We start from the raw sequence: 55,297 nt of genomic DNA, 5'->3' as shown, positions 1-55,297 counted from the left end.
GAAGAAGCCTGCTCGAGCGACCACTCGGGCCCGCTCGGAGTGTCGGTCACGGCGACGCCCGCCGCGGCCAGTCGGTCCCGGACCTCGTCGGCCACCGCCCAGTTCTTGTCGGCCCGCGCCTGCTGACGCCGGTCGAGTTCGGCCTGGACGAGCACGTCGAGAGCGCCCATCGCCGCGGAGGTGTCCGACGCCGAAGACCATTGCGGCGCAAGCGGATCCACACCGAGAATGTCGAGCATGGCGCGCACCTGCGCCGCCAGCGCCCGCGCACCGTCGAAGTCACCGGACTCGAGCGCGATGTTGCCCTCCCGCACGCGTCCGTGGATCTCCGCGAGCGCGGCCGGTACGTTCAGGTCGTCGTCGAGCGCGGCCGCGAACTCCGCAGTCCACTTGCCGACCGGCACGTCCTGCCCGGTGCGCTCGGCGGCGCGCTGCACGAAGGACTCGCAGCGGCGGAACGCCACCGCCGCCTCCTGCAGTGCGTCCTCGGAGTACTCGAGCATCGACCGGTAGTGGGCGCTGCCCAGGTAGTACCGAAGTTCCTGTGGCCGAACAAGTTTCAGCACGTTGGGTACCGACAGCACGTTGCCGAGCGACTTCGACATCTTCTCGCCCGACTTGGTGACCCAACCGTTGTGCAGCCAGTACTGCGCGAAGTCGTCACCGGCACACTTCGCCTGCGCGATCTCGTTCTCGTGATGTGGGAAGACCAGATCCAGTCCGCCGCAATGGATGTCGAAGGCCTGGCCCAGGTAGAACACGGCCATCGCGGAGCACTCGAGGTGCCACCCCGGCCGGCCCGGGCCCCACGGCGTCGGCCACGACGGCTCGCCGGGCTTCGCCGCCTTCCACAACGTGAAGTCGCGCGGATCCCGCTTGCCGGCTCCCGCGCTCTCGCCCTGGTGCACGTCGTCGAGTTTGTGCCCGGACAGCCGGCCGTACTCGGGGAAGCTCCGGACGTCGAAGTAGACGTCACCGCCGGCGGCGTACGCGTGGCCGTTGTCGATGAGCCGCTGCATCATGTCGACCATCTGCGTGATGTGTCCGGTCGCACGGGGCTCCACGGACGGCGGCAGCACCCCCAGCTGCCGGTAGGCCCAGTCGAACGAACGCTCGAACGTCGCGGCCCACTCCCACCAGGGACGCCCGGCCTCGGCCGCCTTGCCCAGGATCTTGTCGTCGATGTCGGTGACGTTGCGCACGAACGCGACGTCGTAGTCGTGCGCGATCAGCCAGCGGCGCAGGACGTCGAACGCGACGCCGCTGCGGACGTGGCCGATGTGAGGTTCGCCCTGCACGGTGGCGCCACACAGGTACACCGACGCATGTCCGGGGGTCAGCGGGACGAAGTCACGCGGAGCCCGGGTCACGGTGTCGTATAGGCGCAGGGTCACGACGAACGATTCTACCGGTCGCCATCTGCGGGGATGACCAGCGCGGTGGCCACCGCGGCGATGCCCTCGCCGCGGCCGGTGAGTCCGAGCCCGTCGGTGGTCGTCGCGGACACCGACACCGGCGCCCCGAGTACCTCGCCGAGCACCCGTTGGGCCTCTTCTCGCCGTGGGCCGATCTTCGGCCGGTTGCCGATGACTTGGACCGCCGCGTTGCCGACGACGTATCCGGCGTCGCCCAGCAGACGTCGCACCTCCGTCAGCATCCGCACGCCACTGACGCCGTCCCACTCCGGGCGGCCGGTCCCGAACACGGAGCCCAGATCGCCCAGGCCCGCAGCCGACAGCAGCGCGTCACACAGCGCGTGCGACGCGACGTCGCCGTCGGAGTGCCCGGCGCAGCCGTCGGCGTCCTCGAACAGCAGCCCGGCCATCCAGCACGGACGACCGGACTCGACGGGATGGACGTCGGTGCCGATTCCGACTCGCACGCTCGTAGCTCCTTACTCGGATCTCGCCTGCCCGAGCAGAATCCGGGCGAGCGTGAGATCCCACGGGGTGGTGATCTTGAATGCCTCGGGTTCGCCGACGATGGTGCGCACGCGTTCGCCCAGCCGTTCCACCAGTCCGGCGTCGTCGGTCGCGTCACCGTCGACGTCCTGGTAGGCGCGGCGCAACAGCGCCGCGTCGAAGCCCTGCGGCGTCTGCACGGCCCGCAGCTCCGATCGCGGTGGCGTGCCGGTGACGGCGCCGAGCACGTCGACGGTCTTGATGGTGTCGCTCACCGGCAGCACCGGAATCACCGCGGTGCGTCCGGCCTGCAGTTCGGCCACGACCCGCGCGATGAGCGACGGCGGCGTCAGCGCCCGGGCGGCATCGTGCACCAGGACCAACTCGGCCCCGGTCCCGGCGGCCAGTCCCGCGCGCACCGAATCACTGCGCTCGTCGCCTCCGACGACCACGACGACACCCTCGGGCAGGTCCGCCCGCGCGGCGTCGACGAGTTCCTCGGGCACGATCACCACGACCGTGTCCACGACCCCGGAGGCCAGCAACCCGTCGACCGCGTGGCGCAGTATCGTGCGCCCGTCGATCTCGACGAAGGCCTTGGGAACGGACTCACCGAGCCGCACGCCGCGTCCGGCCGCAGGGACCAGCGCAACGACCGGTCCTCGTGTGGTGGTCACCGTCAGGACGCGGCGGCGAGAACCTCGTCGAGAATGATCTCGGCCTTGGCGTCGTCGGTGCCTTCCGCCAACGCGAGCTCACCCACGAGGATCTGCCGAGCCTTGGCCAGCATTCGCTTCTCACCCGCGGACAGTCCGCGGTCCTGCTCACGCCGCCAGAGGTCACGCACGACCTCGGCCACCTTGTTCACGTCACCCGAAGCCAGCTTCTCGAGGTTCGCCTTGTAGCGGCGAGACCAGTTCGTCGGCTCCTCGGTGTGCGGTGCACGCAGCACCTGGAAGACCTTGTCGAGACCCTCCTGGCCCACCACGTCACGCACACCGACGTACTCGGCGTTGTCTGCGGGAACGCGGACGGTGAGGTCGCCCTGAGCAACCTTGAGAACGAGGTATTCCTTCTGTTCACCCTTGATGGTGCGGGTTTCGATCGCCTCGATCAGCGCCGCTCCGTGATGGGGGTATACGACGGTGTCTCCGACCTTAAAAATCATCTGTCCCGTGCCCCTTTCGATCTTTCGAGTTTAACACGTGACCTAGGGAAGGGCCCAGCAACGGTGCAGGTCAGGGGCATCCTCACCTGATCCTGGGGCTTGACAGGCGCGACCAACCGTGCATTTCCGACCCCCGCCGCGCCCCCGCCGTCGGGCCCTCGCGCACCCCCGAAGACGCACGCGGACAAGCGTTGTCCCCTCCCCGGGACACCGTTGGGAGTACCCAGCGCACACGGACTCGAGGGTGACTACTACTCTGCCTAGTGGATTGTGAACCTGACCCATGGAGGACAACCCGTGACTGCTCTCAATGCGTCGCCGACTCGCCGAGTCGCCACCGCTGTCGCCCTCGCTGCCGGCGCGACGCTCGTGCTGTCCGCGTGCGGCGCAGGTCAGATCTCGCAGACGGCCACTCAGGTCGCGGCGGTGAACGGCAACCAGGCCACCAGCGGCAACATCGCCCTGCGCAACGTGCACGTCGTCTACCCGAACTCCGAGGAGTACAGCATCGAGCCGGGCGGCGCCGCTCAGCTCGCGTTCACCGCGGTCAACCTCAGCGAGCACGGCACGGACGCGCTGAAGAGCATCAAGTCCGACTACGCGGGCTCGGTCACCATCGTCGACAAGGACGGCACCCGCGAGATCAAGCCGCAGGCCGCTCTCGGCGCCGGCAACCCGGACGTCACGGTGCCCGAGGAGGCCCCGGAGTCGGTGAGCCTGCTCGACGTCACGCTCGAGAATCTCCGTGAGGGTGTGCGCCCGGGCCTGACGTTCCCGGTCGTCTTCACGTTCCAGAACGCCGGTGACATCACCGTGCAGGTCCCGGTCGACGCCGGCCCGCAGACCGAGCGCCACCAGTCGGAGAAGTCCCCCGACGTCTCCGAGGGCCACTGACCCTTCGGGATCCACAGCACTCACCGGACGAGCCCCGGGCGACATGGTCGCCCGGGGCTCGTCCCGTTCTACGCCGCTCCCGCCGTCGGCAGGAGCCGGGCGAGGACGTCCGCCAGTGTGATCAACCCGACGATCCGATCGTCGCCGTCACGCACCACCGCGATGTGGCTGCGGGTCTCCCGCATGGTGGCGAGGGCCTCGTAGACGGGCGTGCCGGTCGCGAGCGTGAGCACCGGGCGCTGCAGGTCGCGGGCCCGAGTGTCGGGCGCCGCGCGCAGGCTGTCCCGGACGTGCAGGACGCCGCCGATCCCGCCGCCGTCCCGGACCAGCAGGCGCAGGTGCCCGCTGGTGTCCGCGGTGGCCCGGATCTGCGCGACCGACGCGTCGGCGTCGACACTGCTCGGATCGCTGTTCGGCCGGACGATGTCGCCGACCGTCAATGCCTCGAGTTCGAGCGCGCTCGTCAGGTGTCCGCGGTAACGCTCGTCGAGGGTGCCGACGGTGGCCGAGTGCTCGACGAGGTGCCGCAGGGCCACCGGGTCCTGCCCGGACGCCACCTGGTCGACCGGCTCGACGCCGACCCGGGCCAGGCACCGGTTGGCGAGCCGGTTCAAGCGCGTGAGCACGGGCCGCGTCAGCCACATGAAGCCGCGCATCGGGACGGCCAGCAACGTCGCCGACTTCTCCGGGTGTGCGATGGCCCACGACTTGGGCGCCATCTCGCCGACGACGAGATGCAGGAACGTCACGATCACGAGCGCCAGCACGAAGCCGGCGACGTCGGCCAGCCACATCGGCGCACCCCAGTCGGCGAACGCGGGGGTGAGCCAGTGGTGGACGGCGGGCTTGGTCACCGCGCCGAGCGCGAGCGTGCAGACCGTGATGCCCAGTTGGGACCCGGCCAGCAGCACCGACAGCTCCGACGCGCTGCGCAACGCCGCCCGCGCCGATCGGCTCCGCGGGGCCGCGTCCTCGAGGCGGTGCCGGCGCGCCGCGATGAGCGCGAACTCGACGGCCACGAAGAAGGCGCTGGCCGCGATCAACGCGACCGTGACGGCGAGGACGATCCAGGGGTTACTCATCGACGTGGTCCTTCCGGTCGGCGTACACGGTCACGAACAGCAACGACGGCACGTGCCTGTCGACGGCCCGCACCTCCACCTCCAGCGACCGGGGTGGTGACGGTCGGTCGGCGACGAGGTCCGCCGGGTCCGCGGGCAGCGGCACCCGGACCGTGTCGCCGACGCGCGGCAGCCCACCGAACTCGGCGATGACCAGACCGGCGAACGTCTCGTAGTCGTCGCCTTCGGGAAGGTTCTCGTCGAGGACACGGGACACCTCGTCCACGTGGACCGAACCCGGCACCAGCCACCCGCCGTCGACGAGCTCGACCTCGGTGGCGTCACGGTCCGGGTCGTGTTCGTCGGCGATCTCCCCGACGAGTTCCTCCGCCATGTCCTCGATCGTGACGACCCCGTCGAATCCGCCGTACTCGTCGATGACGAGCGCCATCTCGTCGCCCGCCGCCGTCAGCTGGCTCAGGACGTCCGGCAGGGGCAGCGTGCTGGGCACGATGACCGCGCGGCGCGCGTGATCGCGGGCGCTGCCGGTGGTGTCGGCGCCGAGGAGATCGTGCAGGTGCACCACACCCACCAGGTCGTCGTTGGAGGCGCCCACCACGGGATACCTCGTGTGTCCGGCCCCCATCCGCGCGATCACGTCGGCGATCGGTTCGTCGGCGCGGACGACGTCGACCCGGGCCCGCGGAATCATCGCGTGTTCGGCTGTGCGAGTGGGGAAATCGAGCACCCGGTCCAGCAGCGTCGACAGCTCGCGCGGCAGTTCACCGGTGTCGCGGGACTCCGCGACGATGTGTTCGAGATCGCGCGCGGTGGCCGAGTGCTCGACGTCGTGGACCGGTTCGATCCGCAGCACCCGCAACAGCAGGTTGGACGACTGGTCGAACAGCCGGATCAGCCAGCCGAACACCCGGAGGTACACCGTGGTGGAGAGGGCCAGTCGCCGGGCCACCGGCTCCGGGCGGGCGATCGCGAGGTTCTTGGGGAACAACTCCCCGAACAGCATCTGGACGAATGTGGAGAACAGCACGGCGAGCACGGCGCCGACGGCCACACCCACGGCGGTGGGGACACCGACGCCACCGAGGAGCTCGCCCAGCCCGCGCCCGACGAGCGGCTCGGCGACGTAGCCGACCAGCAGGCCGGTGACGGTGATGCCCAGCTGGGCGCCCGAGAGCATGAACGAGGTCCGCCGCGTCACCCCCAGGGCGCGGGCCGCGGCGGTGTCACCGGCCTCCGCGCGGGCCTTCAGGCGGGACCGGTCCACCGCCATGTACGCGAATTCCTGGGCGACGAAGTACCCGGTCAGTGCGGTGATCAGCAGCACGACCGCGACGCCGGCGAGGATTCCGAGCAGGGTCACCATGCGGCCACCTCCGTACGCGGGCTGTCACCGACGATCGCACGGGACGGGTCGGGTCTTCGAGGTTTGCGCTTGGCGCGTCTCATGTTCCTCTTTCGGGTCGCATCGACAGTCCTACAAAAATAGGACGAACCGGACAGGGGAACGGTTCCCGGCCGTGGCCGTTCGGTGTCGGCGGCCGCCGCTAGGCTGCCACGCGTGGCAAAACCCAAATCGAGCTTCCGGTGTTCGTCGTGTCAGCACACGGTGGCCAAGTGGGTGGGCCGCTGCCCCGAGTGCGGCACCTGGGGTTCGATGGACGAGGCGCCCGTGCTCGCCGCGGTCGCGGCCCGTCCCGGCGCCTCCCTGGCGCGCAGCGGCGCGGCCGCCGTGCTGCCCAGCACCCCGGCCACCCCGATCAGTCAGATCGACGGGAAGACGACCCGCGCCAAGCCCACCGGCGTCGACGAACTCGACCGCGTGCTCGGCGGCGGTGTGGTCCCCGGCTCGGTCGTGCTGCTCGCCGGGGAACCCGGTGTGGGCAAGTCGACGCTCCTGCTCGAGGTGGTGCACCGGTGGGCGTCCCGCGGACCGGACGACCGCGCGCTCTACGTCACCGGCGAGGAGTCGGCCGGTCAGGTGCGGCTGCGCGCGGACCGGATGGGCGCCGTGCACGATCGCGTGTACCTGGCGGCCGAGTCCGACCTGGCGACCGTGCTGGGGCACGTCGAGCAGGTCCGGCCCACACTGCTGATCGTCGATTCGGTGCAGACCATGCTCGCCGCCGATGTCGACGGCGTCACCGGCGGTGTCACCCAGGTCCGGGCCGTCACCAGCGCGCTCACCTCGCTCGCGAAGGCCAGCGGGGTGCCGGTGCTGCTGATCGGCCACGTCACGAAGGACGGCGCGGTCGCCGGACCCCGCTCCCTCGAGCATCTCGTCGACGTGGTGCTGCACTTCGAGGGCGACAAGCACTCGTCGCTGCGGATGATCCGCGGCATCAAGAACCGCTTCGGCGCCGCCGACGAGGTGGGCTGCTTCGAGCTGCGCGAGGACGGCATCGTGGGCGTGAGCGACCCGTCCGGGTTGTTCCTGCACCACCGGGACGACGAGGTGCCCGGCACCGCCGTCACGGTCACGATGGACGGCAAACGGCCGCTGCTCGGTGAAGTGCAGGCGCTCGTCGCCCCCACCCAGAACCCGTCGCCGCGGCGCGCGGTGAGCGGGCTGGACTCGGCCCGCGTCTCGATGGTGCTGGCCGTGCTCGAACGCCGCCACAGCATCAAGCTCTCCGACAAGGAGGTCTACGCGGCGACGGTGGGCGGCATGCGGATGACCGACCCCTCGTGCGACCTGGCGCTGGCGATCGCGGTGGCGTCCGCCGGCAAGGACCGGCCCATCCCCGCGGGCACCGTCGTGCTGGGCGAGGTGGGCCTGGCCGGGGAGGTGCGCCGGGTGAGCGGAGTGGCGCGCCGGGTCGCCGAGGCCGCACGGCTGGGTTTCACCCGCGCGGTGGTGCCGGTCGACTCCGGGGACCTGCCCCGGGGCATCCGCGCGGTCCCGGTCGCGGACGTCGGAGATGCGCTGCGCGCGTTGAGCCTTCGCTGAGGGTCAGACGGCGGACGTGCCGAACGGCGACGTCGGGACGCCGTCGACGAACGCCGCCGTGGGCGCGAAGTGTTCGGCTCTGACGGTCAGGAACAGTCCCCGCGACGTCGCGACCGGAGTGTCGGGATCGGCGCCCGGCCCCTCCACGATGAACGCCTCCGACGTCGTGTACGCCTTGCGGCGGACCGTGCCCTCGAGACGGGCCCGGAACTCGAGCACCGAACTCAGCGGGATGGGCCGCGCGAAGTCGATCTCGAGATGCGCGGTGACGACCGGCCCACCGAGCACCATGCACGCCATGCCCTGCACCTCGTCGAACGCGGTGGACAGGATGCCGCCGTGGATCACACCCGGCCCGCCCTGGTAACGATTGGCCACCACGAGGCGCCCCTTCACCGCGTAGTTCTCGTCCGCGGTGAAGCTCATCGCCATGCCGGCGGGCTGGTCGTCCCCGCACCCGAAGCACTTGGACCAGTGCTGGGGAAGCGATTCGCCGGGAGCCGGAAAGTAGTCCGGCACCTCCGGCATGACGAGGTCATCGGGCAAAGTCCAAGTACTGCTCACAACTAGGTAATGTAGAGACGGCTCGATCGTCTCCCGGACGCGGCTCGTCCGGATGTGACGTCGGACTCACTGCTTTCCGGCGCGATCGGACGGCCGCACCGACCGCAGACGCACACCGCACGAGGGGGGACTGTCGCGATGAACGACGCCACGACGTCGGCCGTGCTCCGCGACACCATCGCCCGCCTCGCCCCGGGCACCGCGCTGCGCGACGCACTCGAACGCATCCTCCGCGGACGCACCGGCGCGCTGATCGTGCTGGGTTACGACGAGGAAGTCGAGGCCCTGTGCGACGGCGGCTTCGAGCTCGACGTCGAGTTCGCGCCCACCCGGCTGCGGGAGCTGTCGAAGATGGACGGCGCCGTGGTGCTCTCCTCCGACGGCACCCGCATCGTGCGCGCCAACGTGCAGCTCGTCCCCGACCACAAGATTCCCACGGTGGAATCCGGGACCCGGCACCGCGCCGCCGAACGCACGGCATTCCAGACCGGCTACCCCGTGGTGTCGGTGAGCCAGTCGATGAGCATCGTCAGCGTGTACGTCGGCGGGATCCGGCACGTGATCGACGGCTCGGACACCATCCTGGCGCGCGCCAACCAGGCCGTCGCGACGCTCGAGCGCTACAAGTCCCGGCTCGACGAGGTGACGCGGCAGCTGTCGGTCGTCGAGATCGAAGACTTCGTGACGCTGCGGGACGCGCTCACCGTCGTGCAGCGGCTGGAGATGGTCCGCCGCGTGTCCGTCGAGATCGAGCAGGACGTGCTCGAGCTCGGCACCGACGGCCGGCAGCTGGCGCTGCAACTCGAGGAACTGGTCGGCGACAACGACGCGGTCCGTCGGCTCGTCGTCCGGGACTACCTGGCGGGATCGGAACCCGCGTCGACGACGGCGGTCGACAGCACTCTCGCGGCCCTCGACAAGCTCACCGACGTCGACCTGCTGGACCTGACGACGCTGGCCCGTGCGTTCGGGTACCCCGGCACCATCGAGGCGCTCGACGCCCCGGTCAACCCGCGCGGCTACCGCATCCTCACCCGCGTCCCGCGGCTGCAGTTCACGCAGATCCATCGGCTCGTCGGCTCGTTCGGCACGCTGCAGGGACTTCTGGCCGCGACGGCCGCGGACCTGCAGTCGGTCGACGGCATCGGCGGCCTGTGGGCCAGGCACATCCGCGAAGGGCTCTCGCGCCTCGCGGAGGCCTCGATCAGCGGGCCGTACGACTAGCGGCTCAGGAGAAGTTGAACGGCTCGGGCGCGCTGCGCAGCTCACCGAGCTGCGCGACCAGCGTGTAGGCGCCCGGGGCCACCTGGTTGCGGGTGGTGGTGCAGCCCGGATCCGACGTCTTGCCGGACCACTTCACGGTGAACCGGGCCTGCCCGCCGGGCTCGAGCACCTGCACGGCCGGCTCGGCATCCGGGTAGCAGTCGACGTTCGACCACAGCCGCTTGTTGCCGTCGAGGGTGTACACGAGCGCCTGCTGCAGACCCGAGCCCAGGTTGCGTTCGCACTTGGCGGTGCCGATGTTGGTGATCGCCACGGTGAAGCTCGGCTCGTCACCGATCTTGTACTGCGGCTGATCCGGCGTCGCCTTGATCGCGAGCGACTGGTCCGAGCACTGTGCCGACGCGGCGCCACTCGTGGACGTCGCGGAGGCGGACGTGCTGGTCGACGACGCCGCGGCGGACTCCGACGGCTTCTCCTCGGACGAGGACGGCGCCGCCTCCGAGGTCTCGGTGAGGGCGGACGTCTCGGCGGCGGCCGACGAGTCCGACGAATCGCCGCCGGTGAGCGACGAGACGATCCACACGATCAATCCGAGCACGACGACGATCGCGACTACCGCGGCCACCCGCCGACGCCGGTAGATCTCGGGGGGCAACGGTCCGTTCGGTTCAAGCACGAGTCAACCGTAATTCCATGCGTCCTGCCCTTGCTTCAGCGGTACCGGCGTGTCGCCCGGCGGCGCAGTCGTGTCCACCACGCTGCGCCCCGGGCCCCGCGGTTCTCAGACGGCCGGCTCTCCGACGTCACCCTGGACGCTCTGCAGCTTGATGTCGCCGTCCGAGAGCTTGTACGTGACACCGACGATGGCGCACTTGCCGGCCTCGACGGCCTCCGAGATGATCCGCGAGCGCTGCATCAGCAGCGAACCGGTCTCGACGACGTGGCGGCCCTCGAGCTCGTCGACCGTCGACAGACCTTCGCGGCGCCCCATCAGGATCGAGGGCGAGACGCGCTCGACGACGTCACGGATGAACCCGGCCGGGATGGCACCGTTGTCGAGGGCGTCGAGCGTGGCCTTGACGGCGCCGCAGCTGTCGTGACCGAACACGACCACGAGCGGCACGTTGAGGACCGCGACGGCGTACTCGATGGAGCCGAGGACGGCGCTGTCGATCACGTGGCCGGCGGTGCGGACGACGAACATGTCGCCGAGGCCCTGGTCGAAGATGATCTCGGCGGCGACACGGGAGTCGCCACAGCCGAAGATCACGGCAGTCGGGTGCTGGGCGTCGACCAACTTGGCACGGTCGGCAACACCCTGGCTCGGATGCAGCGGGGTACCGCTGACGAATCGCTCGTTACCCTGCTTGAGGGCTTTCCAAGCGGAGATCGGGTTGGAGTTCGGCATGGGGCAATTGTGCACCCTCCTCCGTCCGCCGTCTCGATTGGACGACGAAAGCCCGAGTGGTGAACGGAGAAGGGTGAGAAGTTCGGTGTCTTCGGGGTCTTCGGCGTCAGTGGACGGTTCGGCGTTGCTGCGGTGGTACGACGAACAGGCCCGCGATCTGCCGTGGCGACGCGACGGGGTGACCGCGTGGCACATCCTGATGAGCGAGATCATGCTGCAGCAGACTCCCGTCGTACGGGTCGCGCCGATCTGGGAGGAGTGGGTGCGCCGCTGGCCCGTGCCGTCGCTGATGGCGGCGTCGAGCCAGGCGGACGTCCTGCGCGCATGGGGCAAGCTCGGCTATCCGCGCCGCGCGCTGCGCCTGCACGAGTGCGCGGGCGTGCTGGCGAGCGAGCACGGTGACGTGGTGCCCGCCGACGTCGACGTCCTGCTGAGCCTGCCCGGCATCGGCGACTACACCGCCCGCGCCGTCGCGTGCTTCGCGTACGGACACCGGGTTCCCGTCGTGGACACCAACGTTCGCCGTGTGGTCGCGCGCGCCGTGCACGGCCGAGCGGACCAGGGCAACCCGTCGGCCAGGCGCGATCTGGCCGACGTCGAGGCGCTCCTGCCCCGTACCCGCGAGCGCGCCGCGCGGTTCTCGGCCGCCCTCATGGAGCTGGGTGCGACGGTGTGCACCGCCCGCACCCCCGCCTGCGACCGCTGCCCCCTGCCGCGCTGCGCGTGGGTGGAGGCCGGGCGGCCCGCCTACACCGGTGAGCCCCGCAAGGTGCAGAAGTTCGCGGGCACCGATCGCCAGGTGCGCGGCAAGCTGATGGACGTGCTGCGCGGCAGCGTCCATCCGGTGGAGCGGGCCGCCCTCGACCTGGTGTGGCTCAGCGACCCCGGACAGCGGGACCGGGCGCTGGACTCGCTGCTGGTGGACGGCCTGATCGAGCAGACCGAGGACGGGCTGTTCGCGCTGGCCGGTGAGGGCGGCCGCTGACGGGTCAGTCCAGGGACGTCAGGAACTGCTCGACGGCGGCGCGGTACGTTCCGGGTTGGTCGTCGTGGACGAGGTGCCCGGCCTGCGCGACCCACACGTAGCGGGCGTCGTGCCCCTCGAGCATGCGGCGCATCTGTCCCTCGGGCGTGATGGTGTACTCGCCCTCGATGAGCAGCGCGGGCACCCGCACCGCGTCCCACTGCGCCCAGAAGTCGCGGCGGCCCCATTCCTCCGAGATGTCCCGGAACGTCTCGACGCTTCCGTGCAGATACCAGCCGTCGGGGCGCTTCTCGAACGAGTCGAGGAAGTACCGGCCGGCGACCTCGCCGAAGTACGCGATCACGGACTCCTCCGAGGGGAACGGCTGCGGCCACGCGGAAACCATTGTGGCCCAGTCCCCGGCGGTCCGACCACGGAAGTCCGGGGCCATGTCCTCGAGGACGAGGGCGCGGACCCGGTGCGGATGAGCGGCGGCGAAGCACCACGCGTGCAGGGCGCCCATCGAGTGACCGATGACGGTGAGCGGATCGTCGAGCCCGTCGAGTGCGGCGGCGAGATCGGCGACGAACAGTTCGGTCGTGGGATCGCCGTCGATCGGGCGGCCGTGGCCGGCGGCGTCGAACGTGTAGACGTGGCCGTGCTCGCGCAGCCACGACACGTGCCGGGACCACGTGCGGGCACTGCCCATCAGCCCGTGCAGCAGCAGTATCGGCCGACCCGTCCCACCCTCGTCGTGCAACACGGAACCGACGGTAGCCCACCGCCCGCGGACACGGGGAGAACCGATGTCCCCGGAGTACCCTCGCGTGCATGGCTGTCGTGAAGATCAATGCAATCGAGGTGCCCGAGGGCGCCGGCCCCGAACTCGAGAAGCGGTTCGCCAATCGCGCACACGCGGTCGAGAACTCCCCCGGCTTCCTCGGATTCCAGCTCCTGCGTCCGGTCAAGGGCGAGGACCGCTACTTCGTGGTGACGCAGTGGGAGTCCGACGAGGCGTTCCAGGCATGGGCCAGCGGTCCCGCCCGCGAAGCGCACGCCGGCGAGCGCGCCAAGCCGGTCGCCTCGGGAGCGTCGCTGCTCGAGTTCGAGGTGGTTCTGGACGTAGCGGCCCGCCCCGAATCCTGAGTCGTCCGGCCCGGGCTTTCCGGGCCCGGCGGCGCAGGACACCGGCGGTCACGGTGCCGATCCCAGGGATTGACACCGTGACCTGCGGGGTGTCAAAGTTCGCTCGACAAAGCGATGGATCGACGTAATCCGGTGCCATTCCGGAGCGGTCGCGCCACTGTGTTCGAGGCCAGTCCTCGAGAGCCAGACACTTCGGCCATCGCACGGATCCGACAGGGACGCGAAATCCCAGGAGGCATCGATGGCTATCGTCTTCTCACCCGACAGGTCGGCCGACTCGGCCGCGGTCGCGCTCGTCGCCGCAGCAGTGGTGCTGCTCGCAATGCTGGCGCTGTATCTGGTCGGCTTCGACCAGGGCGCCGTCTCCCGCAGTGGCATGTACATGCACGAACTGATGCATGACGGTCGGCACCTGCTGGGTCTGCCGTGCCACTGACGACCCTCTCCGAAAGCCTCCGAACACTTCTCGTCCGCGGTCTGTTGGCCGGACTGATCGCCGGTCTGGCGGGCGGCGTGGTCGCCTTCACCCTCGGTGAGCCGCACGTGCAGGCGGCCATCGAGATCGAGGAATCGGCCACCGCCCCGCATCCGGGCCCTCACGAGAGTGCCTCTGCGCCAGCCGAACACACGGGTCCAGCGCCGGAGGACGCGCACACCCACGGCGACGATGCGCTCGTCAGCCGCACCGGACAGCGCGTCGGCCTGTTCCTCGCCACCACACTGGCCGGGATCGCGCTCGGGGCGATCTTCGCGGTCGTCGTGCACTACGCGCGCCGGTTCACCGCGTTACCGGGCCCGACCCTGGCCGCTGTCGTGGCCGGATGTGGTTGGCTGGCAATCGAAGCCGTCCCGTTCTTCATGTATCCGGCGAACCCGCCGGCCGTCGGTGATCCGGACACGATCGACGAGCGGACACTGCTGTGGCTCGGCGCCGTCCTGCTCGGTCTGATCGCGGTAGCCGCGGCCGTCGGTGTGGGACGACTCCTGCGCCACCAGGACCTCGTGTCCGTTCGCACGGTCGGACAGACTGCGGCGTTCCTCGTCGTGGTCGCGGTGGGCTACCTCGCCCTGCCCGGGATCGACGAGGTGGGCGCGGACTTCCCGGCCACCCTGCTGTGGCAGTTCCGGATCTCGTCGCTGGCAACGCAGGCGAGTGTGTGGCTCGCGCTCGGACTGGCCTTCGCGTTCCTCACCGAACGCGCCGGCCGCCGCGCCTGACTCAGACAGCACACGAATCGTCGGTGCAGCCCTCGGCGTCCGCGTCGAGGGCTGCACCGTCCTGCGCCCGCGCGCCGTCGGCGTGCTCGACCGCCTGCCGCAGCAGCTCCGTGAAGATCTCCTGCGGCTGCGCGCCGGACACCGCCAGGCGCCGATCCGCAACGAAGAACGGCACACCCGTCACCCCGAGGCTGCGAGCGGCGGCGAGGTCGGCGTGCACCGCATCGGCACCGGCATCGCCGTCGAGTGCCGCGGCGACCTCGTCGCCGTCCATCCCGACACCGGCCGCGAGCTGCGCCAGCACCACCCGATCGTCGATCACCGCGCCGTCCGCGAAGTGCGCCCTGAACAGCGCCTCAAGCAGGGCGTCCTGCCGGTCCCCTGCCAGGTGCAGCAGTCGATGCGCGTCGAACGTGTTGGCCGCGATCACCGTGTCGAAATCCATGACCAACCCGTCCGCAGCCGCCGTGGCCGCGACGTGCCGGAACATCTGCCGCACCTGGTCGGCCGGCATGCCCTTGTGCTCGACGAGCACCTCGAGCTCGCCGCGCCGCGCTCCGACCGGGGTGTCCGGCGCGAGTTGGTACGCCCGCCACACCACCGCCACCCGGTCCCGCTGTGGGAAGGCGGCCAACGCGGACGCGAACCGGCGTTTGCCGATGTAACACCACGGGCAGGCGACATCCGACCACACCTCGATCTCGACGTGGGGCGCGGGAGTCCCGGACTGGTCGGCGGCACGGGCGTTGCTCTCGATGGTCACGAGGCATTCGAACACACGGCAGGCGCGGGGTGTTCCGCGCCCGCCGTGCAGCGACTTCACCCCCGCGCGAGTTGGTGCCGCAGCTCCCGCTTGAGAACCCTGCCGGACCGATCACGCGGCAAGCGCTTGGCGATGACGAGACGCTGCGGGGTCTGCTCCGGGTCGACACCGCGGGCTTCGAGAAGCGCCACGATCTCCTCGAGGCTGAGCGCCGTGCCGGGCCTGCAGGTCACGACCGCCACGATCCGATCGTCGCCGCGCTCGTCGGGGCAACCGATCACCGCCACCTCCGCCACCGACGGGTGCGCCGCGACCAGCGCCTCGAGCGCCACCGAACCGACCAGCGACCCACCCCGGCGGATGACGTCGGCCGCCCGATCGACGAAACGCAGATAGCCGTTGTCGGGGCCGTCGATCACGAACAGGTCCCCCGTCAGCAGGAACCCGTCCGCGTCGAACGGATCACGGTCGCGCGCGGGGTGGAGGTAGCCGGAGAAGACGGTGGGCCCCTTGACCCGCAGCTCGCCCACGACCCCCGGCTCGACGATCTCGGCTCCCGTCCGCGGATCCACCAGCTTGAGCACCGTCCCCTGTCCGTCGCCGGACCGCGGGTACAGCGGCGAATGCGGCCATTCCACGGAGCTGACCTCGGGATCCGATCGCAGGCTCACACCCTCTATCGTGCCGAAGAAATTGACGATCTGGACGCCGTACCGCTCCCGCCAGTGCCCTACCGACGGTGCGGTCGAGAAGCCGCCCTCGATGCCCATTCGGGTGAGGGTCGACAGATCCACAGCAGGCCCTTCCCGGCGCTCGACCGCCGACAGCACCGACGGCCGCCCCGCGGTGCAGGTCACCTTCTCGTCGGCGATCTGGCGCAGGAACACGTCGACGTCGGACGGCTGGTGCTGGACCAGCACGCACCCCGCCACGAGCCACGGCAGGAGCGCGCCGGCAACCCCCACGGCAGTCATCATCGGGAACGGGTTGAGCATCACGTCGTCGACGCGCAGGCCCATCGCATCGACCACGTCGCGCGCGATGGCCAGGGACTCGCAGTGGGCGCGCGGGGTCCCCTTCAGGGGTCGGTCCTCCCCACCGGTCCAGCTGATCGCGATGCAGTCGTCGGGTTCGGCCGGATGCTCGGAGACATGGGCTGCGACCACGGCGGAGTCCGCGGGCGTGGGCACACCGTGACCGATGCGAACCACACCGTCGGGCACACCGACGCCGTACCCGAAAACCGTGCGCAGCGTGGGTATCCGGGACCGCACCGAGATCACCCGCTCGGCGCCCCGGCTGCCGCCGATGCGGGCTGCGGTCACGAACGCACTCGCGCACGACTCGTTGCACACCTCGACGATGTCCGCCGCGGTGGAGTCGATCGGCAGCAGTGACACGATCGCACCCACTCGCCACGAGGCGAGGATGACGACCACCTGCTCCACGGTGTTCGGAAGCTGGATACCGATCACCGCCCCGGCGCGCACTCCGGATTGCAGAAACATCGCCGCGAGCCGGTCGACCTCCCCGTCGAGTTCCGCCCAGGTGACCCGCCGTGGAAGCGCGTCGACGTATTCGGACTTGTCCACCGGGTCGACGATCGCGAGCTGCGGACCTCGCTCGCGGACCTGGTCCGCGAGTAATCGCTGGACGGTGTCCGGAGTCCAGGCCCCGGTCTTGTTGAACTGGTCGATGCGGATCTGCGGGTGAATCTTGAGGCTCCCCATATGCCTGGTCCCTTCTGAGATCCGACGCCCCGACCGTCGCAAAAGTGTGATCTAGGTCACCAGATGTATCACGGTCCCGTTACTTATGCGAGTCCCTGTCCGAAGAACGGTCTGCGACCTGCGCGAACGACCGAGCTTGTGCGGCCGCGGAAGGCCGGATCCCGGCCGCGCCCGCCGGAAGGGAGCGAACCCGACGTCTGGATCCTCGCCGTTGTGTGAAGGCCACAATCGCGCCGATGCCACGGCACCGCCCGAGTAGCGTCGGTGCTGCCTTCCGGTCGACGGTGAGCGGGTCGCTCGCCGGGTGACAGGACAGAAGCCGTCCGACCCCTTCGCCGCCCGAGTCCGAGACCGTGGCGCGTACTCCGCCTCCGGTCCGGACGTTCGTGCGCCTCCCAGGAGGAACCATGACACTCGCCCACAGTCCCAGCCGGGCAATCGATTCCGCCGGCGCCGTGCTGATCGCGGTCGGCGCGGTACTCCTTGCTCTGCTCACCCTCTACCTGGTCGGCTTCGACCAGGGCGCCGTCTCCCGCACCGGCATGTACATGCACGAACTGATGCATGACGGCCGACACCTGCTGGGGCTCCCGTGCCACTGACCGGAACCCTCGCGAATCTGGTGGTGCGCGGTCTCCTCGCCGGGCTGATCGCCGGCCTGCTGGCCGGCGCGGTCGCCTTCACCCTCGGAGAACCACACGTCGCGGCGGCCATCTCGATCGAGGAATCGGCGCCGGCCACAGAGGCGGCCGAACACGGCCACGACGGCGCGACGCCCGCACACTCCCACGCGGACGGCGACGAACCGCTCGTGAGCCGCGACGGTCAACGCGCGGGCCTGTTCCTCGCGACCGCACTCGCAGGTACGGCCGTCGGAGCCATCTTCGGCGTGGCCGCGCACTTCCTCCGCCGTGTCACGGCCGTACCGGGCACGGCGCTCGGGCTCGCGCTCGCGGCTGCCGGATGGCTGGCGGTCGAGGCCGTGCCGTTCTTCAAGTACCCGGCCAATCCCCCCGCGGTGGGCGACCCGGACACGATCGACCAGCGGACGCTGCTCTGGCTCGCCGCGCTGATTCTCGGACTCGCCGCCGTGACGGCAGCGGCGTGGGTGTTCAGATCTCTTGCCGGACAGCGATACCGGACGGTTCGATTGGCCGCCGGCGTCGTCACCTTCGTCGCGATCGTGGCGGTCGGGTATCTGCTGTTGCCACCCGTGGACGAGGTGGGCGATACCTTCCCCGCGACGCTGCTGTGGGAGTTCCGGGTGTCGTCGCTGGCCACGCAGGCGACGCTGTGGCTCGTGCTCGGGATGGCGTTCGCGTTCCTCACCGAACGGGCACAGCGGGTGCCGCTCACCCAGACGGGCGCGGGTCGCCACGAAGCGCCCGCGCCGCGTACCACGCGACCGTAGGAGGGAATCGGACGACCTTTCGGAAGAACACCGGCAACCAGTGAACCTCCATGGAAGGGAGACCTCCATGACCACCACGAATCAGGCTCGGTTCCAAGCTCTCACCGACGGCCTCGCGAAGATCACGCCAGCAGTGCACGACGTCCAGGACTCGCCGTACACCATCAGCAACGCCCAGTACGACGTCCTCAGGCACGTCCTCCACGACGTCGGTGGGCAGCCCGCCCTCCCGGTCGAGTACCTCGAGAAGGAGGAGGAGGCCTGGGAGATGAACACGTACGTCACGTGCGAGTGCCTCGCGTGGCGCGGCTCGTGGAACGCGGAGATGCGCCGACGGGCCGAGGTCGACCTCGGTGAGACCCAGTACTTCGGCCTCCCCTACTACGCACGATGGGTCACCGTGGCCGCTCGGGTGATGGTCGACAAGGGCCTCATCCCGCTCAGCGAGCTCACCGCGAAGATCGACGAGGTGCGCTCACGTCTCCAGGAGGAACGGAAATGACCGGGAAGTTCAAGGTCGGTGACCGGGTGGTCGTCCGGGACGAGAGCAGCATCTTCCACACGCGCACACAGGCTTACGTGCGTAATCAGTCCGGGACCGTGGTGGCGTTGCGCCCCGACTGGGTGATACCCGAGGACGAGGCCTACGACAAGCTCGAGACCGGCCGCAAGGAACCCTTCTACGTCGTCTCGTTCAAACAGACCGACCTGTGGCCTCGCTACACCGGCTACGACGTCGACACCCTCGAAACCGAATGCGCCGAAGGCTGGCTCCGCGCGGCAGAGTAGGAAAGGTGACAGGCAAGTGAGCGAACCCCACGTCCACTCGGACAGCAAACAGCACGCCCCCATCGAGGCCTCCGACGAGATCAGCGAGTTCGAGGTGCTCGAACTCGCGCTGCGCGAACTCGCCATCGAGAAGGGCCTGTTCTCCGCCGAGGACCACCGCCGCTTCTCCGAATGGGCCGAGTCGATCGGCCCGTCCGGCGGATCCAAACTGGTGGCCAAGGCCTGGACCGACCCCGAGTTCAAGAAACGACTCCTCGAGAACGGCACCGAGACGTGCCAGGAGGTCGGCATCGACTGGCGGGATCCGACGGGCACCGGCACCCCCAGCGACTACACCTACTTCTACGTCCTGGAGAACACCCCGCAGGTGCACAACGTGATCGTGTGCACGCTGTGCTCGTGCTATCCGCGTCCCGTGCTCGGCATGTCCCCGGACTGGTACCGCACGCCCAACTACCGGCGGCGGATGGTGCGCCGGCCCCGCGAGGTACTCGCCGAGTTCGGCCTGCACTTCCCGTCCGACGTCGAAGTGCGCGTTCACGATTCCAATCAGAAATCGCGGTTCATGGTCATGCCCATGCGTCCCGAGGGGACGGAGGGATGGTCCGAGGAACAACTGGCGAAGATCGTCACCCGGGACACCATGATCGGCGTGGCGCTGCCGTCCGCCGATTGGGACGCGTCGGAGGCGCCGACGGCGGGGAGCGCGAAATGACGGCCACGCAGGGCTACGAGGTCATCCTCCGGACGCTGCCCCCGGACGCGACCAGGGCCGGAGACCTCGAGGAGGTCGACCGGAAACCGGACCCGTGGGAATCGGCGATGCAGGCCACGTGCGAATGCCTGTCGTTGCGCGGCGCCTGGGACAACCTCGAACGGCGCCACACCGAGGACGAACTGGGCGAGACGATCTACCGGGACTTCCCGGTGTACTCGCGGTCGGCCGTGACCACCGCGCACACGTTCCTCGATCGCGGCCTGGTCAGTCAGGACGAACTGCGCGCGAAGATGGAACAGGTCCGGGCGAGGCTCGAACGCAGCTGACGCGGAAGACGCTTCGCCTCAACCACGTTCGAGCGCTCAGCACAGGGGCTACTCGAGCGCGGCGTCGAGCGTGATCGCGACGCCGGTCAGAGCCTTGCTCACCGGGCAGGACTCCTTGGCGGCCTGGGCGGCACGGGCGAACCCCGCGGCGTCCAGGCCGTCGACCTCGCCCCGGACCGTGAGCACGATCCCGGTGAGTTTGAACCCCGGATCGTCCGGACCCAGCGAGACGTCGGCCCGGATCTCGAGACTCTGCGGGGTTCCGCCCGCCTCGGCGATCAGTGCGGACAACTGCATCGCATAGCAGGACGAGTGCGCTGCGGCGATCAGTTCCTCGGGGCTGGTGGTCCCGCCGGCATCCTCGGCGGCCCGCCTGGGAAACGACACCTCGAACGTACCGACGCCCGAGCTCGTGAGTTCCACCTGCCCCGAACCCTTTTCGAGTGTTCCGTTCCAGGCGGTGCGCGCAGTGCGGGTAGGCATGTGCAGATCCTCCATGTCGATCGGTCTACGTCCTTCTCGAAAACTACCCCCTATCGTGGGGTCGCATGGGGCAGAAGCTCGGGCCACGGCGGGAGTCGCTCGGTTTCGTGATCGGGTCGGCCCTGTTCGCGCTGGGCGCGTGCCCCGGGTACGCGTCGGCCGTGGGTAGTGAGACCGGCAACCTCACCTACTTCGTGGGGTCACTGTTCTTCACCGGCGCCGCCTTCGTCCAACTGCGCCTGACCGGACGCACGGTTCCCGGCACCGCGACGACCGTCGTGGACCGCTACGACTGGTGGTCGGCTCTCGCACAGTTCGTCGGCACGCTGCTGTTCAACGTCAGCACCGGGGCGGCGCTCGTTCGCGACCTGTCCCTCGGGGAGCACCGCGAATTCGTCTGGCAACCCGACGTGTTCGGATCGGCGTGCTTCCTCGTGGCGAGCGCCCTCGCCGTCGTCGCCACCACCGACGTCGACGGACTGTGGGACCCCCACGCCCGCAACTGGACCAGCACGTGGCTCAACACGATCGGGTCGGTGGCGTTCGGCGTCTCGGCGGGCGGCGCGCTGGTCGTGCCCGACACACATCGCCCGGAGAACGCCGCGGCCGCAGATCTCGGCACACTGGTGGGGGCGCTGTGTTTCCTGATCGCGGCGCTGACAATGAAGCCCCCGACGCCTCGGCTGGCATAACGTGCTGACCATGACCGACGACGATCAGCTGCTTCCGGCGCTCGCCGAGGGCGCGGGCCGGGCCGCCGCACTGGCCCGGGCCGCGTATCGGCGGCGGGGTCGGCGCCCACGACGCGGGCCGGTCCTCGTCGGCATCGACGGCCCGTCGGGCAGCGGGAAGTCGACACTGGCCGATCAGCTGTCCGCGGCACTGGACGACGCGCCCGTCGTGCGCATGGACGACCTGTATCCCGGTTGGGACGGACTGGCGGCCGCGATTCCGCGACTGGTGCAGGGCGTCCTCCATCCTGCCCGGCACGGGCGGATCCCGCGCTACCGCCGCTACGACTGGCACCGCGGCACCCACGCGGAGTGGCGCGCCGTCCGTCGGCACCGCTACCTGATCGTCGAGGGGGCGGGCGCGACGTGCGGGACGGCCCGCGAGTACTACGCGGTCCGGGTGTTCGTCGACGCCGACCCCGACGAACGGATGCATCGGGCGATGCGACGGGACGGAGAGATGTTCCGGCCGCACTGGCACCGCTGGGCGCGGCAGGAGGCCGCGCTGTTCGGCACCGACCGGACCCGCCGCGCCGCGCACGTCACGGTGACCGCGGACGCCGAGCCGGACGGGCGGGCCTGTGCGGTCCGCGCGCTCCCGTCGCCGGGTGGCTGACACCGGGTGCCCGCACACGACGACGCCCCGCGAGCGTGTGCTCGCGGGGCGTCGTCTCGTGTGGAACCTACTCGGCCGAACCACCCTCGGACGGGGTGTCACCGGCACCGGCCAGTGCCTCGGCCGGCGAGTCCGGCACCGAGACCGGCTTGGGGCTGCCGCGGAACGTGAACTTCGCGTTCTCGCCGGCGCCCTCGCCGTCCCAGCCCTCGACGTCGACCAGGACGATCTGGCCCGGGCCCAGCTCGTTGAAGAGAATCTTCTCCGACAGCTGGTCCTCGATCTCGCGCTGGATGGTGCGACGCAGCGGCCGCGCGCCCAGCACCGGATCGAACCCGCGCTTCGCGAGCAGCGCCTTGGCCTGCTCGGTCAGCTCGATGTCCATGTCCTTGTTCTTGAGCTGCGTCTCGACCCGGCCGATCATCAGGTCGACCATCTGGATGATCTCGTTCTGAGTCAGCTGGTGGAAGACGATGATGTCGTCGATACGGTTGAGGAACTCGGGGCGGAAGTGCTTCTTCAGCTCGTCGTGGACCTTGAGCTTCATGCGCTCGTAGTTCGACTCGCTGCCGCTGCCCGCCGAGAAGCCCAGCCCGACAGCCTTCGAGATGTCCGAGGTGCCCAGGTTGGACGTGAAGATCAGCACGGTGTTCTTGAAGTCGACCGTGCGACCCTGACCGTCGGTGAGACGGCCGTCCTCGAGGACCTGCAGGAGCGTGTTGTAGATCTCCTGGTGGGCCTTCTCGATCTCGTCGAACAGCACCACCGAGAACGGCTTGCGCCGCACCTTCTCGGTGAGCTGGCCGCCCTCCTCGTATCCGACGTAGCCGGGAGGAGCACCGAACAGGCGCGACGCGGTGAACCGGTCGTGGAACTCGCCCATGTCGATCTGGATGAGTGCGTCGTCCTCGCCGAACAGGAAGTTCGCCAGCGCCTTCGACAGCTCGGTCTTACCGACGCCGGACGGGCCGGCGAAGATGAACGAGCCCGACGGACGCTTCGGATCCTTCAGGCCGGCGCGGGTACGGCGGATCGCCTTGGAGACGGCCTTGACGGCATCCTCCTGGCCGATGATCCGCTTGTGCAGCTCCTCCTCCATGCGGAGCAGACGCGTGGTCTCCTCCTCGGTGAGCTTGAAGACCGGGATGCCGGTCCAGTTGCCCAGCACCTCGGCGATCTGCTCGTCGTCGACCTCGGCGATGACGTCCAGGTCGCCGGAGCGCCACTGCTTCTCCCGCTCGGCCCGCTGTGCAACAAGGGTCTTCTCCTTGTCGCGCAGGTTCGCAGCCTTCTCGAAGTCCTGCGCGTCGATCGCGGACTCCTTCTCGCGCCGCGCGTCGGCGATGCGGTCGTCGAACTCGCGCAGGTCCGGCGGCGCGGTCATCCGGCGGATGCGCATCCGGGCGCCGGCCTCGTCGATGAGGTCGATGGCCTTGTCCGGCAGGAACCGGTCGTTGATGTAGCGATCGGCCAGCGTGGCGGCCGCGACCAGTGCGCTGTCGGTGATCGAGACCCGGTGGTGTGCCTCGTAGCGATCGCGCAGACCCTTGAGGATCTCGATGGTGTGCTCGACCGTCGGCTCCCCGACCTGCACCGGCTGGAACCGGCGCTCGAGGGCGGCGTCCTTCTCGATGTACTTGCGGTACTCGTCGAGCGTGGTCGCGCCGATGGTCTGCAGCTCACCACGGGCCAGCTTGGGCTTGAGGATCGAGGCCGCGTCGATCGCGCCCTCGGCCGCACCCGCACCGACCAGCGTGTGCAGCTCGTCGATGAACAGGATGATGTCGCCGCGCGTGTTGATCTCCTTGAGGACCTTCTTCAGGCGTTCCTCGAAATCACCGCGGTAGCGGCTGCCGGCGACCAGCGAGCCCAGGTCGAGCGTGTAGAGCTGCTTGTCCTTGAGGGTCTCCGGGACCTCGCCGTTGACGATGGCCTGCGCCAGGCCCTCGACCACGGCGGTCTTGCCGACGCCCGGCTCACCGATCAGGACAGGGTTGTTCTTGGTGCGGCGGCTCAGCACCTGCATGACGCGCTCGATCTCCTTCGAGCGGCCGATGACGGGGTCGAGCTTGCCTTCCAGGGCGGCCTGGGTGAGGTTGCGACCGAACTGGTCGAGGACCAGCGACGTCGACGGGGTGCCCGCCTCGCCGCGGGTGCCGCCGGCCTCGGCCGGCTCCTTGCCCTGGTAACCCGACAGCAGCTGGATGACCTGCTGGCGGACCCGGTTGAGGTCGGCACCCAGCTTGACCAGGACCTGGGCTGCGACACCCTCGCCCTCGCGGATCAGGCCGAGCAGGATGTGCTCGGTGCCGATGTAGTTGTGGCCGAGCTGCAGCGCTTCACGCAGGCTGAGCTCGAGGACCTTCTTGGCACGGGGAGTGAAGGGAATGTGTCCGGACGGGGCCTGCTGACCCTGGCCGATGATCTCCTCGACCTGGCTACGGACACCTTCGAGGGAGATACCCAGCGACTCCAGCGACTTCGCCGCCACACCCTCACCCTCGTGGATGAGGCCGAGCAGGATGTGTTCCGTGCCGATGTAGTTGTGGTTGAGCATCCTGGCTTCTTCCTGAGCCAGGACGACGACGCGCCGCGCGCGATCGGTGAACCTCTCGAACATCGCTCTCCCTCACATTTTCCGGCGGTCCGGGACCGAGGCCTCGCGTGTCACGCTGCCCCGCGCCCTTCCGCCGCGTCTCGCTCCGGTACAACAGGCTGACGGCCTCCGGAACCGAAGGTTCCACGACCCCACTTCACACTCTAGTGGGCGACCCTCCGGCACGCCGCTCCTCCACCCGTCGAACGCGCGGAGCCGACCTGCACAAAGACAACAACGCCGCAGGTCGCCGAAACGTTTCCCGCCCGCTGTACGCCTGAAGCGAACATCACCGCCGCAGCTGCGCGGTCGACGCCAGGGAACCGAGCTTGTGCGGGTTCCGGACGGCGTAGACGCGGGTGATCCGGGCGCCGTCGACGGCCAGGCTCAGGGCGGTGACCTCCCCGCCGACGTCGAACCGCAGCCCCAGCATGCCGTTGTACCAGGCCGTCGTCGCCGCGAAGTCCGGCATCGTCGCGGCCCGAGCCAGGAACTTCGCGACGCGTTCGGCCCCGACGAGAGGCTTGCGGACCGCGGTCGCGATGCCACCGCCGTCGGCGATCACCACCACATCCGGGGCGAGCACCTCGACGAGCGCCTGCACGTCGCCGGTCGACACGGCGGCCCGGAACTTCGCGACCGCCGCCTCCTGCTGGTGCCGGTCGACCTGCATCCGCGGGCGGCGCGCGTCGACGTGCTCCCGAGCCCGGTGGGCGATCTGCCGGACCGCCGAAGCCGTCCGGCCCACGGTCTCCGCGATCTCGGCGTACGGCGTCCGGAACACCTCGTGCAGCACGAACACGGCCCGCTCCACCGGGCCGAGCGTCTCGAGCACGGTCAGCATCGCGATCGAGACGTTCTCGGCGAGCTCGACGTCGTCGGCGACGTCGGGGGCGGTGAGCAGCGGTTCGGGAAGCCACTCCCCCACGTATTCCTCCCGGCGCCGCGACAGCGACCGGAGCCGGTTGAGCGCCTGCCGGGTGACGATCCGGACCAGGTAGGCGCGCGGGTCGCGGATCCCGGTCCGGTCGACGTCCGCCCACCGCAGCCACGTCTCCTGCACCACGTCCTCCGCGTCCGCCGCCGATCCGAGCATTTCGTAGGCGACGGTGAAGAGCAGGCTGCGGTGAGCGACGAACGGGTCGTCGGTCATGTCGCAGAGCGTACGGCCAGCGGCTGCAGGCCACACGCGGCCGCGAAGCCCTGCGACTCGATGCCGAACGCGGTGTTGGTGCGGGTCATCAGATTCGCGACCGCCACGAACGCGGTCAACTCCACCAACGCCGCCGGGCCGAGCGCATCCAGCAAGCGCGCCGACAGTTCGTCGGTCACGGCGGGCGGCGTCACGGTCATCGCTTCCGCGTACTCCATGACGTCGCGTTCGAGCGGTGTGAAGACGTCGGACTCCCGCCAGCGCGGCACCTCCCGCGCCTTGTCGAGGTCGAGGCCCTCGTTGTGGGCGTGGAAGTAGCCGAAGTCGAGGCAGAAGCTGCAACCGACCAGGCTCGCGACCGCCATGTGCGCGAAGGACTTGAGGTTCTCGTCGCAGCAGTTCCACTTCTGCGCCTTGCGCCCCACCGTGAAACTGAAGTTCAGCACCTTCCGGTTGTGCCACGACACCGCGATCGGCTCGGCGACGTCGCCGACCATCCTGCGCGACATCCACTTGACCACGGACCCGTAGACGCCGGTCGGTTCGGCCTTGGGAATGCGGGTGTTGCTCGTCATGATTCCTCCTCCGGTTGCGTCTCTCGGCATGGAGACACCGCCGGCGGAGCGAATGTGACATCCGGTCAGTCGACGCGGCTGGGCGCCGGCGCACCGAGGTCGGGAACGCCGTCGGCGACGACCTCGTCGCGTCGGACCGCGGCCATCGGTCGACGCTCCCGGCGCGGCCCGCTGGGCACGACGCGCAGCAGGGTCCGGTGCAGCGCCCACGCGATCGGCACCGAGAACGCGACGGTGACCACGAAGACGCCGACGGTCGACCCCTGGAACGTGCGGTAGCCGAGCATGTCGACGACGAACTCCATCACCACGAGATGCACCAGGAACAACTCGTACGAGATCTCCCCCAGCCACACCAGCGGCGGGGAGGAACACAGTCTGCCGAGCGGGCCGGGACGGTCGCCGATCACCAGCGGCGCCATCAACGACATCGCGAACAGCAGGTACAGCACGGACTTGGTGACCGCCTCGGTCGCGTCCGCCGGCACGATCGTCGCCTCCCCGGCCAGCGGAGTGCAGGCGAGGAGCAGGAAGTAGAGCGCCGCGAGCCCCATGCCGTAGGGGTTGCACCGCCGCACCGTCACCGACGCGAGCGCGAGCAGCATGCCGCCTGCGAACCAGGCGATGAAACCGGGCAGCCACAGCCGGGCGGTGAACGTGATGTCGGTGTGATGCGTGACGGCCGTCCACAGCGGCGTGATCGCGGCCAGCGCCACCAGAGCGGCCGCCAACCGGATCGGATGCCAGTGGCGACGACACACGACGACGACCAGGAACCAGCCGAGGACCGGCAACAGCAGGTAGAACGTCGCCTCGACCGCGAGACTCCACGTCTGCGTCAACCCGGTGTGCAGGTGCCCGGTCCCGTAGATCTGGGTGAGCGTCATGTTCCGCACGAAGCCGGACCACCCCAGGCCGGTCTCCCCCGCGTCGTCCCGGAACAGATAGATCACGTACGTCGCCACGACGGCGATCCAGTACGCCGGCAGGATCCGCCGCGCCCGGTGCCACAGATAGGTGCGGGACGAGGGCAGCTCACGTGTCCCGGCCGCGGCCTGCAGCCACGGCCGGAACAGCAGGAAACCGGACAGCGCGAAGAAGATCGGGACGCCGATCTCGAGTCGGGAGAAGGCCTCACCGGCGAGGTCGGCCGTGTACCGGCCGGTCCAGAAGGCGGCGTGGGCGCCGACGACGAGCAGGGCGGCCACGGCGCGCAGACCGGTCAGCGAACGGACGTACCCCGACGACGCCACGTCGGTGCTCACGATCCCGACCCCTGCGCCGGGGCGACGGATCCGACCGGTCCGGCGCCGATGCAGACCGTCAGACCGTCCGTCGCCGAGCGCACCCGGACCGCGTCCCCGGCTCCGTACAGGCGCACGAACGCCCGGTTCAGCCCCGCTTCCACCGGCACCCTGACGGTGTCGCCGCTGCGGTTCAGGCTCACGTCGAGGGCGCCGTCCGCGCTCGCGAAGTAGTTGAGCTGCGCCGTCCACTCCCAGTCGATCAACGGCCCGTCCAGCGGCAGTTCCGTCGGTTCGTCCGTGATCCGGTAGCCGCACCCGGGCTCGGGTCCCTGGCCGATGCTGCGGGTGGAGGTGACGGCGGCCGGGACGAGTTTGCCGGAGTCGTCGAACAGCTGCAGATAGTCGGTCGAGCGCGCGAACTCCGGGCGATCCCGCAGGGGGCCGAAGATACGACTGGTGGTGTTGTGCGGGTAGGCGACGGGCAGCAGGACGTAGATCGACACCGGCTGGTCCAGCAGCGGGGCACTGCGGTTGGCGTCGAGGGACGCTCGCCCGTTGGCGAGATACGCGACGGTCGGGTTGTCCTGCCACCGCTGCACGAAGGTCACCGTCGACCACAGACTGCTCGCGACGAACAGGACCACCAGCGCGGCGACGAGGACCGGGCGGGGCCGGGGCAGCGGCCGAGGGCCCGGCCGCCGCGGTGCGCGCGCGAGCAGCGCCCAGCCGATCGCGATCACCACGGCGCTGTCGGCGACGTAGCGCAGCGTCTGGGCGAGTTCGTACGCGGTGTCGGGGCCGGACCGGGTGAGAATCATCGCCGCCTCGGAGACCGCGACGTACACGAGCAACGACACCCACACGCCGGCGGTGCGCTGGCGGTACCGCAGCGACCACACGAGGGCCGCGGCGACGGCCAGCCAGCCGACGACCACCAGCACCACCGGCGGTGTGGCCCACGGCGGGCTGGGTGGCCACCGGTCCCATCCCCACGGCCCGCCGAGCAGGGTCGGTACGAGTCCCAGTGACGTGCCGTGATGTGCCAGTCCCGCCGTCTGGGTCGCCGAGGGCACCACCAGCCGGGAGTGGGTGAAGTGCAGGTACAGGGCCGCCCACCCGGCGACGACCACGACCAGTGGTATCCACAGCATCCGGCCGCGCACGAGCGCGGCGCGCACCGGGCGGTCGATGCCGTCGACGTGATTCGTCAACGCCACGATCACGAACGCCGCGATCGGCACCAGCACCGACTTCTCGAAGAACGCGAGCGCCAGCACCGTCACCGCCGTGCCCGAGACGGCGTACCGGACACGACCGGTACGCAGCAGCCGGAGCGCGTCACCTGCCACCCAGGCCAGAGCGATCTGCATCGGCAGCGAGTTGAGGCCCGCAGCCCACCACGCGAAGGAGGGCAGCGTGAGCGGGGAGAAGAGGTAGAAGGCGAACGGCAGCAACAGCACCGGGCGCGACCCGAGCAGCAGGCGCAGCACCCGCAGCACCGCGAGGGACGCGAGTGCCTGCAGCGCGATCAGCGTCACCGCCGGCACCGCCCAGTCGAGGGGCGCCAGCGTCGTCGAGATCCATGCCACCAGGAAGGCCCCCGGCATGAGGTGGCCGTCGTGGTCGTAGAACAGGAAGTCGCCGGACGGCGCCCCGTACCCGCCCGAACGGCTGATCAGGATCAGGTCGTCCCAGTAGAAGTCCCCCGAGAACGCGACCAGGCCGCGCACCACGAGTTGAAATGCCACGAGCGCGACCGCGACCGACAACACCCGGCGAGACGTCATGGGCCACCACCGGCTCGGCGCTCGGCGGGCGCGTGGCCCGACGTCGCTCGCGGCGGTCGCCTCCGGAATCGCTCGCACGCGTGGTCTCTCCTTCCTCCGGCCGGATCGGAAGTTGCGCCCAGCCCCCCCGGCTCGACGGCCGCGCACGGCACCCGCCGACACAGGCGGTTCGGCGTGGCGAGCACATCCGCCGCCAGCCCACCGTAGTTCGCGCCGCGACGGTTCCGCACTGTGTTCATCGGAGTCATTCCGCGACCGGCGAAAGAAGCACACCGAATGCGCGTCGAGCGCACAAAGACCGAAAGTCCTGTTTTCGGGCACGCGGCGGACGTATGCCCTAAATGCAGGGGCAACGAGTTCGAGGCCACCCGGAATGCCCATTTCGCGCGGAGCATTTCCGCCGCGGCCCGGTACGGACGAGGTGTGCCGGGTCACCGATCCACTGTCGTCACGCGGGCGTGGTAACTGTCAACTGCGGCGACAATCGGGCGCAGCGACAATCGGGCGCGACGACAATATCGCGGACCCGCCGACCACAATGAACCGTCACCGCCGGGTTGCACACTCGGACGGCATCGCCGCACTTTTCACCGCGCCGAACGCAGACGAGGCGTGTTCACGCCGTGATCAGTGCGCCTTGTTGTACGCCTCGGTGATTTCCGCCGAGATCCGACCACGCGAGGACACCGTGAAACCATTGCGGCGCGCCCATTCTCGAATCGCTGCACTCTGCTCACGGTCGACGGACGCACGCGCCGAGGACCCCGACGCGGGCGTGCTGGTCTTTCCGCTCCGCCGACGGTTCGTCACCTTACGGGCGTGCGAAACCCACACATCGAGCTGCTCGCGCAACTTCGCCGCATTCTCGGAAGACAGATCGATCTCGTACAGAACCCCGTCGACGCCGAACTCGACTGTTTCATCGGCGGTGGCATCCTGATCCACGTCGTCGATGAGCGTTACAGTGACCTTCTTTGCCATGGGGTCGATTCCTTCCGAATGACGCGTCGTTGCCGCGGCGCGATGCACCTCAGCCGGTAAGTCGAAAGCAATCGTACCCCCGAATCATCGGAAATGATGACTCGGCATTACCGGGGAAATAAAAGTCCCGGTCAGCGCGCAGACGGTCGGACAATTGGGAACAAGATGGTTTCCCTGATTCCCAATCCGGTGAGTGCCATGAGCAGCCGGTCGATTCCCATACCGGTTCCCGTGGTCGGGGGCATGCCCTGCTCCATCGCCGCCAGGAACTCCTCGTCGAGAACCATTGCCTCGTCGTCGCCTGCCGACGCGAGACGAGCCTGATCCACGAAACGCTCGCGCTGAATGATCGGATCGACCAACTCGGAATAGCCCGTCGCGAGTTCGAATCCGCGAACGTACAGATCCCACTTCTCCGTGACGCCGTCGATGCTGCGGTGCTGGCGGGTCAACGGCGACGTCTCGACCGGGAAGTTGCGCACGAACGTGGGCGCGTACAGCTGGTCACCGCACTGGTGCTCCCACAGCTCCTCGACCAGCTTGCCGTGGCCGTAGCCCTTGTCCTTGGGGACCTCCAGGCCTACCTTGACGGCCAGTGCGAGCAGCTCCTCGACCGACGTCTGCGGCGTGACCTCGACACCGATGGCCTCGGACAACGACGGGTACATCTCCATCGTCTTCCACTCGCCGCCGAAGTCGTACTCGGTGCCGTCCGCGAGGGTCACCACCTGCGAGCCGAACGCACCCTGCGCCACTTCCTGGACGAGCTCGCGGATCATCGTCGCGGAATCGTCGTAGGTCCCGTACGCCTCGTAGGTCTCGAGCATTGCGAATTCCGGGGAGTGCGTCGAGTCGACACCCTCGTTGCGGAAATTGCGGTTGATCTCGAACACCTTCTCGATGCCACCGACGACGCAGCGCTTGAGGAACAACTCCGGGGCGATACGCAGGTACAGGTCGATGTCGAGAGCGTTCGAGTGCGTGACGAACGGGCGTGCCGCCGCGCCGCCGTGCAGCGTCTGCAGCATGGGCGTCTCCACCTCGAGGAATCCGCGGCGCTCGAGCGCGTTGCGCAGCTCCCGCACGACGGCGACGCGCTTGCGCGCCATGTCCCGCGCCTCCGGCCGGACGATGAGGTCCGCGTAGCGCTGCCGCACGCGGGACTCCTCGCTCATTTCCTTGTGCGCGACCGGCAGCGGGCGCAGCGACTTGGCTGCCATCTGCCACGAGTCGGCCATGACGCTGAGTTCACCGCGACGGGAGCTGATCACTTCACCGTGCACGAACACGAAGTCACCGAGGTCGACATCCGACTTCCACGCCGCCAGGGCGTCCTCGCCGACGTTCGCCAGGCTCAGCATCGCCTGCAGCTGCGTGCCGTCACCCTCCTGCAGCGTCGCAAAGCACAGCTTCCCGGTGTTGCGGACGAAGATCACCCGGCCGGCCACACCCACGACCTGTCCGGTACTCGCATCGGGTTCCAGGTCGGGGTACTGCGCGCGGATCTCCGCGAGACTGTGCGTGCGCGGCACCGCGACCGGGTAGGGCTCCTGCCCCTGAGCGAGCAGACGCTCCCGCTTCTCGCGGCGAATCCGGAGCTGCTCGGGGGTGTCGTCTACGTCCTGGGCGGGTGCTTCACTCACGGGGTACAAGACTATATGGCGCCGTCTGCGGAGCGAGTCGCCGGTGGCGGGGCGGCCACCCGGGACGGGGCGCGGTCAGCCGGTGGACCGTCCGGTGAGCTTGTCGCGAAGGCGGTCCACCATGCCGATGCCGGCGCCGATGCTCTTGTGGAAGAGCTCGGAGTGCGGGGCCGACGGGTGCGGGCGGGTCGGCGCAATCTTCTTCGCCGTCTCCACCTGCCGGCCGATCTCGACCAACTCGCTCGGGGGAAGGTGTGACCGGAGGCTCGGAAACTGTTCCAACTCCTCGCTGCCTGCGTGCCGGCGCAGGAGCGTGTCGAGCCGTCGGACCAGTTCCATGAACGTCGGCTCGGAAGCGGCGATCCCCTCCATCTCCTTCATCACCTCGACGATCTCTTCGTGTTCCGCTTTGTCCCGCTCCACTTCCGCGGCGCCCTCGGGAACACGATGTTCGAGAACCGGGTAGACGTACATCTCCTCCGCGACCGCGTGGCGCATCACCTCGGCGGTGACGGTGTCTGCCAGCTCTCGGCGCCGGTCGCCGTCGGCCGTGTGCTCGATGCGGCCGAGCAGTTCCAGCATCTCCTGATGGTCAGTGGTGAGGATGTCGACGACGTCGAGATCTCCGCCGGCTCGATCGGGCTCGGTCATCACAGGCCCCTCCTGCAGTTCGTGAATAGCGGCAACCGCCGGGTGCCGGCGCCACCGCGGGTGGCGAGCCCGGCACGGCTCCGGTCCGGATACCCGGCCGCACCGCGACCGAACCCTCGCGCGAAGTGAACTCCAGCCCGGATATCCGGAGACGGTGGTGGTACTTTCCCGTGCATGGACTTAGCCGAGCCACGGCGCACGGACACGGCGGATCGTTCCCGCGGCGTGTTCGGTATCTCGGTGACGGCGGAGCTGACGGGGATCGGGCCGCAGACGTTGCGGCTCTACGAGCAGCGCGGCCTGATCACCCCCGGGCGCACCTCCGGCGGCACCCGCCGCTACAGCCACGCCGACCTCGAGATCCTGGCGCGGGTCACCGAGCTGGTCGAAGCGGGCGTGAACCTCACGGGAATCAAGCAGATCCTGCTCCTCGAACAAGAGAACCGGGAACTGCGCGAGCAGAACGCCGCACTCACCGGCCGTCTTCGTCTCGATCCCGTCTCCTGACCCCAGCGTCGGCCTGCAGCTTCGCCGCACTCCCGCGACGCTGTAGGGTCGGGTCACAGCCGAACACACGCGCTGCCGCGGTGTCGGCGCGCCTGTGTCGCCTTCGCGGTCGCTGACACGAGACGAGCACAATGCCCCGCAAACGAGAGCACACCGAGCGATACGCCGATGCTCTGGCCACGCTGGCCGCCGCCACGCACCGCCCCACCAACGTCGTGAACCACGGCGACGACTACGCCATCCGCGTCGAGTTCGCCTTCGGCCGATACCTGCTGGCCACCAACACCGAGGCCGGTCTCAGCGACGACCCCGACGTCGTCGCATGGTGGATGGTCCGCTTCTTCGATCTGCCCGACGAAATCACCCCCATCCACGAATCCCGCGCCCAGTGGCTCGTGGACGCGTTCGACGACGCCGTCGCCGCGCTCCGCAGCGCCGGCAACTGGTCCGAACCCGAGGGCACCCTCGACCTGCATTCGGTCGACGACCCCCGCGCCCCCACCCCCGGCTAGTACCCGCGGCAGGGCTCCCGCCCAGCGGACGGTCAGTGCGCGGACACCGTCGCGAGCTCGCGGGTGCAGTGCCGCTCCCCCATCAGCGCGCCGAGGAGACCGGCAGCCTTGATCGCCTTGTACCCACCCACGAGGTCGGTGGCCCTGTGCAGGCCGAGTTGCCGCAGCGACGCCGCCGCCAGGCTCGACGTGTACCCCTCGGAGCACACGATCACCCACTCGACGTCGTGGTCGACGGCCAGGGCCAGGTGCGCGCTGCTGGTGGGGTCGAGCCGCCACTCGAGCACGTTCCGCTCGATCGCCAGCGCGCCGGGCAACGTGCCCTCGAGCGCGCGCTGCGCCTGCGGGCGGATGTCCACGAAGATCGCGCCGCGGCGGTGCGCCTCGACCAGTTCGAAGACGTACATGCGGTCGAGCTGGGAACGAGCGTCGGCGAGCATCTGGTCGATGGTCACTGGAGGCCCCCTTCGGGCAGATCGGTCAGCTCGGTACGGGTGCGGCGCAGCGCCCCGTGATCGGTGACCTCGTAGAACGACATGGCGGCGAGCGGCGGCGAGTACGCGTGCACACTCAACGTGGGTTCGGTGGCGCCGGTGGCGGGTCCGGGAGCGCGCATGACGTCGTGCACCCACCCGAGCGGGAAGGCGGCCTGATCGCCCGCCTCGAGCGTGCGGCGGCGCAGTTCCCCACCACTCCAGCGGTATTCGGCGAGGTTGCCACTGAGGACGGTCAGCGCACCCAAAGATCCTGCGTGGTCGTGTAATTCGGTGGACCGGTCCGGGACCCAGCTGATCAACCAGACGTCGACGTCGTCGTCCGCGTACAGACGCGTGGACCAGCGGTCGCGGGTCGGGAAGGCCGACGGCAGCAGGTGGTCGTACCGGCCGTCGAGGACGTCGGAGGCGCGCTGATCGGTGATACGCAGCAGGTCGGCGGGCCGCAGGCGCGTGGGAAGCGAGCTGTCGGCGGAAACGGACGCACGGACGTCGAGAGAATATGCAGAAAGCATGAGTAGAGCTCCAGAAAAGTGAAATTGATCGAGGCAGCGGTCAGCCTCGACAACACTCCTGGGCACTCATGCAACGGAACACGTCGAACAGTGTGACACAACATCCGCGCCGAGGAAACCCCGCGCCGCGCGGACGGCGCCCGGCGGCGAGTCAGATCTCGGTGCGACGTGCGCTGCGACGCGCCAGGTTTCGCTCGTACACCAGACGCAGACCTTCGAGCGTGAGATCCGGCTCGTGGTGCTCGACCGTCGCACACTCGGGCATGATCAGCGGCGCGCTGTCGCCGGTCGCGATCACCGCGACTCCGGACCCACCGAACGCCGACAGTTCCCGGCGCACCCGACTGACCAGTCCGTCGACCAGCCCCGCGAACCCGAATACCGCACCGGACTGCATGCACTCGACGGTGTTCTTGCCGACCACCGAGCGCGGACGGATGAGCTCGACCTTGCGCAGCGCTGCGGACTGCGACGCGAGGGCGTCGGTCGAGATCTCGAGCCCCGGCGCGATGGCTCCGCCGAGGAACTCCCCCTTCGCCGACACCACGTCGACACACGTGGACGTACCGAAATCGACGACGATACATGCACTGTCGTAGAAGTGGTGCGCCGCAAGACTGTTGACGATCCGGTCGGCACCGACCTCCTTGGGATTGTCCACCAGCAGCGGCACCCCGGTGCGCACACCGGGCTCCACCACGACATGGGGTACGTGATCCCAGTAACGGCCCAACATGATGCGGATCTCCCGCAACACCGACGGCACCGTCGACAACGCCGAGACCCCGGTGATCTGCTCGACGTGCGTACCGAGCAGGCCCCGGAACTTGAGCGCCAACTCGTCGGCGGTCATCCGCGGGTCGGTGCGCATGCGCCAGTCCTGCACCAGCTTCGAGTGCGAACCGGTGCCGGTGAACAGTCCCAGAACGATGTTGGTGTTCCGGACGTCGACGGTGAGGAGCACCGGTCTACACCAGGCTGGAGAGCATCCGCGGCGTGATCAGACCGGAACCCTCGGGCGCGTGCGCCGGATCCGAACCGAGCTCCACCGGCTTGTTGTCGCCGTCGACGAACACCACCCGCGGCGCGTACTCGCGGATCTCCTGCTCGTTCATCACGCCGTAGGCGATGAGGATGACGAGATCGCCCGGGTTCACCAGATGCGCTGCCGCACCGTTGATCCCGATGACACCCGAGCCGCGCTCGCCGGTGATCACGTACGTTTCGAGACGTGCGCCGTTGTCGATGTCGACGATCGTGACCTGCTCGCCCTCGAGCAGGTCGGCCGCCTCCATCAGATCCTGGTCGACGGTCACCGAACCCACGTAGTGCAGGTCCGCGTGCGTGACGGTGGCGCGGTGGATCTTCGACTTCATCATGGTGCGCAGCATGTTCGGCCCTTCGGTGTGCAGTGGAGCTGAGGTCAGTAGATGTCGGCCACGGCCGGGTCGCCCGGCTGGGTGTCACGTTCGAGGAATCCGGTGCCGACCGCGACACCGACGTTGTCGATCAATCGGGTCGTGCCGATCCGGGCCGCGACCAGCAGCCGGCCGTCACCACGCTCGGGTGCCGGCCCCAGATCGACGCCGCGGACCTCGAGGTAGTCGACCTCGACGCCGGGGACGGCGGCGAGCACGTCGCGAGCGGTCGCCAGGATCGCCTCGGCGCCACCGGCGGCGGCATGCGCCCCGGCGACCAGTGCCGCCGAGAGCGCCGTCGCCAGCTGCCGCTGCTCGCTGTCGAGATAGCGGTTGCGCGACGACAACGCCAGGCCGTCCTGCTCGCGCACCGTGGGCACGCCGACGATCCGCACGTCGAAGTTGAGGTCGCGCACCATCTGCCGGATCAACGCCAGCTGCTGGTAGTCCTTCTCGCCGAAGAACGCGGCGTTGGGCGCGGCGATCTGCAGCAGCTTCGCGACGACCGTGAGCATGCCCGCGAAGTGCGTGGGCCGGCTGCCGCCCTCGAGTTCCGCGCCGAGCGGACCGGGCTGCACCGTGGTGCGCGGGCCGTCCGGGTACATCGCGGACGCGGTCGGCGCGAACACCAGCTCGACACCGGCCTCGCGGAGCAGTTCCAGGTCCGCGTCGAGCGTGCGCGGGTAGGCGTCGAGATCCTCGCCCGCGCCGAACTGCAGCGGGTTGACGAAGATCGACACGATCACGACCGCGCCGGTCAGCTTCGCCTGCCGGACCAGCTCCAGGTGGCCGGCGTGCAGGGCGCCCATCGTCGGGACCAGCGCGACCTGGCGGCCCACTCCGCGCAGCGCCTTCGACACCCGCGTGAGGATCGCGGGGTCGTGGTGCACGGTCAGTTCGCCGCGCTTGTATCCGCCCTGCAGCGCAGAAGCTTCGGTCACAGTGCCCATTCCCTACTCATTCCCGATCGCACGATCCTGGAGTACTTCCATCAGTTCCGGTTTCGACCCCGTCCGCTGCGCGGTCCGCAGCGACAGTGCTCGATATCCCGCCGCCAGTTGCGGGTCGACGTCCGTCAGCACCTCGAGATGCTTCGCGACCGCGGCGGCGTCGCCCCGGGCGACCGGCCCGGTGAGCGCCGACTGGCCGCGACGCAGGGCATTGTCGAGGGCCGCCGACAGCAGGGGCCGCAGCACCCGCTCCGGAAGTCCGTTGGGCTCGTCGCCGACGAGTTCCTGCCCCAGCAGTTCCTGACCCTCGAGTGCCACCCGCAGCGCGTCGACCGCGTCGACGACGAGCGTGACGAGATGATTGCTGCCGTGCGCGAGCGCAGCGTGGTAGAGCGCCCGGACGTCCTCCCGGACCCGGACGGGTTCCCCGCCGATCTCGAGGACGAGAGACTGACCGATCGCGTACCCGATGTCGTCGGCCGCGGTGATGCCGAAACACGCGTCCGACAGGCGGGCGGTGTCCTCGGCGTGCCCGGTGAAGGTCATCGCCGGGTGGATGGCGAGCGGAACGATGCCCTGCTCGGTGAGCGGCGCCAGGATCCCGATGCCGTTGGCGCCGGACGTGTGGACGACGATCGTGCCCGGACGGACGGCGCCGGTGGCGGCGAGCCCGTTGATCAGGCCCGCGAGCTGGTCGTCGGGTACCGCCAGCACGAGAAGCTCGGCGCGAGCGGCCACGTCGGGGACCGGGAGGATCTCGGTGTCGGGAAGGCGCGTCTCGGCACGATGGATCGAGGCATCGGAGACCGCGGAACAGGCGACGACGAGATGACCGACCCGCTCGAGCGCGGCACCGATCGCTGTCCCCACGCGTCCCGCCGAGACGACACCGACCGTCAATCGTGCAGGCGCGGGACCGTTAGTGATCCCAAAGGAGGTCACTGTCGTCCTCTCGTTCGTTCCAGTCCCGCTCGGCGGGTACCAGACGTCCTGCGGAGAGGATAGCGCCGCGCGGAGAGCTGCCGCCACGGGCGCTCGACGTGATCTACAGCTCACCCCGACCGAGCCGGGGCTAGCGCGAACGGTCTACTCGGCGCGACGCCGTCGTCTCGGTGCAGCGTCTCCGGTGTTCGCGGACTCGAGGTTCGCCAAGATCTCGGCGACGGACAGGCCGCTCGAGTGCGCGCCGTCGGCGTCCTCGGCCAAACGGCGCGAGCGCCGAGGCGTCCGGGCCGTGTCGTCGGTGTCGCCGTCGGCCTCGGCGGCCGGAGCATCCGAGGTCTCGTCGTCGGCGGTTTCGGTATCCGAGCTCGGGGTCTCGGGAGTTTCGGGCTCCGACGTCTCGGGCTCGGGGGGCTCGGGAGCCTCGGGCTCCGACGTCTCGGGCTCGGCGGCGCCGGCCTTCGTGGCCGGCACGTCCTGTGCGGGGGCGTCGGACGCGGCGGTTTCGGACGCGGTCTCGTCGAGCGTCTCGACGTCGATCGGCGGAATCACGGTCGTCTCGGCGGTGACCGGGTCGTCGTAGGGTGCCGCGAAGCCGGGGCTGCGTGGCGCCGGCTGCTGCTGCGGCTGCGCCTGCGCGCCCGGGACGAAGAGGCCGGACGCCGCGGGCTGGTAGCCGCCGGCGAGTTCCTGCACTCGGGTCGACTCGGCGCGCAGCGCCACCCGATCCTCGGGCAGGCGGCCGTCGAAGAGCACCTCGAGGCTGCGGCGCAGCGCCGCGAGTTCGTCGCGCAGCGCCTGGATGGTCTCGGCCTCGGCGCCGAGTTCACCGCGCACCCGCGCCTCGACACCGAGTTCGTACTCGCGGCGAGCGGTGATCTCGCGCTCGAGCTGGAGCTCGTAGACCTTCTGCAGGTCGCGGACCTTCGCCTTGTCGAGGGCGGACTCGCGGCGGTACTTCGTCATCGCGATGGCGCCGAGCGTCGCCGCCCACAGTGCGATCACCAGCCCCACCCGCAGCAGCTGCACGCTCTCGCTGAAGATCATGAACAACGACGCGGCGACCGACAGCACCACGAGCCCGGCAACGATCATCTGGCTCGCACTGCGCCGGTTGCGGCGTACTGTCTTGGCGCGACCCGGAACCGTCATGCAGATCAGGGTAGCGGCCCGAGCCGAGAACCCAATTCAGACACAACGGAGGGCACAATCCGGCGTGCCGGATCGTCCTGGTCAGTGGGCGGGTTGGTCCGGCGGTTCGTCGGGAGTTCGACAGCAGTGTTCGAGCCACAGGGCCGCCGCCACCAACAGCACCGCGGCGACCAGACCCACGATCGCGCCGGGACTGTCGGACACCGCCGCCCGCAGCTGCGACCGCTGCGGCCACAGGTAGACGAGAAACCCCGCCCACACGCCGGCGCTCGCCGCGCCGACCAGCGCCGACGCCTTCGCGAGGGCCGCCGCCCGGGCTGCGGTGATCGGGTGCAGCTGCCGCGGACCCGGACCGATGGCGTGCTCGCGGATCCGCGCGCGAACCACGAACGCCAGCACGATCTCGATGAGCGCCACCGGGTACAGCGACGCCCCGGCGTACACCGGGATGGGCGGCAGGGAACCGTACGAGACACGAACCAGCAACCAGGTCACGACCGCCGCCAGCAGTGCCAGCGACAACACATCCCAGATCCGGGTCGGCTTCATCACAGTTACCGTAGTTCCAGTCGCAGGTCCGTCCGGCGCACCCCGGCCCGTTCGGCCGCGTCCAGTCGGGCGAGCAGCGCGTCGACGCGTTCGGTGCGGCCCGCGACATCGAGCGTCGCATCGGGGGCGACGTCGAGCCACGGCACCAACACGAAGGCCCTCTCGTGCGCGCGTGGGTGCGGCAGCGTCAGCTCGGGGTCGTCACTGCGGATGTCGTCGCACGTGACGACGTCGACGTCCAGAGTGCGCGGACCCCACCGCTGCTCGCGCACCCGTTCGGCGGCGGACTCGAGCTGTTGGCCGCGGCGCAACCACTCCCGGCAATCCGCCTCGGGGTCCTCGACGACGAGCGTCGCGTTGAGGAAGTCCTGCTGTTCGACGCCGCCCCACGGGGCGGTCGCGTACACCGCAGACACCGCGACGATCCAGTCGCGCAGGCCGTCGACGACACCCTGCAGGTGCGCGAGGCTGTCTCCGATGTTCGAGCCGACGGACAGGACCGCGCGCGTCACCCGGCGACTCCGGCCCGCGAACGAACCGCTACCACCGCGACGTCGGCGAAGGTCAGAGGAATCGGCGCGGACGGCTTGTGCAGCACCACCTCGACACGGTGCACGCGAGCGTCGCGCATGACGTCGTCGGCGATCTCGGCGGCGACGGTTTCGATGAGGTCGCGCGCCGGTCCCCCGACGATCGCGGCGGCGCGCTGCGCGAGCTCGCCGTAATCGAACGTGTCGCGGAGGTCGTCCGACGCGGCGGCCACCGCCAGATCCATCCACAGTGTCACGTCGACGAAGAAGTCCTGCCCGTCGCGCTTCTCGTGGTCGAACACGCCGTGATTGCCGCGGACCTGCAGTCCCCGCAACTCGATCCGGTCACCCGGAACCGCGCTGGGCTCACTCACCTGCCACCTCCCGGACCGGATTCTCGCTGCCTCGTGACCAGGCACCCGCGACGGCGATCGCGTCCAGCGAGGCCTGGGCGTCGTGGACCCGGACGCCCCACGCGCCGTGGGTCGCGGCGAGCGCCGAGATCACCGCGGTCGCGATTTCGCGGCCGGCCGGCGGGCGGACGGTCCCGTCCGCATCCGCGAGCAGCGATCCGAGGAACCGCTTGCGCGACGCGCCCACGAGCACGGGGAAGCCCAGTTCCACCAGTTCGGGAAGCCGCTGCAGCAGCTGCCAGTTGTGGTCGGGTGCCTTGACGAAGCCGAGCCCCGGATCGAGGACGAGCGCACCGGGATCCACACCGGCCGCGATCGCCGCGTCCACCTGGACCATGAGTTCGTCGCTCACGTCGCGGACCACGTCGTCGTAGTGCGTGGATCCGCCCGCGTGCACGAACGCGCCCGCCGGACGCCAGTGCATGAGAATCCACGGCACCCGCGCGTCGGCGACCACCCGGGCCATGTCGGAGTCGGCGCGCCCACCCGAGACGTCGTTGACGATGGACGCCCCCGCCTCGATCGCGGCCTGCGCGACGGAGGCGCGCATGGTGTCGACGCTGACGGTGACCCCCTCCGCCGCGAGCGCGGCGATGACCGGAGCGACCCGCGCCGCCTCGACGTCGGGATCGACGCGAACGGCACCGGGGCGGGTGGACTCACCACCGACGTCGACGACGTCGACCCCGATCCGCTTCAGGTACCGGCCGTGTTCCACCGCGGCGTCCCGATCGAGGAACCGTCCTCCGTCGGAGAACGAATCGGTGGTCACGTTCAGTACGCCCATCACGATGGGGCGCCCGGGGTTCGGTAAGGCGATCACTTGCGGAGAATCAGATCCAGGGCCTCGGCGCGGGACGCGGAGTTCGTCTGGAACAGTCCCCGCACCGCCGACGTCGTGGTGCTGGCCCCCGGCTTGCGGATGCCCCGCATGGCCATGCACAGGTGCTCGGCCTCCATCACCACGATCACACCGTTCGGATCGAGCTTGCGAACCATCGCATCGGCGACCTGACTGGTGAGCCGCTCCTGCACCTGCGGTCGCTTGGCATACAGGTCGACGAGCCGGGCCAGCTTCGACAGGCCGGTGACCCGGCCGGTGGGACCGGGGATGTAACCGACGTGCGCGACACCGTGGAACGAGACCAGGTGATGCTCGCACGTCGAGTACATCGGGATGTCGCGAACGAGGACGAGCTCCTGATGGCCCTCGTCGAACGTCGTGTTGAGGACGTCGTCCGGCTCGGTGTACAGGCCGGCGAACACCTCGCGGTACGCGCGCGCCACCCGAGCCGGGGTGTCGAGCAGGCCTGGGCGGTCGGGATCCTCACCGACTGCGATCAGCAACTCACGCACGGCTGCCTCGGCGCGCGCCTGATCGAACGGTCTCCCCGTCATGAGCGCGACCGACTCACTCCCCAACTGATTCACCGACAACCGACCGTACCTCCCGGATAGGGGCTGATGCCCTGGCTCACACCGGGTGAGCCAGGGCTAAGCGTAGTTGCGGGCCTAGTGCTGCGGGCCGCTAGGCCCCTCCCAGACCTGCGTGGGCGTATCCCCGTCGGACCGGCCGGTCCCGTTTTCGGGAGTTCGCCGACCGGAACCACCCTCGGGGGCCTGCGGGGGCTGCGGCGGTTCCCACTGCGGGTACTGCTGCCAGGCGCCTTGGCCCCGGTCGTCCGGACGCCGCTCGGGAGACTCGCGCGGCGGCCAGCCGGGCGCCGACCAGCCGGCGGGAGCGCCGTAGTCGGGCTGCGTGCCGCGCGCCGGCGGGGCGGGCGACTGGGGTGCGGGCGGCACCGGCTGTCCCCACGTCGGCGTCGGCTCCGGCGCCGGGTGGCCGTTGGCCGGCGGCGCGGTCCGGCTCGGCGCGAAGCTGGGCTGCGGCTCCGGCGCGGGTTCCGGCGTCGGCGGCCACGTCTCTCCACGCTCGATCGCGAGCTCCCGAGGAGTCTTGATCGGCGGCTTGTCGGACGGCGTGCGATCACCGAAGACGTTGAAGGCCGTGATCCGCGGGCGCTTCTCGACGGAGGTGAAGATCTCCTCGAGGTCCTTGCGGGTCAGCGTCTCGCGCTCGAGCAGCTGACGCGCCAGCTCGTCGAGCACGTCGCGGTACTCGTCGAGGATCGACCACGCCTCGGTGTGCGCGGCCTCGATGAGGTTGCGGACCTCCTCGTCGATCTCGCGGGCGACCTCGTGCGAGTAGTCGGAGTTCACGCCCATCGAGCGGCCCAGGAACGGGTCGCCCTGCTCCTGGCCGTAGCGGACCGCACCGAGCTTGGCGCTCATGCCGTACTCGGTCACCATCGCCCGGGCGATCTTGGTGGCCTGATCGATGTCCGACGACGCGCCCGTGGTGGGCTCGTGGAACACGAGCTCCTCGGCGGCGCGGCCGCCCATCGCCATCACCAGACGCGCGATCATCTCGGACCGAGTCATGAGGCCCTTGTCGTCCTCCGGGACCGTCATGGCGTGTCCGCCGGTACGGCCGCGCGCCAGGATCGTGACCTTGTAGATGGGCTCGATGTCGGGCATCGCCCACGCCGCGAGCGTGTGACCGCCCTCGTGGTACGCGGTGATCTTCTTCTCGTGCTCGGAGATGATCCGGCTCTTGCGGCGCGGACCGCCGATCACGCGGTCGACGGACTCCTCGAGCGACGCCTCGGTGATGACGGTGCCGTTCTCGCGCGCGGTGAGCAGCGCGGCCTCGTTGATGACGTTGGCCAGGTCGGCGCCGGACATGCCGACGGTGCGCTTGGCCAGGCCGTCGAGATCGGCGCCCGGATCGAGCGGCTTGCCCTGCGAGTGCACCTTGAGGATCGCGCGCCGACCCGCGAGGTCGGGGTTGCCGACCGGGATCTGCCGGTCGAAGCGGCCGGGGCGCAGCAGCGCCGGGTCGAGGATGTCGGGCCGGTTGGTGGCCGCGATCAGGATGATTCCGGTGCGATCACCGAAGCCGTCCATCTCGACGAGCAACTGGTTGAGGGTCTGCTCGCGCTCGTCGTGGCCGCCGCCCAGGCCGGCGCCGCGCTGACGACCGACCGCGTCGATCTCGTCGACGAAGATGATGCAGGGGCTGTTCTGCTTGGCCTGCTCGAACAGGTCGCGCACGCGCGAGGCGCCGACACCGACGAACATCTCGACGAAGTCCGAACCGGAGATCGTGAAGAACGGGACCCCCGCCTCGCCCGCGACGGCGCGCGCGAGGAGCGTCTTGCCGGTGCCGGGCGGACCGTACAGCAGCACACCCTTGGGGATCTTGGCGCCGAGTGCCTGGTAGCGCGCGGGGTTCTGCAGGAAGTCCTTGATCTCGTAGAGTTCCTCGACCGCCTCGTCCGCGCCCGCGACGTCGGCGAACGTCGTCTGCGGCATGTCCTTGGACAGCTGCTTGGCCTTGGACTTGCCGAAGCCCATCATGCCGCCGCGGCCGCCGCCCTGCATGCGGTTCATCACGAAGAAGAAGATGCCGAGCAGGATGATCATCGGCAGCACGAACAGCAGGATGGACGTGAGCCAGCTCTCCTGCGTCACGCTCGTGTTGAACTTCTCCGCGCCGGACGCCGCCACCTTGTCGAAGATCTGCTCGGACGCCGCGTCCGGGTACTTCGCGATGATCTCGGTCTTGCCACCCGTCGCGTCGTTGCCGTCCTCGAGCCACAGGCGCACCTGCTGTTCGCGGTCGTCGATCTGCGCCTTCTCGACGTTCTTGGCGTCGAGCTGGGAGATCGCGACCGAGGTGTCGACCGACTTGAACCCGCGCGTGTCGTTGCCGAAGTAACTGAAGGCGTAGATCACCAACAGGACGCCGGCGACGATCGCCAGGTTGCGGAACACAGTCTTGCGGTTCATACAGGTTCGGCCACCGCGGCCGGTCCTTTCGATAGTGCGGGCTACGCTCGTGCTGGTACGGCGTCGAGTCCGGCGGGTGCGGAACCCGTTACGGTTCCCGGCCCCTCGGGACAAGCGGACGTTCCGGCTGTCCGGACATCTCAGGTTACCGCGAACGATGGTGCTCGATGCCTGGTAGCAGCCAGCCACCCCGCCGGGTCTCCCCGAGAGGTGACGTCATCTTCTCCAACGCACGCCGACCCCGCGGAGGTTCCCGGGCCACCCCGGAATCGGGTTGCCGGCCCCACTTCGTGCCGCAACTCACACGGGGGCGTGGCGTTGCCAGCCCCGTCGGCGTTCGAGTTCGGCAGCGACCGCGAGGACGGTCCGTTCACCTCCGGGCGGCGCCACGATCTGCACCGCCACGGGTGTCCGGGACGTGGAGTGCATCCCCACCGGCACGCTCGCAGCGGGCCAGCCGAGGACGTTCCACATCGCGCTGAACGGGGCATATCGTACATTTGCGACAAGATTCGACAGCCACGACCTCTCACTCCAGGTGACCGCCGCGATCGGGGGCCGGGCGAGGGCCGGCGTCAACACCACGTCGTAGGCCGCCAGGGCGTCCGACATCCGCTGCTCGAGCCGCCGCACCTGCGCCGGACGGACCAGCCCGGCGCGAGCGAGTGTCCGCCCGACCGCGACGTGCCTGCGGGTCCGCGGCTGCAGCAGCGCGGGGTCCAGGCCGGCGGCATCGTCCGCGGTGCCGGCCATCCAGCGCACCAGGGCGGCCGTCATGTTGGGCGGGTACGGCACCCGGATCGAAGTCGTCCGGTGTCCGGCCTTCGCGAGCACCTGCGCCGTGCGGTCCACGCCCGAGGCCCATTCCCGGTCGACCGACACGATCGGCGACGGCGGGCCGACCGCCACCCCGACGCGCAACCGCGGCGCCTCCGGAATCCGGGCGAGTCCCGGCTCGTCCGCCAACACCGACAGCATCAGCGCGGCATCCTCGACCGTCGAGGCGATCGGACCGTTCTCCGCCAACCCGAACCACGAGTGCGCTCCCAGCCGGGACGGCACGACACCGCGGCCGGGCTTGATCCCGAACACCCCGCAGGCGGCCGACGGGATCCGGATCGAACCCATCCCGTCTGCGGCGAGCGCGATCGGCACCATCCCGGCGGCGACGGCCGCGGCGGACCCGCCCGACGAGCCGCCGGGCACCCGGTCCGGGTTCCACGGGTTACGAGTGACGACGCCGGGCGAGTCGACCGACCCCCACACGCACAGTTCCGGGACGGCGGTGAGCCCGATCGGGATCGCCCCGGCGGCCCGCAACCGGGCCACGGTGGGATGGTCGGCGGCGGCGGGCGCCGGATCCGTGGCACGGGAACCGTCGCGCATGGGCTCGCCCTGCACCGACACGTTGTCCTTGATCGCGACCGGGACGCCGGCCAGCGGCAACTCGCCGAGATCCGGTCGCCGCGCGAGAGCGTCGGCCTCACCGCGGGCGCGCTCGGCCAGAACACGCACGAACGCCCGGATCCCGGGGTCCCGGCGCTCGATGCGCTGCAGGGCGTCGTCGACCGCGTCGCGGGGCGACAGCACGCCGGCGCGCACCCGTGCGGCGATGGACACGGCGGTGAATTCCTCGATCAGCGAATCTCGCACCCGCCGAGTATGCAGCCCGGCGAGGTCACATATCGAGTGCCCCGCCGGGGCGGTCACCCGCCGGGGCTGCCGGGCGAGCTATCCGCCGTACACCTTGGGCTCGAGCGTGCCGATGTAGGGCAGGTCGCGATAGCGCTCGGCGTAGTCGAGGCCGTAGCCGACGACGAACTCGTTGGGGATGTCGAAACCGACGTGCGCGACGTCGACGTCGACCTTGCACGCCTCGGGCTTGCGCAGCAGCGTGACCACCTCGAGCGACGCCGGGTTACGGGTCTTGAGGTTGCGCATCAGCCACGACAGGGTCAGGCCCGAGTCGATGATGTCCTCGACGATGAGCACGTGCCGGCCGGCGATGTCCTTGTCGAGATCCTTGAGGATGCGCACGACACCGGACGACGACGTCGACGACCCGTACGAGCTGACGGCCATGAACTCCATCTGGGTGGGGATGGGGAGCGCCCGCGCGAAGTCGGTCATGAAGAAGATCGCGCCCTTGAGGACGCCCACCAGCAGCAGGTCGCCCTCCGGCGCCCCGACCGGATACCGCTCGGCGATCGCGGCGGCCAGTTCGGCCGTGCGCTCCTTGATCTGCTCCTCGGAGATCAGTACCGATGCGATGTCGCCCTCGTACACGGAGCATTCCCTTCAGTCGTTCACGAACCCCGCCGACAGCCTGCCACGCCGCCTGGATGCAACCAACCTGACTCCCGGTCGGCCGCCGCCGACGGCCACCCCGCCCTGCCCGCGCCAGCGGCCGATCAGGTCGTCCACGGCCCGTAACTGCTTGTCCGTCAGTGCTTTCGCGCCACGGCCCAGCAGCCACGTCCGCAGCACGCGGCGGCGCACCGAGACGTGCGTCTCGAGCAGCCGGTCGACGACGAGGTCGTCACCGTCCCGCGCCGACGCCAGCGTCCGGCACGCGAGCGTGTCGAGCACCTCACCGTCCTCGCGCAACTGCTGCGCGGTCCGCGCCAGCGCCGCGGCCGCCCCGCCGCCCAGGACGTCCTCGAGCAGCGGGAGCACCTCGGTGCGGAGCCGGACCCGGGTGAAGCCGGGGTCGGCGTTGTGGGGGTCCTCGTACGGTTCCAGCCCCAGCTCACAGCATGCGCGGCGGGTGGTCTCGCGCCGCACTCCCAGCAGCGGACGTCCCCACGGCGCGTCGTAGTCGGCCATGCCGCGGATCGAACGACCGCCCGAACCGCGCGCCAGTCCCAGCAGCACGGTCTCGGCCTGGTCGTCGAGCGTGTGCCCGAGCAGCACGGGACGGCCGTCGCGGCCGGCGTCGAGGGCGGCGTACCGGGCGGCACGCGCGGCGGCCTCGAGCCCACCGGGACCGTTCACCTCGACCGCGACGACGTCGGCGCGTGCGCATCCGAGTTCCCGGGCGCGCGCGGCCGCGCTCGCGGCGACCGCACCCGAGCCGTCCTGCAGTCGGTGGTCGACGACGAGGGCGCGCACCGCGGGCGCCTCCGCGACCGCGGCGGCCACGAGGGCCAGCGAATCGGCGCCACCCGACAACGCCACCACCACCGCCCCGGCCGGTTCGTACCGGGCCAGCCACGCGCGTACGGCATGCCGCACCTCGAGGATCGCCGGCGCCTCGGGCAGGCGCGTCACCCGAGGACCCGGGCGATCCAGGCTGGGGGATCGTCGATCTCGTCGAGGGTGGGCAGCGTCTCGGGCCCGGTCCAGACGGTGTTGAACCGGTCCATGCCGACCCTGCCGACGACCGTGTCGACGAAGCGCTTGCCGCGCACGTACTGCGCCATCTTGGCGTCCATGCCGAGCAGCGCGCGCACGAGGCGCTGCACGGGATTGCTGCGGCGGTGCCGGCGCGCGTCGAAGGCCTTGCGGATCCGCGCGACGGACGGCACCACCGCGGGTCCGACGGCGTCCATCACGTGGTCGGCGTGACCCTCGAGCACGGTGCCGAGCACGAGCATGCGGTCCAGGGCCTGCCGTTGCGGCTCGGGTTGGGTGGCGCGGAGCAGCCCGATGATTCCGCGCTGGTCGGCGGGCAGCTCCGCGTCCGAACCGCTGCCGCGGCGACGCTCCCGCAGCGCCGACGCCAGTCGAGTGACGAACTCGCTCATCGGCTCGTCGGCGGCGTCGCCGAGCGTGGCCACGGACTCGCGCATGTAACCGCCCATCCACGGGGCGGACGAGAACTGCACGCGGTGCGTCACCTCGTGCAGACACACCCACAGCCGGAAGTCGGCGGGCGGAACCCGCAGCGTCCGCTCGACCTGGAGCACGTTGGGCGCCACCAGCAGCAGCGCGCCGTGCTCGCCGGTGAACGGGTCGTACTGGCCGAGGATGGCCGAGGACAGGTACGCGAGCATCGCCCCGGCCTGCACGCCGCCGGGTTTGCCGGCCAGCAGGCTGCGGGACCCGGGATCGACATCCGACCCGGTGAGGTGCGCCATCGACCGCGCCGCCGCCCGGATCCACCCGGCCCGATCGACGACCTGCGCGGCCGGGATCGGCAGCCCGTCGGCGAGGCCGGTGACGTCACGGACGGGTCCTTCGGCGCGGATGGACGCACTCTCGAGTTCGGTGACGATGGCCCCGGCCGTGTACCGGGACGTGGCGGGCCCGGCGGGAGCCAGCCGGGCACCCGCGCGCGCGGCCAGACCCCAGTCCACCGCACCGCCGAATCCGCGGTCCGACTCCGTCGCAGTCACCTCACGACCTCATTCCTCGCAGCTCACCGGCATCCGCACAACCGCAGGGCCCCGGCTACCGCGTCGAGCGCGGGCCGGCTCACCTCCGGCGGCCGATCGTTGGACATCAACGCGAACGTCAGCACCCGCCCGTCCACGTCGACGACGTACCCGGTCAACGCGCTGGCCACCGAGAGCGTTCCCGTCTTGGCGCGCACCCAGCCGGCACCCACCCGATCGCCCGCCGCGTACCGGTCGGACAGGGTGCCGGTGGCGCCGGCGACCGGCAGGTCGTCGAGCATGGGCCGCAGCTGCGGCTTCGAGTCCCCGGCCGCCGCGGCGAGGACGTCCCCCTGCAGCCGCGCCGGGATGCGGTCGTCGACGGACAGGCCGCTGCCGTCGTGCAGCGTCAGGCCGTCGGTCGCGAATCCGGCGTCGGACAGCACCTGCGCGATCGACGACGTCGCGCCGGCGAAGGACCGCTCCGCCTCCCGCGCTCCGGCGACCTCACGGGCGATCGCCTCGGCGAGCACGTTGTCGGATCGGCGCATCATCTGCCCCAGCCGGTCGCGCAGCGGCGCGGACAGCACGCTCGCCACGGGAGCTGCGCCCGGCTCGGCCCTGCCCGGCGCGACCCGGGCCGGGTCGACGTTCAGCGCCCTCGCCAGTGCACGGCCGGCGTCGAGAGCGGGCGTGGCGGAGCGCGGCGACTCGTCGGCGGCCGGGTCGAGGCGCGCGCCGTCGATCATCAGCGGTTCGACGGGCGCGATGTATCCGGCCGCGACGTCCTCGGGCATCCAGCCCTGCGCCATCGCCGGCCCCGCGTACGCACCGGTGTCGACGACGATGCTGTCCACCTGCACGCCGGCACGCCCGATCTGTTCCACCAGATCGGCGATGCGGGGCGCGCCCGGGTAGTAGCCGGGGGCACCGGCCGGCTGCGCGGTGAGGGTCGGATCGCCCTCGCCCCGCAACACGATCTCCCCGGGGCGGGAGCCCTGCACCACCTCGGTCGTGACGCGGTGGTCGGCGGGCAGCGCCAGCATCGCGGCGGCGGCGGTGAGGATCTTCGTGGTGGACGCGGGCGTCATCGGGGTGTCGGGGTTTCGGCTCCACAGCACGGTTCCGGTGCGCGCATCGGAGACCGTGCCGGTGAACGCGCCCAGCGCCGGATTCGACACGACCGGTGCGAGGACCGCGGCCAGCGCCTGCGGCGTGGGCGCGGGCGCGTCGTCGGACACGGGGACGATCTGCGGCGCCGCGGTGATCAGCGCCGGCTGCGGGACCGCGACGGCGTCGTCGGTCGCGGTCGCGCTTCCGCGCTGCACCGACACGATTGCGATACCGGCAGCGGCGACGACGAGAACGACGACGACGAGCGACAGCAGCATTCGGACGTTCCGGCGTCGACGACCGGCCAGGATGCCGATCTTCTTCTTTCCCTCGCTCGCCAACATCCCTCCGAATCGCACAGCATTCCCGTTCCGCGCCGATCCGCGGACCACTCGGACAGTTTCGCGCGAGGGCCGGGGAAGTGCCCGGCACCTGCGTCACACAGTATCTCCGACCGGCTACCCTTTTCCCGAACCGTCTACCCGGCGGCAGTCGCAATCGCAGACAGTGAGGACAACACGTGGAGTTCGACGTCACCATCGAAATCCCCAAGGGCCAGCGCAACAAGTACGAGGTCGATCACGAGACCGGTCGCGTCAAGCTGGACCGCTACCTCTACACCTCCTTCGGGTACCCGGCCGACTACGGCTACATCGAGAACACTCTCGGTGAGGACGGCGATCCGCTGGATGCGATGGTGCTGCTGCCCGAGTCGGTGTTCCCCGGCGTGATCGTCGAGGCCCGACCGGTCGGCATGTTCAAGATGGTCGACGAGGCCGGCGGCGACGACAAGGTCCTCTGCGTGCCCGCGGGCGATCCCCGCTGGGATCACGTCCAGGATCTGGCGGACGTCGCGCAGTTCGAACTGGACGCCATCAAGCACTTCTTCGTGCACTACAAGGACCTCGAGCCGAACAAGCACGTCACCGGCGCCGACTGGGTCGGCCGCGCCGAGGCCGAGAAGGTCATCGCGGAGGCCGTCGAGCGCCTGAAGACCGACGGCGGGCACTGAGCCACCACCGAAGGGGCGGGACCGAGGAATCGGTCCCGCCCCTTCGGCGTTTTCCGGGCCGGGCGGCGGCACCACTACGATTCGCCGGGTGACCGGTTACGACGATCCCGAGATGTTCGGTGGCCTCGACGCCTCGATTCTTCCCGCACGGCAGCAGCGCATCCTGCTGACGATCCGGGACTGGGTGGCCGCCAACGGATGCCCGCCGAGCACCCGCCAGATCGCGGACGCCGTGGGGCTGCGTTCGGCGTCGTCGGTGTCGAAGCATCTGAAGAGCCTGGAGGAGAAGGGCTTTCTGCGCCGCGGCAACGCCATGGCCCGCCAGCTCGACGTGCGCCCGTTCCTCGCCGGCTCGGCGCCGGGCCGCGCGGCCGACGCCTCGGTGACGGTTCCGGTCGTCGGGGACATCGCCGCGGGCGCTCCGATCCTGGCCGAGGAGCACACGGACGAGGTGCTGGCGCTGCCGCGAGAACTGGTCGGTTCCGGCACCGTGTTCGCGCTGCGGGTCCGCGGCGAATCCATGGTCGACGCCGCGATCTGCGACGGCGACACCGTCGTGGTGCGGCGGCAGGACGACGCGCACTCGGGCGAGATCGTCGCCGCGATGATCGACGGTGAGGCGACCGTCAAGGTGCTCCGTCGCCGGGACGGGCACGTCCGGCTCGAACCGCGCAATCCCGCCTACGAGGTCATCGACGGCGACGAGGCCGTGATCCTCGGCAAGGTCGTGTCGGTGATGCGCCGGATCTGATCGCTGCCGTGCCGAGCACACGGAGACGAGTGGCACTAGCGTCGACGTTGCAGCCGCGACGGCGGACGAAGCCGCGGGTGGGATCGGTGAGCCTGCGGTAGAGGACGTTTCGACCGGCGCGGCTGGTATGGATGCGGAGCGCGTAGGGGGTGGGTATCGACATGTCGTCACCGAACCGAACCGGGACCAGTTGAGTACGCGGACGCTGCCCGACCTCGACGTCGTGCGCATCCGGAGGAGCTGCGAGCGATGGTCCGCGCTCGATTCCGACGTCAGCATCGACTGTGCGATCGAGCCGGACCGCGTGACCATCGTGCAGACCCTTCCCCCACTGCAACCGGCGCCGCCGGAGGAGACCGCTCGGGTGCCCGTCGCGCGTCTCACGTACTCGTTCGCCGACCGGCAGTGGAGCCTGTACCGGTGTGACGAGCAGATGCGGTTCCGCCGGCAGACGAACCTCGGCCCCTGCCCCTACGTGCAACCGCTGCTGGACTGGCTCGACGACTACGTTTCCTTCTGGCCGTGAGCGACGTCAGCCCCGCGCGAGGACGGAGCGGGCCGCGCGGACGACGGTGTCCCGCTCGTACGAGACGACGTACTCGAATTCCCTTCGCGGCTCGCCGATTCCGCGGTGCAGATCGAGCGCGGACAGCGCGCAGGCGAAATGCGGACCCACGACGATGACGTTCCATTCGTCGAGCACGGGGTCCCCTGCGGCGAGGGGCCGCCGGAGGACGCCGGCGCGCACTCCCCGCTCGAATCCCTCCCCGTACGCGTGGACCGACGCCGCACCGTCGGCCAGCTGCGCCCACCGCCGCTCGGTTGCGGCCGTGTAGTGCGCGGCACGCTGGAACGTTCCCACCACGACGGCGTCGGGGCCCGCCGTGCACGCCTGCGCCTCGAGCGCGGTGCTCATCTCCACGAGGAGACTCTTGAAGCTGCGGACGCACTCCCGGCCGCGCGAGACGATCGAGAACGGCGTCGACGCGGCGGGTTCCGGATCGATGTGCCACGTGGGGCCGTCGAGCAACGTGCCACGGGCGCGGTGGGCCCAGCCGTCCCCCGCCCGGTTCGGCGCCCCGAAGAGCGCGCCCGTCCCGTGGTGGACACCTAGCGTGAGCGCGTGCAGGCGATCGTCCTCGGTGTCGATCCCCTCAGCCACCACCACCGCGTTGCTGCGCTCGACCGCGGCCGAGACGGCCTGGGCCCGGGCCAGTCCCGGCTCGCCGGATGTCGCCGAGAAGTAGTCGCGCGACACGACGATCACGTCGGGTTGGAGCAACGGCAGCCATCCCACCGCGCGAGCGTGGGATCCGACGCCACCGACGGCGATCAGATCACCGGCGCTGCGCGCGGCGTCGACGAGACGGAGCACTCCCGCGGGGTCCTCGGACAGCCACTGCGGGGTCACCACCGTCACGCGAGAAGCCGCGGCCGGAGCGCCGACGAAGCCGAGGGGCGCCAGGACCGGTAGGTCCGGCGCGGGGCCGGGGAGGTCGGCGCCGGTCCACGTGAGTGCGACGACGGCGCCGTCGACCAGCCGGCACACCGGAGCGAACGGTTCCGGCACCGGTCAGGTGGTGAAGCGCGAGAGGACGGCGTGGGCGCTGTCCGTCACCGTGCCGCGGTCGTACGACACCACGTACTCGAACTCCCTGTCGCGGTCCACGGTCCCGGTGTGGAGATCCCGCGCCGCCAGCACGCAGCAGAAGTGGGAGCCGAGGACCACCACCGACCACTCGTCGACGAGGGGATCGGCGGAGTCGAGCGGCGCGTGGTGGACGTTCGAGTCCATGAACGGCTGCACGCCCACGCCGTAGATGCCGGTGTACGCGACCTGTCGTGCCAGGTGCGCCCAGCGTGCCCGGGAGGCCGGGGTGAAGTGCTCCGCGTGCTGGAAGGTCCCGAGCACGATCGTTTCCGGCCCCGCGGCCGCCGCCTGCATCTCGAGCATCTTGCTCATCGACACCAACAACCTCTTGAGACTGCGGGTCGTCCTGCGTCCGCGGGCGGCGATGCCGAACGGGGTGGTCGAACCGGCTCCCCCCGGACGGGCCGCGGGGAGGCGAACCGGCGTCGGGACGGCCTCGTCGGACAGATCCGTCGCGGCGGCCGGGGGGAGGAACAGACCCGTTCCGTAACGGGCACCGACGCCGAGCGCACGACGACGGTGCAGATCGCTGTCGACCCCGCGGGCGATCACCGTCGCATCGCTACGTTCCCGATAGGACGCGATGGCGTGGGCCGCTCGCGCAGTGAGGGAATGCGCCGGTCTGGCGATCAGATCGGCCGCGGTGAAGATGACCTCGGGTTCCACGAGCGACAGCAGCGCCAGCGGCTGGGACTGCTCTCCGACGTCGTCGACCGCGACGGGCAGCCCCATCGCGCGTACCGCGGCGATGCGCTCGAGCGCCCGCGCGGGATGCGACATGACGGCCTCCTCGGTGACCGCGACGACGGGCCGAACCCCGGCCGGCAGATCGTGGGGGTCGATCTCGGTGGCGAGATCGAGCTCCAACAGGAGCAGCCGCGCCGTCGGGGCCGTCGGATCGACCGGGTTCTCCCGTACGGCCGTGAGCGCCAGACGGTCGAGGACGGTCGTCTCCCCCATCGCGCGGGCCGTGGTGCGGAGAGCTGCGGGATCAGCGAACGACGACCCTGCCACCCCACGCAACTGGACCTCGGCCGAGCAGACGGCCCCGGAGGACAGGGACCGGACGGGTGCATGGTGGACGTCGATCGGGACGCCGTGGAAGGTCGGCACTTCTCCGACACGCGGGGTGCCCGGTGCGGTCGTCTCCATTCGTCCACCTTTCCAGTGGGAGTGCGTGCTCATCGCGACGGCAACTCGGGTTCGGGGGCTGCGTACTCGTGATGCATGGCGTCGGCGGTGTGCCACGAGTCGGTACCCCGCAGCGCCTTCACCGCCAACTCCAGCGCGTCGGCCAGCCAGTCGTGAGTGGCCTGTGCGAGCACTTCTTCATCACCCGTCGAGGCGGCATGGAAGGTCACCCTCCACCGAATCGGCGCATCGGGGTCGGTGGCGGCGGTGACGGCCACGGGCACGGCGAGCACGTACGTCTCGTGGGCGAGGTCCACTCGCACCGCCCAGCTCTCGGCGAACGCCACGATGCTCACCGGCCGACGGGTGCAGACCGCCAGGGTCGCGGCGGCATCGTCCAGGTGCGGATGGGGAGGAAACCGCTGACGCAACGCAGCTCGATTCGGTCGTAGGGCCGAGACAGCGGTCGCCCGTGGCTACTGGTCGGTGGATCGGCCTCGACCATCCTCCGGCGGTTCGATGGTGTCAAGCCCGGCCCGCCGACCCCCGAGCCGCCCCGGTGGTCGCGACGCGCCGAGACGAGCGCGGAAAGGTCCAGCACCCCCGACAACGCAAAAGAATAACGGTTCGATAACCGCTAATAACAATTGGATAACATCGGGCTCCATCAGCTCAGACGGCGTTTTCCCAGCTGGACACAGCCTTCAAGGCGCCTACGCTTGCGCCATGACTTCCGTCGGAGAACGCCCTCGCGTGGATCCGAGCGATCCTGT

The 55,297-nt window shown here is 70.0% G+C and carries 63 protein-coding genes (2 of these 63 running past the window's edge); 21 read left to right on the top strand and 42 right to left on the bottom strand.

Features of this window, described 5'->3' with window-relative positions:
• The 4 genes in view from cysS to carD are tightly spaced (at most 12 nt apart) and all read right to left on the bottom strand, a layout consistent with a single transcriptional unit that may run on beyond the window.
• Positions 1 to 1,394, bottom strand: partial view of a cysteine--tRNA ligase gene (gene cysS, locus E7742_RS21770; RefSeq protein ID WP_137800838.1) — the 5' portion only. It extends 19 nt beyond the left edge of the window; the window shows 1,394 of its 1,413 coding nt (coding positions 1-1,394); it begins with the start codon at positions 1,392 to 1,394; its stop codon lies beyond the left edge, outside the window.
• 11 nt (positions 1,395 to 1,405) lie between these two features.
• Positions 1,406 to 1,882: a 2-C-methyl-D-erythritol 2,4-cyclodiphosphate synthase gene (ispF, locus tag E7742_RS21765; RefSeq protein WP_137800837.1), complete on the bottom strand. Its 477-nt coding sequence runs from the start codon at positions 1,880 to 1,882 to the stop codon at positions 1,406 to 1,408.
• A gap of 12 nt (positions 1,883 to 1,894) precedes the next feature.
• Positions 1,895 to 2,578, bottom strand: coding sequence for a 2-C-methyl-D-erythritol 4-phosphate cytidylyltransferase (gene ispD / locus E7742_RS21760; protein WP_137800836.1), 684 nt, complete (start codon positions 2,576 to 2,578; stop codon positions 1,895 to 1,897).
• A gap of 2 nt (positions 2,579 to 2,580) precedes the next feature.
• Positions 2,581 to 3,069: an RNA polymerase-binding transcription factor CarD gene (gene carD / locus E7742_RS21755; protein ID WP_007528440.1), complete on the bottom strand. Its 489-nt coding sequence runs from the start codon at positions 3,067 to 3,069 to the stop codon at positions 2,581 to 2,583.
• Between the two features lie 297 nt (positions 3,070 to 3,366).
• Here carD and E7742_RS21750 point away from each other — a divergent pair, with 297 nt between their 5' ends.
• On the top strand, positions 3,367 to 3,963 hold the full coding sequence (locus E7742_RS21750) for a copper chaperone PCu(A)C (protein ID WP_137800835.1): 597 nt from the start codon (positions 3,367 to 3,369) through the stop codon (positions 3,961 to 3,963).
• Between the two features lie 68 nt (positions 3,964 to 4,031).
• Here E7742_RS21750 and E7742_RS21745 read toward each other — a convergent pair whose 3' ends face one another.
• Entirely contained in the window at positions 4,032 to 5,045 is a 1,014-nt protein-coding gene (locus E7742_RS21745) for a hemolysin family protein (protein WP_137800834.1), read from the bottom strand.
• Positions 5,038 to 6,408: a hemolysin family protein gene (locus E7742_RS21740; RefSeq protein ID WP_137800833.1), complete on the bottom strand. Its 1,371-nt coding sequence runs from the start codon at positions 6,406 to 6,408 to the stop codon at positions 5,038 to 5,040. Before E7742_RS21740 ends, E7742_RS21745 begins: the two co-directional genes overlap by 8 nt.
• A 195-nt stretch (positions 6,409 to 6,603) precedes the next feature.
• On the opposite strand from E7742_RS21740, the gene radA reads away from it, so the two are divergent.
• A complete protein-coding gene (radA, locus tag E7742_RS21735; RefSeq protein WP_137800832.1) occupies positions 6,604 to 7,992 on the top strand; it encodes a DNA repair protein RadA in 1,389 nt (462 codons plus the stop codon).
• A 3-nt stretch (positions 7,993 to 7,995) separates the two neighbouring features.
• Here the strand turns inward: radA and E7742_RS21730 are convergent, their stop codons facing one another.
• A complete protein-coding gene (locus tag E7742_RS21730; RefSeq protein ID WP_137800831.1) occupies positions 7,996 to 8,556 on the bottom strand; it encodes a PaaI family thioesterase in 561 nt (186 codons plus the stop codon).
• A gap of 138 nt (positions 8,557 to 8,694) precedes the next feature.
• Between E7742_RS21730 and disA the strand changes: the two genes are divergently transcribed.
• Positions 8,695 to 9,780 (top strand): DNA integrity scanning diadenylate cyclase DisA, encoded by a 1,086-nt coding sequence (disA, locus tag E7742_RS21725; RefSeq protein WP_137800830.1) that lies wholly within the window; start codon positions 8,695 to 8,697, stop codon positions 9,778 to 9,780.
• A 4-nt stretch (positions 9,781 to 9,784) separates the two neighbouring features.
• Here the strand turns inward: disA and E7742_RS21720 are convergent, their stop codons facing one another.
• Both E7742_RS21720 and E7742_RS21715 read right to left on the bottom strand, forming a co-directional pair.
• The gene (locus tag E7742_RS21720) at positions 9,785 to 10,456 is read right to left on the bottom strand and encodes a hypothetical protein (protein ID WP_137800829.1); all 672 of its coding nucleotides are present in this window, start codon (positions 10,454 to 10,456) and stop codon (positions 9,785 to 9,787) included.
• Positions 10,457 to 10,561: 105 nt separating this feature from the next.
• Positions 10,562 to 11,188 (bottom strand): carbonic anhydrase, encoded by a 627-nt coding sequence (locus tag E7742_RS21715; protein WP_137800828.1) that lies wholly within the window; start codon positions 11,186 to 11,188, stop codon positions 10,562 to 10,564.
• Between the two features lie 85 nt (positions 11,189 to 11,273).
• Between E7742_RS21715 and E7742_RS21710 the strand changes: the two genes are divergently transcribed.
• The gene (locus E7742_RS21710; protein ID WP_137800827.1) at positions 11,274 to 12,173 is read left to right on the top strand and encodes an A/G-specific adenine glycosylase; all 900 of its coding nucleotides are present in this window, start codon (positions 11,274 to 11,276) and stop codon (positions 12,171 to 12,173) included.
• Between the two features lie 4 nt (positions 12,174 to 12,177).
• Here E7742_RS21710 and E7742_RS21705 read toward each other — a convergent pair whose 3' ends face one another.
• On the bottom strand, positions 12,178 to 12,915 hold the full coding sequence (locus tag E7742_RS21705; protein WP_137800826.1) for an alpha/beta fold hydrolase: 738 nt from the start codon (positions 12,913 to 12,915) through the stop codon (positions 12,178 to 12,180).
• A 68-nt stretch (positions 12,916 to 12,983) separates the two neighbouring features.
• Between E7742_RS21705 and mhuD the strand changes: the two genes are divergently transcribed.
• The 3 genes from mhuD (at position 12,984) to E7742_RS21690 (ending at position 14,516) form a co-directional block, all read left to right on the top strand.
• The gene (gene mhuD, locus E7742_RS21700) at positions 12,984 to 13,298 is read left to right on the top strand and encodes a mycobilin-forming heme oxygenase MhuD (RefSeq protein ID WP_137800825.1); all 315 of its coding nucleotides are present in this window, start codon (positions 12,984 to 12,986) and stop codon (positions 13,296 to 13,298) included.
• Positions 13,299 to 13,539: 241 nt separating this feature from the next.
• Entirely contained in the window at positions 13,540 to 13,734 is a 195-nt protein-coding gene (locus tag E7742_RS21695; protein ID WP_137800824.1) for a CbtB domain-containing protein, read from the top strand.
• Complete coding sequence (locus E7742_RS21690; RefSeq protein WP_137800823.1) at positions 13,725 to 14,516, top strand: CbtA family protein; 792 nt, start codon at positions 13,725 to 13,727, stop codon at positions 14,514 to 14,516. The genes E7742_RS21695 and E7742_RS21690 overlap by 10 nt, the downstream gene beginning before the upstream one ends.
• A gap of 1 nt (position 14,517) precedes the next feature.
• Here E7742_RS21690 and E7742_RS21685 read toward each other — a convergent pair whose 3' ends face one another.
• Positions 14,518 to 15,273, bottom strand: coding sequence for a DsbA family oxidoreductase (locus E7742_RS21685; RefSeq protein ID WP_441346933.1), 756 nt, complete (start codon positions 15,271 to 15,273; stop codon positions 14,518 to 14,520).
• A gap of 62 nt (positions 15,274 to 15,335) precedes the next feature.
• Entirely contained in the window at positions 15,336 to 17,009 is a 1,674-nt protein-coding gene (locus tag E7742_RS21680; protein ID WP_137800821.1) for a class I adenylate-forming enzyme family protein, read from the bottom strand.
• A gap of 407 nt (positions 17,010 to 17,416) precedes the next feature.
• Between E7742_RS21680 and E7742_RS21675 the strand changes: the two genes are divergently transcribed.
• The 6 genes from E7742_RS21675 to E7742_RS21650 all read left to right on the top strand — a co-directional run bounded on the left by E7742_RS21675 (position 17,417) and on the right by E7742_RS21650 (position 20,253).
• Positions 17,417 to 17,611 (top strand): CbtB domain-containing protein, encoded by a 195-nt coding sequence (locus E7742_RS21675; RefSeq protein ID WP_137800820.1) that lies wholly within the window; start codon positions 17,417 to 17,419, stop codon positions 17,609 to 17,611.
• Positions 17,602 to 18,420, top strand: coding sequence for a CbtA family protein (locus tag E7742_RS21670; protein ID WP_137800819.1), 819 nt, complete (start codon positions 17,602 to 17,604; stop codon positions 18,418 to 18,420). The genes E7742_RS21675 and E7742_RS21670 overlap by 10 nt, the downstream gene beginning before the upstream one ends.
• Before the next feature lie 67 nt (positions 18,421 to 18,487).
• Complete coding sequence (locus tag E7742_RS23840; protein ID WP_137800818.1) at positions 18,488 to 18,922, top strand: SH3-like domain-containing protein; 435 nt, start codon at positions 18,488 to 18,490, stop codon at positions 18,920 to 18,922.
• The gene (locus E7742_RS23835) at positions 18,919 to 19,209 is read left to right on the top strand and encodes an SH3-like domain-containing protein (protein WP_368076930.1); all 291 of its coding nucleotides are present in this window, start codon (positions 18,919 to 18,921) and stop codon (positions 19,207 to 19,209) included. The genes E7742_RS23840 and E7742_RS23835 overlap by 4 nt, the downstream gene beginning before the upstream one ends.
• 16 nt (positions 19,210 to 19,225) lie before the next feature.
• The gene (gene scnC, locus E7742_RS21655; RefSeq protein WP_137800816.1) at positions 19,226 to 19,924 is read left to right on the top strand and encodes a thiocyanate hydrolase subunit gamma; all 699 of its coding nucleotides are present in this window, start codon (positions 19,226 to 19,228) and stop codon (positions 19,922 to 19,924) included.
• On the top strand, positions 19,921 to 20,253 hold the full coding sequence (locus E7742_RS21650) for an SH3-like domain-containing protein (protein ID WP_137800815.1): 333 nt from the start codon (positions 19,921 to 19,923) through the stop codon (positions 20,251 to 20,253). The genes scnC and E7742_RS21650 overlap by 4 nt, the downstream gene beginning before the upstream one ends.
• Before the next feature lie 48 nt (positions 20,254 to 20,301).
• Here the strand turns inward: E7742_RS21650 and E7742_RS21645 are convergent, their stop codons facing one another.
• Positions 20,302 to 20,736: an OsmC family peroxiredoxin gene (locus tag E7742_RS21645; protein ID WP_137800814.1), complete on the bottom strand. Its 435-nt coding sequence runs from the start codon at positions 20,734 to 20,736 to the stop codon at positions 20,302 to 20,304.
• A 65-nt stretch (positions 20,737 to 20,801) separates the two neighbouring features.
• Here E7742_RS21645 and E7742_RS21640 point away from each other — a divergent pair, with 65 nt between their 5' ends.
• Both E7742_RS21640 and E7742_RS21635 read left to right on the top strand, forming a co-directional pair.
• Positions 20,802 to 21,428: a YrhK family protein gene (locus tag E7742_RS21640; RefSeq protein WP_137800813.1), complete on the top strand. Its 627-nt coding sequence runs from the start codon at positions 20,802 to 20,804 to the stop codon at positions 21,426 to 21,428.
• Positions 21,429 to 21,438: 10 nt separating this feature from the next.
• The gene (locus E7742_RS21635; RefSeq protein WP_254699105.1) at positions 21,439 to 22,083 is read left to right on the top strand and encodes an AAA family ATPase; all 645 of its coding nucleotides are present in this window, start codon (positions 21,439 to 21,441) and stop codon (positions 22,081 to 22,083) included.
• A gap of 67 nt (positions 22,084 to 22,150) precedes the next feature.
• Here the strand turns inward: E7742_RS21635 and E7742_RS21630 are convergent, their stop codons facing one another.
• The 8 genes from E7742_RS21630 to E7742_RS21595 all read right to left on the bottom strand — a co-directional run bounded on the left by E7742_RS21630 (position 22,151) and on the right by E7742_RS21595 (position 32,716).
• Positions 22,151 to 24,703, bottom strand: a complete 2,553-nt coding sequence (locus E7742_RS21630) for an ATP-dependent Clp protease ATP-binding subunit (protein ID WP_137800811.1) — start codon at positions 24,701 to 24,703, stop codon at positions 22,151 to 22,153.
• Between the two features lie 265 nt (positions 24,704 to 24,968).
• Complete coding sequence (locus E7742_RS21625; RefSeq protein ID WP_137800810.1) at positions 24,969 to 25,832, bottom strand: RNA polymerase sigma-70 factor; 864 nt, start codon at positions 25,830 to 25,832, stop codon at positions 24,969 to 24,971.
• Positions 25,829 to 26,407, bottom strand: a complete 579-nt coding sequence (locus E7742_RS21620; RefSeq protein ID WP_137800809.1) for a carboxymuconolactone decarboxylase family protein — start codon at positions 26,405 to 26,407, stop codon at positions 25,829 to 25,831. The genes E7742_RS21625 and E7742_RS21620 overlap by 4 nt, the downstream gene beginning before the upstream one ends.
• A 65-nt stretch (positions 26,408 to 26,472) precedes the next feature.
• Positions 26,473 to 27,660, bottom strand: a complete 1,188-nt coding sequence (locus E7742_RS21615) for an acyltransferase family protein (protein ID WP_137801350.1) — start codon at positions 27,658 to 27,660, stop codon at positions 26,473 to 26,475.
• Between the two features lie 8 nt (positions 27,661 to 27,668).
• Positions 27,669 to 29,441 carry a hypothetical protein gene (locus E7742_RS21610; RefSeq protein ID WP_175420651.1) on the bottom strand — a complete coding sequence of 591 codons (1,773 nt, stop codon included), beginning with the start codon at positions 29,439 to 29,441 and terminating at the stop codon, positions 27,669 to 27,671.
• Positions 29,442 to 30,068: 627 nt separating this feature from the next.
• Complete coding sequence (locus tag E7742_RS21605) at positions 30,069 to 30,422, bottom strand: histone-like nucleoid-structuring protein Lsr2 (protein ID WP_137800807.1); 354 nt, start codon at positions 30,420 to 30,422, stop codon at positions 30,069 to 30,071.
• Between the two features lie 131 nt (positions 30,423 to 30,553).
• Positions 30,554 to 32,065: a lysine--tRNA ligase gene (gene lysS, locus E7742_RS21600; RefSeq protein WP_137800806.1), complete on the bottom strand. Its 1,512-nt coding sequence runs from the start codon at positions 32,063 to 32,065 to the stop codon at positions 30,554 to 30,556.
• 75 nt (positions 32,066 to 32,140) lie between these two features.
• Complete coding sequence (locus E7742_RS21595) at positions 32,141 to 32,716, bottom strand: hemerythrin domain-containing protein (protein WP_137800805.1); 576 nt, start codon at positions 32,714 to 32,716, stop codon at positions 32,141 to 32,143.
• A 174-nt stretch (positions 32,717 to 32,890) separates the two neighbouring features.
• On the opposite strand from E7742_RS21595, the gene E7742_RS21590 reads away from it, so the two are divergent.
• Positions 32,891 to 33,223: a MerR family transcriptional regulator gene (locus E7742_RS21590; protein ID WP_137800804.1), complete on the top strand. Its 333-nt coding sequence runs from the start codon at positions 32,891 to 32,893 to the stop codon at positions 33,221 to 33,223.
• Between the two features lie 131 nt (positions 33,224 to 33,354).
• Entirely contained in the window at positions 33,355 to 33,735 is a 381-nt protein-coding gene (locus tag E7742_RS21585; protein ID WP_137800803.1) for a hypothetical protein, read from the top strand.
• Positions 33,736 to 33,767: 32 nt separating this feature from the next.
• On the opposite strand, the gene E7742_RS21580 is transcribed toward E7742_RS21585, so the two are convergent.
• The 18 genes from E7742_RS21580 to dacB form a co-directional block, all read right to left on the bottom strand.
• Positions 33,768 to 34,190 carry a rhodanese-like domain-containing protein gene (locus E7742_RS21580; RefSeq protein WP_137800802.1) on the bottom strand — a complete coding sequence of 141 codons (423 nt, stop codon included), beginning with the start codon at positions 34,188 to 34,190 and terminating at the stop codon, positions 33,768 to 33,770.
• Positions 34,187 to 34,744: a cysteine dioxygenase gene (locus tag E7742_RS21575; protein ID WP_137800801.1), complete on the bottom strand. Its 558-nt coding sequence runs from the start codon at positions 34,742 to 34,744 to the stop codon at positions 34,187 to 34,189. Before E7742_RS21575 ends, E7742_RS21580 begins: the two co-directional genes overlap by 4 nt.
• 151 nt (positions 34,745 to 34,895) lie before the next feature.
• Positions 34,896 to 35,708 (bottom strand): type III pantothenate kinase, encoded by an 813-nt coding sequence (locus tag E7742_RS21570; RefSeq protein WP_137800800.1) that lies wholly within the window; start codon positions 35,706 to 35,708, stop codon positions 34,896 to 34,898.
• 4 nt (positions 35,709 to 35,712) lie between these two features.
• Positions 35,713 to 36,135, bottom strand: coding sequence for an aspartate 1-decarboxylase (gene panD, locus E7742_RS21565; RefSeq protein WP_107984728.1), 423 nt, complete (start codon positions 36,133 to 36,135; stop codon positions 35,713 to 35,715).
• A gap of 32 nt (positions 36,136 to 36,167) precedes the next feature.
• The gene (gene panC, locus E7742_RS21560) at positions 36,168 to 37,112 is read right to left on the bottom strand and encodes a pantoate--beta-alanine ligase (protein WP_137800799.1); all 945 of its coding nucleotides are present in this window, start codon (positions 37,110 to 37,112) and stop codon (positions 36,168 to 36,170) included.
• 3 nt (positions 37,113 to 37,115) lie between these two features.
• Positions 37,116 to 38,054, bottom strand: a complete 939-nt coding sequence (locus E7742_RS21555) for a Rossmann-like and DUF2520 domain-containing protein (RefSeq protein ID WP_137800798.1) — start codon at positions 38,052 to 38,054, stop codon at positions 37,116 to 37,118.
• Positions 38,055 to 38,198: 144 nt separating this feature from the next.
• Positions 38,199 to 39,206, bottom strand: a complete 1,008-nt coding sequence (locus E7742_RS21550) for a DUF6779 domain-containing protein (RefSeq protein ID WP_137800797.1) — start codon at positions 39,204 to 39,206, stop codon at positions 38,199 to 38,201.
• Between the two features lie 81 nt (positions 39,207 to 39,287).
• On the bottom strand, positions 39,288 to 39,755 hold the full coding sequence (locus E7742_RS21545) for a DUF3180 domain-containing protein (protein WP_137800796.1): 468 nt from the start codon (positions 39,753 to 39,755) through the stop codon (positions 39,288 to 39,290).
• Between the two features lie 5 nt (positions 39,756 to 39,760).
• The gene (folK, locus tag E7742_RS21540) at positions 39,761 to 40,267 is read right to left on the bottom strand and encodes a 2-amino-4-hydroxy-6-hydroxymethyldihydropteridine diphosphokinase (protein ID WP_137800795.1); all 507 of its coding nucleotides are present in this window, start codon (positions 40,265 to 40,267) and stop codon (positions 39,761 to 39,763) included.
• A complete protein-coding gene (gene folB / locus E7742_RS21535; RefSeq protein ID WP_137800794.1) occupies positions 40,264 to 40,659 on the bottom strand; it encodes a dihydroneopterin aldolase in 396 nt (131 codons plus the stop codon). Before folB ends, folK begins: the two co-directional genes overlap by 4 nt.
• Positions 40,652 to 41,485, bottom strand: a complete 834-nt coding sequence (gene folP, locus E7742_RS21530) for a dihydropteroate synthase (protein ID WP_137801349.1) — start codon at positions 41,483 to 41,485, stop codon at positions 40,652 to 40,654. The genes folB and folP overlap by 8 nt, the downstream gene beginning before the upstream one ends.
• Before the next feature lie 32 nt (positions 41,486 to 41,517).
• The gene (gene folE, locus E7742_RS21525) at positions 41,518 to 42,135 is read right to left on the bottom strand and encodes a GTP cyclohydrolase I FolE (protein ID WP_137800793.1); all 618 of its coding nucleotides are present in this window, start codon (positions 42,133 to 42,135) and stop codon (positions 41,518 to 41,520) included.
• A 75-nt stretch (positions 42,136 to 42,210) separates the two neighbouring features.
• Positions 42,211 to 44,550 carry an ATP-dependent zinc metalloprotease FtsH gene (ftsH, locus tag E7742_RS21520; RefSeq protein WP_137800792.1) on the bottom strand — a complete coding sequence of 780 codons (2,340 nt, stop codon included), beginning with the start codon at positions 44,548 to 44,550 and terminating at the stop codon, positions 42,211 to 42,213.
• Positions 44,551 to 44,850: 300 nt separating this feature from the next.
• Positions 44,851 to 46,203: an amidase gene (locus tag E7742_RS21515; protein WP_137800791.1), complete on the bottom strand. Its 1,353-nt coding sequence runs from the start codon at positions 46,201 to 46,203 to the stop codon at positions 44,851 to 44,853.
• A 78-nt stretch (positions 46,204 to 46,281) separates the two neighbouring features.
• Entirely contained in the window at positions 46,282 to 46,836 is a 555-nt protein-coding gene (gene hpt, locus E7742_RS21510; RefSeq protein ID WP_137800790.1) for a hypoxanthine phosphoribosyltransferase, read from the bottom strand.
• Between the two features lie 12 nt (positions 46,837 to 46,848).
• Positions 46,849 to 47,820: a tRNA lysidine(34) synthetase TilS gene (gene tilS, locus E7742_RS21505; protein ID WP_137800789.1), complete on the bottom strand. Its 972-nt coding sequence runs from the start codon at positions 47,818 to 47,820 to the stop codon at positions 46,849 to 46,851.
• Positions 47,817 to 48,887, bottom strand: coding sequence for a zinc-dependent metalloprotease (locus E7742_RS21500; protein ID WP_137800788.1), 1,071 nt, complete (start codon positions 48,885 to 48,887; stop codon positions 47,817 to 47,819). Before E7742_RS21500 ends, tilS begins: the two co-directional genes overlap by 4 nt.
• 23 nt (positions 48,888 to 48,910) lie before the next feature.
• Positions 48,911 to 50,320, bottom strand: a complete 1,410-nt coding sequence (gene dacB, locus E7742_RS21495) for a D-alanyl-D-alanine carboxypeptidase/D-alanyl-D-alanine endopeptidase (protein ID WP_441346871.1) — start codon at positions 50,318 to 50,320, stop codon at positions 48,911 to 48,913.
• A 179-nt stretch (positions 50,321 to 50,499) separates the two neighbouring features.
• Between dacB and E7742_RS21490 the strand changes: the two genes are divergently transcribed.
• The 3 genes from E7742_RS21490 (at position 50,500) to E7742_RS21480 (ending at position 52,268) form a co-directional block, all read left to right on the top strand.
• Entirely contained in the window at positions 50,500 to 50,991 is a 492-nt protein-coding gene (locus E7742_RS21490; protein WP_137800786.1) for an inorganic diphosphatase, read from the top strand.
• Between the two features lie 88 nt (positions 50,992 to 51,079).
• Positions 51,080 to 51,742 (top strand): transcriptional repressor LexA, encoded by a 663-nt coding sequence (lexA, locus tag E7742_RS21485; RefSeq protein ID WP_137800785.1) that lies wholly within the window; start codon positions 51,080 to 51,082, stop codon positions 51,740 to 51,742.
• A gap of 190 nt (positions 51,743 to 51,932) precedes the next feature.
• Positions 51,933 to 52,268, top strand: coding sequence for a DUF3024 domain-containing protein (locus E7742_RS21480; protein WP_175420554.1), 336 nt, complete (start codon positions 51,933 to 51,935; stop codon positions 52,266 to 52,268).
• 6 nt (positions 52,269 to 52,274) lie between these two features.
• On the opposite strand, the gene E7742_RS21475 is transcribed toward E7742_RS21480, so the two are convergent.
• The 3 genes from E7742_RS21475 to E7742_RS21465 are packed head-to-tail and all read right to left on the bottom strand — an operon-like array spanning position 52,275 to position 54,880.
• Positions 52,275 to 53,312, bottom strand: a complete 1,038-nt coding sequence (locus E7742_RS21475) for a DICT sensory domain-containing protein (protein WP_137800783.1) — start codon at positions 53,310 to 53,312, stop codon at positions 52,275 to 52,277.
• 3 nt (positions 53,313 to 53,315) lie between these two features.
• On the bottom strand, positions 53,316 to 54,545 hold the full coding sequence (locus E7742_RS21470; RefSeq protein ID WP_137800782.1) for an EAL domain-containing protein: 1,230 nt from the start codon (positions 54,543 to 54,545) through the stop codon (positions 53,316 to 53,318).
• Positions 54,546 to 54,574: 29 nt separating this feature from the next.
• A complete protein-coding gene (locus E7742_RS21465; protein ID WP_137800781.1) occupies positions 54,575 to 54,880 on the bottom strand; it encodes a hypothetical protein in 306 nt (101 codons plus the stop codon).
• A gap of 370 nt (positions 54,881 to 55,250) precedes the next feature.
• Here E7742_RS21465 and E7742_RS21460 point away from each other — a divergent pair, with 370 nt between their 5' ends.
• Positions 55,251 to 55,297: the beginning of a hypothetical protein gene (locus E7742_RS21460; RefSeq protein ID WP_254699104.1), read on the top strand. The gene runs 466 nt beyond the window's last position; 47 of the gene's 513 nt are visible here — the first part of the coding sequence; the start codon lies at positions 55,251 to 55,253; its stop codon lies off the right edge, out of view.

It is taken from the genome of Rhodococcus sp. SGAir0479 (assembly GCF_005484805.1).
In the GTDB taxonomy this organism is placed as follows: Bacteria; Actinomycetota; Actinomycetes; order Mycobacteriales; family Mycobacteriaceae; genus Prescottella.
This window is presented reverse-complemented; position numbering and strand designations above follow the sequence as displayed.

Excerpts from the sequence above, each read along its gene's own strand:
- E7742_RS21630 (WP_137800811.1), bottom strand. The coding sequence starts at position 24,703 with ATGTTCGAGAGGTTCACCGATCGCGCGCGGCGCGTCGTCGTCCTGGCT.
- E7742_RS21605 (WP_137800807.1), bottom strand. The coding sequence starts at position 30,422 with ATGGCAAAGAAGGTCACTGTAACGCTCATCGACGACGTGGATCAGGAT.
- E7742_RS21640 (WP_137800813.1), top strand. The coding sequence starts at position 20,802 with ATGGGGCAGAAGCTCGGGCCACGGCGGGAGTCGCTCGGTTTCGTGATC.
- E7742_RS21610 (WP_175420651.1), bottom strand. The coding sequence starts at position 29,441 with ATGACGTCTCGCCGGGTGTTGTCGGTCGCGGTCGCGCTCGTGGCATTT.
- E7742_RS21745 (WP_137800834.1), bottom strand. The coding sequence starts at position 5,045 with ATGAGTAACCCCTGGATCGTCCTCGCCGTCACGGTCGCGTTGATCGCG.
- E7742_RS21595 (WP_137800805.1), bottom strand. The coding sequence starts at position 32,716 with ATGACCGAGCCCGATCGAGCCGGCGGAGATCTCGACGTCGTCGACATC.
- E7742_RS23835 (WP_368076930.1), top strand. The coding sequence starts at position 18,919 with ATGACCGGGAAGTTCAAGGTCGGTGACCGGGTGGTCGTCCGGGACGAG.
- E7742_RS21575 (WP_137800801.1), bottom strand. The coding sequence starts at position 34,744 with ATGCTTTCTGCATATTCTCTCGACGTCCGTGCGTCCGTTTCCGCCGAC.
- E7742_RS21695 (WP_137800824.1), top strand. The coding sequence starts at position 13,540 with ATGGCTATCGTCTTCTCACCCGACAGGTCGGCCGACTCGGCCGCGGTC.
- E7742_RS21650 (WP_137800815.1), top strand. The coding sequence starts at position 19,921 with ATGACGGCCACGCAGGGCTACGAGGTCATCCTCCGGACGCTGCCCCCG.
- E7742_RS21550 (WP_137800797.1), bottom strand. The coding sequence starts at position 39,206 with ATGACGGTTCCGGGTCGCGCCAAGACAGTACGCCGCAACCGGCGCAGT.
- E7742_RS21585 (WP_137800803.1), top strand. The coding sequence starts at position 33,355 with ATGCCCCGCAAACGAGAGCACACCGAGCGATACGCCGATGCTCTGGCC.
- E7742_RS21635 (WP_254699105.1), top strand. The coding sequence starts at position 21,439 with ATGACCGACGACGATCAGCTGCTTCCGGCGCTCGCCGAGGGCGCGGGC.
- E7742_RS21740 (WP_137800833.1), bottom strand. The coding sequence starts at position 6,408 with ATGGTGACCCTGCTCGGAATCCTCGCCGGCGTCGCGGTCGTGCTGCTG.
- panC (WP_137800799.1), bottom strand. The coding sequence starts at position 37,112 with ATGGGCACTGTGACCGAAGCTTCTGCGCTGCAGGGCGGATACAAGCGC.
- E7742_RS23840 (WP_137800818.1), top strand. The coding sequence starts at position 18,488 with ATGACCACCACGAATCAGGCTCGGTTCCAAGCTCTCACCGACGGCCTC.
- panD (WP_107984728.1), bottom strand. The coding sequence starts at position 36,135 with ATGCTGCGCACCATGATGAAGTCGAAGATCCACCGCGCCACCGTCACG.
- E7742_RS21545 (WP_137800796.1), bottom strand. The coding sequence starts at position 39,755 with ATGAAGCCGACCCGGATCTGGGATGTGTTGTCGCTGGCACTGCTGGCG.
- E7742_RS21675 (WP_137800820.1), top strand. The coding sequence starts at position 17,417 with ATGACACTCGCCCACAGTCCCAGCCGGGCAATCGATTCCGCCGGCGCC.
- folP (WP_137801349.1), bottom strand. The coding sequence starts at position 41,485 with ATGGGCGTACTGAACGTGACCACCGATTCGTTCTCCGACGGAGGACGG.
- E7742_RS21620 (WP_137800809.1), bottom strand. The coding sequence starts at position 26,407 with ATGACGAGCAACACCCGCATTCCCAAGGCCGAACCGACCGGCGTCTAC.
- ftsH (WP_137800792.1), bottom strand. The coding sequence starts at position 44,550 with ATGAACCGCAAGACTGTGTTCCGCAACCTGGCGATCGTCGCCGGCGTC.
- E7742_RS21680 (WP_137800821.1), bottom strand. The coding sequence starts at position 17,009 with ATGGGGAGCCTCAAGATTCACCCGCAGATCCGCATCGACCAGTTCAAC.
- E7742_RS21625 (WP_137800810.1), bottom strand. The coding sequence starts at position 25,832 with ATGACCGACGACCCGTTCGTCGCTCACCGCAGCCTGCTCTTCACCGTC.
- E7742_RS21645 (WP_137800814.1), bottom strand. The coding sequence starts at position 20,736 with ATGCCTACCCGCACTGCGCGCACCGCCTGGAACGGAACACTCGAAAAG.
- E7742_RS21470 (WP_137800782.1), bottom strand. The coding sequence starts at position 54,545 with ATGGAGACGACCGCACCGGGCACCCCGCGTGTCGGAGAAGTGCCGACC.
- E7742_RS21590 (WP_137800804.1), top strand. The coding sequence starts at position 32,891 with ATGGACTTAGCCGAGCCACGGCGCACGGACACGGCGGATCGTTCCCGC.
- carD (WP_007528440.1), bottom strand. The coding sequence starts at position 3,069 with ATGATTTTTAAGGTCGGAGACACCGTCGTATACCCCCATCACGGAGCG.
- E7742_RS21715 (WP_137800828.1), bottom strand. The coding sequence starts at position 11,188 with ATGCCGAACTCCAACCCGATCTCCGCTTGGAAAGCCCTCAAGCAGGGT.
- mhuD (WP_137800825.1), top strand. The coding sequence starts at position 12,984 with ATGGCTGTCGTGAAGATCAATGCAATCGAGGTGCCCGAGGGCGCCGGC.
- disA (WP_137800830.1), top strand. The coding sequence starts at position 8,695 with ATGAACGACGCCACGACGTCGGCCGTGCTCCGCGACACCATCGCCCGC.